The following is a 46,826-nucleotide window of genomic DNA, read 5'->3' on the forward strand; positions in this document are numbered from 1 at the left end:
CTGGGCGTGGTCTTCGGGCTCCTCGCACGGTTCGACATCGCCGGGATCCTCACGCTCGGCGTGCAGTGCGCGACCGCGCTCACGCTCTTCCCCGTCATCTCGAAGTACTTCATGGCGGCGCTCGAGCCGATCTCGAACGCGATCTCCGAGTTCATGCGCAAGCGGTTCACGGACCGCGAGCTGTTCGTCGGGCTGGACTGGCCGTTCCTCGGCGGGGCGAACGAGATCTGGCTCGCCGTCATCTGGACCATCCCGATCACCCTGGTCATGGCCTTCATCCTCCCCGGCAACGGGATCCTGCCCTTCGCCGGGATCATCAACATCGCGATCGCGGTCGCGGCCTACTTCGCCAGCCGCGGGAACATCATCCGGATGATCATCCAGTGCACGGTGTTCGCCCCCGTGTTCCTGTACGTCGGGACCGCCTTCGCCGCCTCCATGACGGATCTCGCGAACGCCACCGGCGCCGTCGACCTCGAGCCCGGACAGCTCATCTCCAACTCGAGCATCGACGCCCCGATCTTCACCTACGCGATCTCGAACTTCATGCGGGTGACGGAAGGCAACTGGATCCCCCTGGCCATCCTCCTCGCCTGGATCGCCTGCTTCGTCCTCTACTCCCGCAGCCTGATCGCCGAACGCGACCGGGACGCGGCGCAGGCGACCCAGGAGGACGTCCCGGCCTGATCGCCCGCGCCTCCACCACGCTCCCGCTCCTGGAAAGGAACCCCCACCCATGCTCGAGAACCTCAAGAAGGACGTCGTCCTGGTCGCCAAGCGTGCCCAGCACGACGGCCTGTGCAAGCACAAGTCCGGCAACTTCAGCGCCCGCGACCCCGAGACGGGCCTGATCGCTGTCACGCCGACCAGCCTGGATCGTGAGCAGATGAGCTCCCGCGACATCGTCGTGATGGACCTCGACTGCCAGGTCGTCGAGAACGAATCGGGCCTGCGCCCCACCAGCGAGGTGCTCATGCACATCGAGATCTACCGCGCTCGGCCCGAGGTCCGCGCGATCGCCCATACCCACTCCGCCTACGCGACCACCTTCGCGGTGCTGAATCGGCCCATCCCCGCGATCGTCTACGAGGTCGCGAACCTCGGGCTCACGAAGGGCCGGATCCCGGTGGCCCCCTACGGGCGCCCGGGCACGCCGGAGCTCGCCAGCGCCGTCACCGGCGCGGTCCTGGAGGCGGACTGCCTGCTGCTGGAGAAGCACGGCGCCGTCGCGGTCGATGACCGGGACATCTACGAGGCCTATCTCAAGGCCGCCTACATCGAGGAGCTCGCCGAGCTCTACCACCATTCCCTCCTCGCCAACCGTGGCGAGGAGCCGGACTCCTTCGCCCAGGAGGAGCTGCAGAAGTGGGCGTACCCCTCGCAGATCCGCTTTCCCGTAGCCACGGCGGGATGAGGCGATGCAGGTCCTCCTGATCCGCCACGGGCGCCAGGCTGATGTGCGCTGCAACGTCGACGTGGGTCTCAGCGCCGCCGGCCGCCGCCAGATGGCCCTCGTCGGGGCGCGCCTGGCGGGGACGAGGATCGACCTGCTGTGCTCGAGCGACATGGTCCGCGCCCGGGAGGGCGCCGACCTCGTCGACGTGCACCTGCACGCGCCCCGAGCCGTGGTTCCCGCGCTGCGCGAGCTCGACTTCGGCGACATGGAGGGACTGCACGACCACGAGATCGTCCGGATGTTCGCGGACTTCCAGCGCGAGCAGGCCCGGATGGAGCAGGACCTGCGCTACCCCGGCGGGGAGAGCGTCGGCGAGGTCCGCGACCGCGCCGCCGCCGCGCTGGCGGGCCTCGCCGGGGAGGGGGCGGAGCGCATCGCCGTCGTCACCCACGGCGTGGTCATCCGGGCGCTGGTCACCGCCGCGCTCGGCGCCCCGGTCCCGCGCTGGCGGAGCGTCGCGCCGTCGCTCGAGAACGGCAGCATCACCACGATCGCCCTCGACCCCGCCAGCGGGGCCATGGCGCTCGACGTCCTGAACGACCACGCCCATCTCGAGCCGTTCCCGGAGCTGCTCCGGTCGGTGTGGGGCGTCCGCGAGAACTAGCTGCACGAGGAGCAGACGATGAAGAAGATCATGAACACGGCGGACACCTTCGTCCGCGACACCATGGAGGGCATCATCGCCGCCCACGGCGACCAGATCGCGCTCCTGGACGGAGACCATCAGGTCCTGGTCCGGGCCGGCGGCCCGACGCCGGGCAGGGTCGGGATCGTCACCGCGGGAGGCAGCGGGCACCTCCCGCTCTTCCTGGGCTATGTGGGCGGCGGCATGCTCGACGGCTGCGCGGTGGGCGAGGTGTTCGCCTCTCCGTCCGCGGAGAAGATGGCGAGCATGATCCGCGCCTGCGACAGCGGCGCCGGGGTCCTCGCGCTGTACGGGAACTACAACGGCGACGTCTTCAATTTCGAGATGGCCTGCGAGGACGTCGAGTTCGACGATGTGGCCACCCGCCAGGTCCGGGTCCGCGACGACGTCGCGAGCTCGCCTGCGGACCGGGCCGAGAAGCGCCGGGGCGTCGCCGGGCTCGTCCTCGCGTACAAGATCGCCGGCGCCGCGGCGGACCGGATGATGAGCCTGGACGAGATCACGGAGGTGACCGAGCGTGCGCTCGCGAACATCCGCTCGATGGGCGTGGCCCTGTCGCCCTGCATCGTCCCCAAGGTCGGCACGCCCGGCTTCTCGATCGCCGAGGACGAGATCGAGATCGGCATGGGCATCCACGGCGAGGCGGGCATCGAGGTGCGGCCGATGATGACCGCCGAGGAGATCGCCGACCTGCTGCTCGCGAAGATCCGCGAGGACATGCCCCTCGCGGCGGGGGACGAGGTGTCCGTGCTGGTCAACGGGCTCGGCTCGACCCCGCTCGAGGAGCAGTACATCCTCTATCGGACGGCGCACCGGATCCTCGGGGAGCTGGGCGTGGACGTGGTCCGCCCGCAGGTGGGGGAGTTCGCGACCTCCATGGAGATGGCTGGGCTGTCGCTGACGGTCATGAAGCTCGACGCCGAGCTGAAGGAGCTGCTGCTCGCCCCCGCCTCGACCCCCTTCTACACGAACGCGAACAGGTGAGGACCATGACGGACACCGACTCGACTCTTGCTCGCGGCACGGCTGCGATCAGCGCGCTCATGACGCAGAACCGGGACCTGCTGGTCCGCCTCGACCAGGTCAGCGGCGACGGCGACCTGGGGATATCGATGGACGAGGGCTTCCAGGCGTTCGCGGCGTACGTCGCCGAACAGGACCCCGCCCGCACGGACCTCGCCGAGCTGTTCCGCCAGGGTGCGAAGGTCCTCAACGCCGCGGCGCCGTCCTCGCTCGGGACGATCCTCAGCTTCGGCCTCATGGGGATCGCCCGCTCGCTCCGCGGCCGCGGCACGGTCGATGCCGCCGACGTCGCGGACGCCTTCGATGCAGGCATCGCGAACATCATGGCCAAGGCCGGGTCGAAGCCGGGGGAGAAGACGGTCCTCGACGCCCTCGTCCCGGCAGCCGATGCGCTGCGCGCCGCACTCGATGCCGGTGCGGACCTCGCCGGGGCCGCCCGGCAGGCCGCCGCGGCGGCAGCCGAGGGCTCGGAGGCCACCACTCGGATGATGGCCGTGCACGGCCGGGCAGCCTATTCCGCACAGCGGAGCATCGGCGTGCTCGACGGCGGATCCGTGGTCGGGAAGCTCATCGTCGAGGGTGCGGCGGGCGCGGTGGGCTGAGCCGCCCCAGGAGGACGGAGCGATGATCCGTTCCCGGCACGGCGCCGCGCTGCGCAGGACCTTCGGCGACGGGACAGAGCATGCGACCCGAGGCGCCGGATCGCTGCTCCGGGAAGTGTGCATCGGCCCCGTCCGGTTCCCCGTCGCAAGGGCCGCCGTGAGCACGACCTTCCCGTCCCGGGGGGGGCGATCGCCGCGCAGCCGCAGGGCCAGTCGGCATCTCTGTCGCCAGGGGCCCTTCGCCCGACCGGGAGGGCCTTCTCGACCGGCGACGGTCTCGGGGGCATCGACCGTGTGGTGGGATCTTCTGCATGAGCACCGACTGGACACTCACGGACCGCGTCCCCACCCCCGGCGAGCACCGCCGGCTCGCCGAGTCCGTGGGGTGGAAGGACGCGTTCGACCAGCCGTCGCTGCCGGCCAGCCTCGCGGGCTCGTCGCTGGGGGTCGTGGCGAGCATCGGCACGCAGGTGATCGGCATGGGACGCGTCGTCGGGGACGGCGTGAAGTACTTCTACATCCAGGACGTCGCGGTCGACCCGGCGCATCAGGGCGCGGGGGTCGGGCGTGCCATCCTCGAGCGGCTCGTCGAGCTGATCGCTCGGGCGGCTCCGGCCCCCGCGTTCGTCGCCCTGTTCGCCACAGCCGCCGGAGAGCCGCTCTACCGGTCCCTCGGCTTCGAGTCCGGGGACATGACCGGCATGTTCACGATCATCGATCCGGCCGTCGCGACGGAACGGGCTGGATGATCGCGGGCCCGTGACCCGGCTCTGATCGGCGCGGTCGGGCCCCGGTCCCGGGCGCGTCGACGACGTCCCGCGGGACGAGGACCGCAGGCGCGGAATGCACGCCGGGCGTTGCGCAGTTCCTGGAGCCACCTCAGCGTTCGGGCCGCGGATCTCAGCAGATCTCGGTGCCTCGGGGGCGGGCGCGGCGCCGTAAGGTTTCAGTGCGCCAGACATCGGCTTTAGGACGTCATCTCTGTTCCGAGACCATCGGGATACCGGACGCGGCGAATCAGTGACAGAGATGGACCGCGTGGTCCGCGACCCGATTGGTGATTCCCCCATGAACAACAAGACCGTGCCCTCCGCCGTCGTGCCCGTCCGGCGTCGAGCCGCCCTGAAGGGGGCGGCCTGGGCCGCACCCGTCGCCGTGGTGTCCGTGGCCGCTCCCGTGCTCGCGGCGTCGATCCCGTGGGACGCCGAGGTGTCGCTCGTCGCGGTCCCCGGCCCGGCGTACGCGTTCGGCTTTCTCGAGCACGGCTACGACCACCTGTTCACCGGGATCGCGGTGGACCCGACGCCGACGGCGGTGATCTCCAGCCTGGGCCCGGGCCCCATCCCCGCCGGCACGACGTTCCTCTACCGGGCGCCGTCCCTGTCGTCCTACCCGCCGGAGTGCACCATCGCCTTCTCCGGCAGCGGATTCACCGTCGGGTCGAGCCTCGTCGAGATCGGGGGCTACTCGTACTACGAGATCACGCTCGTCTCCGAGCTGCCTGTCGGGAGCAGCCTGAGCATCGAGACCGTCCCGTCCGGTCGCGGGCCGGCTGTCGCGATCCTCGCAGGCGACAAGCCGATCGAGTTCCGACTCGCGGGGGAGGACGCCGTGGCCGCCAACAACTCCGCGATCATGGCCGTGTATCTGGCTGCGTGGACCCGCCGCGACACGGACGGCATCCCGCTGTGGGACACGTACAACAAGGACGGCGTCGAGGATCGGCGCTGAGATCATGCCGAGGGCTGGACGTCATGCGCCGGCCCTCGGCGGCGTCCCGCAGGGGCATCGGTCCTCGGACGGTGACAGCTCGGACCGGCGTCAGGTGAACCGCATCGTGCTCACCGCGCGGAGGATGCGCTCGACGCTGGCGTGACCGTGCGCTCGGAGCTCCTCGGTCGATGTCCCGGTGTCGCAGACCAGCATCCCGTTCAGGGTCGTCAGCAGGCCTCCGGCGCAGTACAGCGAGTCCTCCCGGATGGTCGACCCCTCGGTGACCGGCGCTCCGTCCTGGAGGAGGAGCGCCTCGAAGCGATCTGCGTACGACTCGACCAGGGTCGCCTGCGCGGCGGAGGTGATCCTCCAGCTGCGCGCCGCCCGGATCACGTCGCGTCGGTCGACCATGCAGTCCACCAGGGCGTGCAGCTCGCGGACCGCCCGCGCCGCCCGGGACTCCTCGGGCGCGGGGGCCTCGGGGATCTCCGGGGTCATGAGCATCGTCAGCACGCCGTCCAGGCTCCCGAAGTTCGCGTACAGCGCCGCCCGGCTGATGCCGGCGCGCTCGGAGAGCAGGCCCATCGTCACCTCCGCGCACCCTTCCCGGGCCAGGGCCTCGAGCGCGTCGAGCACGGCCCGCCGGGTTCTCGCCGGCCGGGGATCCGGTGCGCGCCCGGTTCTCCTTCGAGGCGCGAGAGGCTGTGGGTTCATGTGGCGATCTCTTTCCTTCTTCGGCGGCGACGCCTCTGATCCCGGCATCGCACCCTCAGGGCCTTCGAAGATAGTACGGAGGGATATCGGGTCGCGAATGCACTAATTTCTGGACAGGTATCTCAAATAGGGGAGATCTGTGTGTCCCTGACCTCCGGACCCCGGCGGCCAGGCGGAACGTCGGTGACGGGCCCTCGAGGCGGATGCGCCACCGCTTCTCGGATCGATGGCCGCATACGGGGGTGGTTCGGGGAGGGGAGAGGCTGAAACAGGGGGACGGGGAAGGTGCATCCGGGAGGTGAGGCCGGAGATCCCCGGAGTTCGTCGCACACGATGGAGATCTGCAGCATGGCGGAATTCATGAAGGGGTGGCGGGAATGAGGAACGACGTCGTCGCGCGTCAGCTGACGCGTGCGCTGAGGAACCGGGCGGACGGGCCGCTGCTGCGGGTCGCGGAGCTCCCGCCGGTGCGCTGGAACCAGGCGGCGCGCTGGGCCGAGCGCCCTGTCGAGGAGATCGTCGAGGAGCTGCACCGCCCGGGCGGCCCGTCCCGAGCCGTGCTGCGACGCCACGTCGAATGGCTGCGCGCCTGGAGCGAAGGGCTCGCGGCCTCCCGGGCGGCCCGGCGATGAGCGTGAGCCGATCGGTCCGGCACCGCCCGTCGGGCTGGAGGACCCTGGCCGCGATGGTCGAGGTCTTCGTGGCCGTGGTGCTGCTCGCGATCAGCACGGCGCTCGTCCTGGGCGCACGCGACGGATCCTCTCTCGTGCGGATCGAGGACGGCAGGACGGCCGAGCTCATCGGGGCATGCGCGGCCCTCCTGTTCCTGGCGAGCCTGATCCGCCTCCTCGCCGGCCTGTTCGCCCCTGCGCGGCAGGAGCCGGGATCCGCGTCCGCGGACGACGAGGTCGGTGCCTGGATCGAAGCCGAGATCAGCCAGCGGTTCGCCTCCGTCCACGCCGATCTGCGCGAGGTCCTCGCCGCCGACATGCACGATGCGCGGCGCGATCTCGATGCGCGGATCTCCGCGGCACGCGCGGATCTCCTCTTCCGGCGGGTGTCCGCCCGGCCCCGTCGTCCCCGTGCCGAGCAGGGCCAGGAAATCGGCCAGGTCAGGCGGGTCCTCGCCGCTCTCCTGGGCTGACATCCCCTCGGCGGTGCGAGGGCCGGGGCGCCGTCGTGCGACGGAGAGCTGCGCCGGCCGGCTCTTCGTCTCAGCCCGGCAGGAAGGCGTGCAGCTCGTGGGCGAAGGCCTCGGGCCGATCGGCCAGGATCCCGTGGCCGGCGCCGTCGAGGATCCGCAGGCGAGCGCCCGGGATCCCCGCGGCGATGGCCCGGGCCGCGGGGAGGTTGGGACGATCCCGTGCCCCGCACAGCACCAGCGTGGGCACCGCGATGGCTGCCAGATGCCCGGTGAGATCGGTCCGGGCGACCTCCCGGAGCACGGCGAGCAGCTGCCCCTTGCTCGTCCCCTCCGGGGCGACGAGCCGGGCGGGCAGCAGCCGCATCACCGCGCTCTGCAGCGCCATCAGCGCTCGCGGCGGCCTCACCTGGCCGGAGGCGAGGACCAGGGAGCGCACCCGCCCGGGATGCTCGTGGGCGATCTGCAGCGCGACCATCGCCCCCAGGGAATGCCCGCACAGATGCGCCCGAGCGATGCCGCGGCGATCGAGCTCGTCGACGACGTCCTTCGCGGCCTCCGCGAGGGAGAACTCCTGCTCGGCCGCATCGCCGTTCGCGGCGTGGAGCCCGCGGATGCCGAGAGCGATCCCGGTGAGGCCCGGCGGCAGCGCCCCGACCTGTCCGGTCCATGTCTCCGGACGGTCGCCGAGCCCCGGGAGGAAGACCACCGCCTGCTCGTCGCGCATCAGGAGGCCTCCTCCCGGATCTGCCCGAGCACCTCGGCGGTCCTCGCGAGGCGTACCTGGGGCGGGAACAGGCCCATCGTGTGCAGGGCGGCGGCGCCGTTCTCGGGGGAGGAGGCGGCGCAGGCATCGGTCAGGACGGTGACGTGCGCACCGGCATCGGCCGCGGCGAGGACCGTCGTGATGACGCAGCAGTCCGTGGACACACCCGCGACCAGCAGCTCCGCCCCGCGGCCGACGATTCCGGCCAGCTGCGTCCCCCATTTGCCGAAGGTCGGCTCGTCGATCGTGGGGCGGGCGGACAGACCGTGCGCCTCGTCGATCAGCGTGTACAGCGGGTCCTCGGCTCCGACATCGGCGAACGGCCAGGCGGCGAAGTAGTCGCCCCAGCTGGTCGAGCGGTCCGCGGTCGGCAGCCAGCGGGTCACGAGCGTGCGCTCGGGCCCGAGCGCCGCTGCCGCCTCCGCGATGTGCGCGAAGGCGGTCTCGAAGCCGGGCGCGGCCCAGTCCGAGGAGGGATCCGCGAAGATCCTCTGCGGGTCGATGACCACGAGCCACGGGTCGCGGGGGGATGCGGCGCTCATGAGAGCACTCTACGAAGATGCGGCGGGGGGCCGCGGCAGTCTGCGTGTCCGCCCCGGCCGCCACCACGGACACCCGGCTACGGTGGTCCGATGACGACGATCAACGACCCCCGGATCGAGACATGGGTGCGCGATGCCCTGGGGCAGGACGTCCGGATCGCGCGCCGCGTCCGGCTGACGGGAGGCCTGTCGGAGGCGATGTTCCGCCTCGACCTGGCCGGGGCCGCGGTCCCCGCCGTCGTGCTGCGCCGCTGGCCGAGCGGGGACGCCTGGCAGCAGGACGCCTCCCGCCGCGAGGCCCTCGCCCTCTCCCGTCTCGCGGGAACGGGTGTGCCTGCTCCGGCGCTGCTCGCCTCGGACCCCCAGGGCCGCGCCACCGGCAGGCCCAGCACGCTCATGTCGCTGCTTCCGGGCGATGTCGTGCTGGATCCGGCGGATCGCGGTGCCTGGGTCCGAGCGATGGCCGACCAGCTGGCCCGCATCCATGCGCTGCCGTGCGGCCCCGATGTGCCCTCGTCCAGCGCCCACGACCATCTCGGGGATCCGTGGAGGCGCGCATGGCTGGCCGGGTTCCCTGCGGGAGCTCGTGCGCTCGAGCTCGCCCTCGCCGTGCGGGACCCGGCGGCGCCGGTGCTCTGCCACGGCGACTACCAGCACTTCAACCTGCTGTGGCAGGACGGGGCGATCTGCGGGGTCGTGGACTGGACCATGGCCGGATCCGGCGATCCCGGCCGCGACCTGGGCCATTGCATGCTCAACCTCGCCGTGCTGCACGAGGCGGCGGACGCGCTCGCGCTCCGAGCACGCTATGAGGAGCTCGCAGACCGATCCGTGGACATCGGCTGGCTGCTATGGGAGCTGATCGGCTTCTCCCCGGACTGGGAGGAGTTCATCCCCGTCCAGGTGCATGGCCGCGCCCCGCTCGACGTGCCCGGGATGCGCGGCCGCGTGGAAGAGGTGATCACCGCGCTCGTGCGGGGCATCGGCTGATCAGCCGCCCTGCTCCTGCCGCCGGATCCTCCCGCGCCGTGCCACGAGCGTGACCAGGAACGAGGCCGCAAGGGCGAACAGCACGCCCACGTTCGCGTACGCCCACGGCCCGTCCCAGTACGAGCCGGCCGGGTCGTCCACGAAGGTGCCCAGGCCCAGCGGCTCCAGCAGATAGCCCTGCCAGTTGTTCCACGGCGCATCCTCGGCGTACTGGTTCACCACCAGGCCCCAGCCGATCACGGACGTGAGCACCAGGGTCAGGAGCGAGGCCCAGTCCACCGCACCGTAGCGGCCGGACGCGTCGAACAGCGCCTGCTCGTCGTAGTCGCGCCGGCGGGAGACGACGTCGGCGATGAGGATCCCCGCCCAGGAGGCGATCGGCACGCCCAGGGTGATGAGGAAGCTCTGGAAGGGGCCGACGAAGCTGCCGGCGAAGAACACCACCCAGATCGTGCCGATCGTGAGGATCGCGCCGTCGAGGAAGGCGGCCGCCGGGCGGGGGATGCGGATGCCCAGGCTCAGCAGGGTCAGCCCCGAGGAGTAGATGCCGTTGACCGCACCGGAGACCAGCGTCAGCACCGCCACGATCCAGAAGGGGATCAGCGCCCAGATCGGCAGCAGCGTCACGAGGGTGCCCACCGGGTCGTCGCCGATCCTCGCGAGGACGTCGGGGTCCGATCCCGCCAGCAGCAGCCCGAAGATCACGAGGACGACCGGGGCCGCGGAGCCCCCGATCGTGTTCCAGGCGATGATCGAGGCGTCGGAGGCGGTGCGCTTCTGGTAGCGCGACCAGTCCGCGGCGATGTTGATCCAGCCCAGGCCGAAGCCCGTCATCACCATGACCAGGGCGCCGATCATCTGCTGGGGCGTTCCCGCGGGCACGGCCGCGGCCGCCGCCCACTCGATGTGAGGGATCGTCAGCAGCATGAACAGGATCGTCATGGCGCCGGTCGCCCACGTCAGCACCGACTGGATCCGCATGATCGTGTGATAGCCCAGCACCGAGGCGGTCACGATGATCGCCGCGATCACGAGGGTCGCGAGCACCAGCACGAAGGTCCCCGAGGCGAGCCCCAGGGCCTGGAGGACGGTCGCGGTCGCGAGCACCGCGGAGATCGCGAGCATCGTCTCCCAGCCGATCGAGGTCAGCCACGACACGATCCCCGGCACCTTCTGGCCGTGCACGCCGAAGGCCGCGCGGGACAGGATCATCGTCGGGGCGCTGCCGCGCTTGCCGGCGATCGCGATCAGCCCGCACAGCGCGAAGCTCACGACGATCCCGATCACGGAGACGACCACCGCCTGCCCGAAGGAGATCCCGAAGCCCAGGACCCAGGAGCCGTAGCTCATGCCGAACACGGACACGTTCGCGGCGAACCACGGCCAGAACAGGTCGCGCGGGCGCGCGGTGCGCTCCGACTCGGCGATGATCTCGATGCCGGTGGTCTCGACGAGGGGTGAGGACATGGCCGCTCCCGGGAGGACGATGGGGCAGGGCCCGTCCCCGCCGATGCCTATCCTGGCACTTATCCTGGGCGCATGTCCGTCCCTGCTGACCTGCGCGAGCGCGCCCGCCGCCTCGTCTCCCTCGCCCCGGGGCGGGTCGACCACATCCCCGCCCTCCGGATCGCGGCGGGCCTCGCCGTCCCGCTGGCGATCCTGCTCGCGACGGACCGGGTGGAATGGTCGATGTACGCGTCCTTCGGGGCGTTCACCGGCATCTACTCGCGCTACGAGCCGACGGCCCAGCGCTTCCGCCGCCAGAGCTTCATCGGTCTGCTGCTGACGGCATGCGTGGGCATCGGCGCGGTCCTCGCCTCGCTGGGCACCCCCGGAGGGATCCTCGGCGCGGGGGCCGATGCGCCCGCGGCCGTGCTCGCGCCGGGCACGCTGCCGTGGATCACGATGATCGTCGGCGCGCTGGTCGCGGCGTTCTCGGCGATGGAGATCGCGCGCCGCGGCATCCGTCCCGGTGGGGCGCTGTTCCCGCTGTTCGCCGTCGCCGCGGTCGCGAGCGCGCCTGCGGCCGCTCCCGTGCAGCTCGCGGTCCTGATCGCCGCAGGCAGCGCCGCCTGGTGCGTCCTGCTGGGCCTCCTCGGGCACTACCTGGGGGAGCGCCACCCGGGCGCGGGCGTGGCTCCGCCGCGCGAACGGTTCGCCCCCGGTCGCCTCATGCGCCTGGGCGCGGGCTACTTCGCGGCGGCCGTGGTCGCCGGAGCCATCGGGATCCTCTCGGGCCTGCCCTTCCCGTACTGGGCGCAGATCGCGGCGATCGTGCCGCTGTCCGCGGCCGGGCACGGTGCGCAGGTCGAGCGCGGCGTGCATCGGCTGATCGGGACCGTGCTGGGGATCGGCGTGACCGCGTTCCTGCTGTCCTTCCCCGCGCAGGCCTGGCAGCTGGCCGTCTGGGTGGTGCTCCTGCAGTTCCTGGCGGAGCTGTACGTGCTGCGCAACTACGCCCTCGCCCTCTGCTTCGTGACGCCGCTGGCCCTGCTGATGGTGCAGATGGCGCATCCGCAGGAGGCGGGGCCGATGCTGCAGGCCCGGCTCGGGGAGACCGCGATCGGCGTGGGCATCGGGATCGTGGTGGTCGTGATCATCGCGGTCGCGGGACGCTCCGCGCACCGGATCCGCTCGACCGGCTGAGGCCCAGCGCCGCGAGCGTCCGTGCCGTGCACAGCGCGATCACGGGCACCAGCAGGATCGAGGCCGTCACATCGCTGACGTGGTGCATGCCGAGCGCCACCCGTGACCAGGCGACCAGCAGGACGAACAGGACGCCGCCCGCCACCGCGAGGCGTCGACCCCGTCCCCGCGGCAGGGCGAGCACGAGGGCGCAGGCCAGGGCCGCGGCGAAGGCGGTGTGGCCGCTGGGGAAGCTGGTCGAGTGCGGCTGGGTCACCAGCACGTGCAGCAGGTCGGCGAGATCGGGCCGGTCCCGTCGCACCACCTGCTTGACCAGCTGCGCGGCGAGCCAGGGCAGCCCGATCACCGCCGCCGTCCACAGCGCGTCCCGTCCGCAGCGGTGCCGCGCGAGGGAGAGCGCCACCAGCAGCGCGAACAGGATCGCGGAGCCGAGGGGGCCCAGGCCCACGTCGATCGCCCGCGCGAGCGCGTCGGCCGCGGGGGAGTGCACGTCGTTGACGGTGCGGACCAGGGCCTGGTCCGCGCGCAGCAGCGACGGGGAGGCGAGCAGGAGCAGGCCCAGCAGCGTCACCGCGAGCAGCGCGACCGCCGCCAGCCCCGTCCAGGGGAGCGCCGCGCGCAGGCGGAGGGCGGGCGGGGAGGAGAACGGGGACGGATGGTCGCGGGGCATCGCTCCATCATCGCCCACGTGAGGCGTGCGGACCTCGCCGGCCAGGAGCCTCCGGTCCGCGCAGGCCGGGTGCCCCGCGCGCATGCGGCGCCGCCCGCTACCTGTGAGTAACGCAATAACGCAATGACATGGTTCTGAAAATCCAGGAGGTGAGGCTACCCTTCCTCGTAACGTCTCCGACCAGAAGGGCAACCCCTCATGACTGCGATCACCCGCCGCCGCCTCGGTGCCGTCTCCGCCGCCGGAGCCATCGGCCTGCTCGCCGCCGCCTGCGGCTCGGAGGGATCCGAGAGCGCCGCGACCTCGGGCGCCGGTGCCTCCGACGCCGGCGGGGACGCCGCCGCCTCCTCCGTCACGATCGAGGACAACGACGGCGAGAAGACGATCGCCCTCCCGCTCGCCTCCGTCGTCGCGACCGACAACCGCACCTTCCAGACGCTCTTCGACTGGGACGTGAAGCTCTCCGCCGCCGCGGTCTCCCTCATGCCCGAGACCATCGGCTACACGAAGGACGACTCGATCGTCGACCTCGGCAACCATCGCGAGCCCAACCTCGAGCTGCTCGTCGCCGCCCAGCCGGACCTCGTCGTCAACGGCCAGCGCTTCACCCAGTTCCAGGAGGACATCGAGAAGCTCGTCCCCGAGGCGACCGTCCTGTCCCTGGACCCGCGCGACGACCAGCCCTTCGCCGACGAGCTCAAGCGGCAGATCACCGTGCTCGGCCAGGTCTTCGGCAAGGAAGCGGAGGCGGAGGCGCTGAACGGCGACTTCGACGCCGCGATCGAGCGCGTCACGGCCGCCTACACCCCCGGCGAGAAGGTCATGGCCGTCATCACCTCCGGCGGCGAGATCGGCTACTCCGCCCCCGGCAACGGCCGCACCTTCGGGCCGCTGTTCGAGCTGTTCGGCTTCACCCCGGCCCTCGAGGTCCCCGAGTCCAGCGACGACCACCAGGGCGACGACGTCTCCGTCGAGGCGATCGCCCAGTCCAACCCCGACTGGCTGCTGGTCATGGACCGCGACGCCGCCGTCGCCGCGGACGAGCCCGACTACAAGCCCGCGCAGTCCGTCCTCGAGTCCTCCGCGGCGCTCACCTCCGTCACCGCCGTGGCCGAGGGCAACATCGTCTACATGCCCGCCGACACCTACACCAACGAGGGCATCCAGACCTACACCACCTTCTTCACCGCGCTCGCCGAGGCGCTCGAGGCGAAGAAGTGACCCGCCCGGTCCGATGACCACCGCCCCCGCCGCGCCCGTCCGCGCCCGGAGAGCCCCTGCGGCTCCCGGGCGCGGACGCCTGCTCGATCCGAAGCTGCTCATCGGCGTCGCCGTGATCGGCCTGCTGCTGGCCGCGAGCCTGTTCACCGGCGTGTACGACATCCTCGGGCAGGACGACGGCGCCCAGATGTTCGCGATCACCCGCATCCCGCGGACCATCGCCCTCGTCCTCGCCGGCGCCGCCATGTCCATGTCGGGCCTGGTCATGCAGCTGCTCACCCAGAACCGCTTCGTCGAGCCGACCACCACCGGCACCACCGAATGGGCGGGCCTGGGCCTGCTGACGGTCATGATCCTGCTGCCCGGCGCGAGCATCCTCACCAAGATGACCGGCGCGGTCCTCGCCGCCTTCCTCGGCACCATGGTGTTCTTCCTGTTCCTGCGCCGCGTCTCCCTGCGCAGCTCCCTCATCGTGCCGATCATCGGCATCATGCTGGGCGCCGTCGTCGGCGCGATCTCCACCTTCATCGCGCTCGAGACCGACATGCTGCAGAGCCTCGGCGTCTGGTTCGCGGGCTCCTTCACCTCCGTGCTGAAGGGCCAGTACGAGCTGCTGTGGATCGTGCTGCTCGTGGGCGTCGCCGTGTTCGTCGTCGCCGACCGCTTCACCGTCGCGGGCCTCGGCGAGGAGATCGCCACCAACGTGGGCCTCCACTACGGGCGGATCGTGCTGCTGGGCACGGCGCTGATCGCGATCGCGACCGGCGTGGTGACCGTCGTCGTGGGCAGCCTGCCGTTCCTGGGGCTGATCGTCCCCAACATCGTGTCCATGTTCCGGGGCGACGACCTGCGCAGCAACCTGCCCTGGGTGTGCCTGCTCGGCATCGGGATCGTCACCGTCTGCGACCTCGTGGGACGCCTGATCATCATGCCCTTCGAGGTGCCCGTCTCCCTGATCCTCGGGGTCGTGGGGGCAGTCGTCTTCATCGCCCTGCTCCTGCACCAGCGTCGGAGGGCCTGAGCCATGAGCATCCTCTCCCGCCCCGATGCCCGCGAGCCCCTCGTCGAGCCCGCCCTCGACGCCCCGGTCGCCCGGGCCCGGCGCACCCCGCCCGCGTCCGGCCGCCGGACCGGCTCCGGACCGTTCCCCACCGCGCGGGCGCGCCGCCGCTACCTGCTCGTCCTCGGCGGGCTGATCGTCCTGTCCCTCGCCTTCGGCGCCGGCTACCTCGCGATCGACAACCCGATGCCGGTGGGCAGCGAGGGGTTCTGGATCATCGCGAAGCTCCGCGTGAGCACCGTCGTGGTGATGCTGCTGGTGGCCTTCTGCCAGGCCCTCGGCACGGTCGCCTTCCAGACCGTCACGAACAACCGCATCATCACCCCCTCGATCATGGGCTTCGAGTCCCTGTACCGGGCCATCCAGACCAGCGCCGTGTACCTCCTGGGCGTGGCCGGTCTCGCCTCCCTCGAGGGAACCTGGCAGTTCGTCCTGCAGATCGCCGCGATGATGGGTCTCTCGACTCTGCTGTACGGCTGGCTGCTCTCCGGGAAGTACGCGAACATGCAGGTCATGCTGCTGATCGGGATCATCATCGGCGGCGGCCTGGGCTCCGTGGCGACCTTCATGCAGCGCCTGCTCACCCCCAGCGAGTTCGACATCCTCACCGCCCGCATGTTCGGCTCCATCGCCAACGCGGACCTCGAGCAGCTCCCCATCGCGATCCCCCTCATCGTCGTCGCGGGCGGGCTCCTGCTGCTGCGCTCGCGCCGCCTGAACGTCCTGTCCCTCGGCAAGGAGCAGGCCACCAACCTGGGGCTCGACCATCGGCGCGAGGTCATCCTCGTGCTCCTGCTGGTCTCCGTGCTGATGGCCGTGTCCACCGCGATGATCGGGCCGATGACCTTCTTCGGCTTCCTCGTCGCGACCCTCGCCTACCAGGCCGCCGACACCTACGACCACCGCTACGTGCTCCCCGTCGCGTTCCTGCTCGGGTTCGTGGTCCTCTCCGGCGCGTACTTCCTCATGAAGCACGTGTTCTACGCGCAGGGGCTCGTCTCCATCATCATCGAGCTCGTCGGCGGCATCGCCTTCCTCGTCGTCATCCTGCGAAAGGGCCGCCTGTGATCCGCCTCGACACCGTCACCAAGCAGTACAGCAGCGAGGTGCGGATCGGCCCCGTCGACCTCGAGATCCCGCCGGGAGGGGTGACCGCGCTCGTGGGCCCCAACGGCGCCGGGAAGTCGACGCTGCTGACGATGATCGGCCGCCTGCTGGGCCTGGACGAGGGCAGCATCGAGGTCGCCGGCTACGACGTCTCCGCGACGAAGTCGAAGGACCTCGCGAAGATCCTGTCGATCCTGCGGCAGGAGAACCACTTCATCACCCGGCTGACCGTGCGCCAGCTCGTCGGCTTCGGCCGCTTCCCCCACTCGCAGGGACGGCTCACCGCGGCCGACGAGGACGCCATCAGCGAGGCCATCGACTTCCTCCACCTGTCCGAGCTCGAGGACCGCTACCTCGACCAGCTCTCCGGCGGCCAGCGCCAGCGCGCCTACGTCGCCATGGTCCTCGCCCAGGACACCGAGTACGTGCTGCTGGACGAGCCGCTGAACAACCTCGACATGAAGCACTCGGTGCACATGATGCAGCATCTGCGCCGCGCCGCCGAGGAGCTGGGCCGCACCATCGTGATCGTCCTGCACGACATCAACTTCGCCGGCCGGTACTCCGACCGGATCTGCGCGGTCAAGGACGGGAAGGTCGTCGAGTACGGCACCTGCGCGGAGATCATGCGCTCCGACGTCCTCACGCGCGTCTTCGAGACCCCCGTGCAGGTGATCGAGGGCCCCCACGGCCCGCTCGCCGTCTATTACTGAGCGCGGCCCGGCTCAGCCGCGCGGCCGGGGGAGCGGCCGCTGTGCGGGATCCATGCCGCCGCGGCCGTCGGGACGGTCCAGGGCGTCGATCGCCGCGATCTCCTCGTCGGCGAGTGCGAGATCCTTCGCGGCGAGGTTCTCGACGATCCGCGCCGGGGTGACCGACTTCGGGATCACGACGTTCCCGATCGCGAGCTGCCAGGCGATCGCGACCTGTGCGGTGCTCGCCCCGTGCGCCTGCGCGATCCCCTGGAGCACCGGGTTCGCGAGCAGGTCGCCCTTGCCCTGGCCCAGCGGCCCCCAGGCCTCGGTGACGATCCCGTGCCGAGCATGCGCCGACCGCAGCTCCCGCTGCTGGAAGTACGGGTGCAGCTCGATCTGGTGGACGGCCGGGACGACGCCGGTCGCCTCGATGATCTCCTCCAGCTGCGGCAGCGGATGGTTGGAGACGCCGATGGAGCGGACCTTCCCCCGCCGCTGCAGCTCGATGAGCGCCCGCCACGCCTCGACGTAGAGCCCCTGAGCGGGCACCGCCCAATGCGTCAGGTACAGGTCGACGTGGTCCAGGCCCAGCCTCTGCAGGGAGGCCTCGGCCGCGGCCAGGGCGTCGTCGTGGGCGTGCGCGTCGTCCCACAGCTTCGTCGTCACGAACAGCTCGTCCCGCGGGATCCCGGATTCGCGGATCGCCTGCCCCACGCCCTCCTCGTTGCGGTACGCCGCGGCCGTGTCGATGTGCCGGTAGCCGGCTGCGAGGGCCCGCGCCGTGGCCTCGGCCGCGACCGAGGGATCGACCTTGAACACGCCGTACCCCAGCTGCGGGATGGCATGGTCGTCACGGAGGCGGAGCGTGGGAGTCGTGGCCATGCCGACAGCCTACGGCGGTCCCAGGCGTTCCCACTACGATGGCCCCATGCCTCCGCACCGCCCGCCGAGACCGGTGCCGCTGGACCGACCGGTCCCCGACCGGCCGCCGGTCTACGACGAGGCCCGCGGGCACGCCGATCGCGGGCGCCGCCTCGAGATCTACCACCTGCTCGACGCGCTGTTCGTGGTCGCCGGCCTCGTCATCAGCGCCTGGCTCGCCTTCCTGTACCTCATGCAGGGCTTCTCCCTCACGCCCGTGCGCCTGCTGTACCTGCTCGTGTTCTGGGTGCTGTTCACCTACATCACGCTCCCGCGCCTGCATCAGCTGCTGACCTGGATCTACCTGCCGGACTACTTCTTCGGCCGCACCCGCACCACGGAGGGCGTGCTCTCCGATCCCATCAACCTCGCCTTCGACGGGGAGGAGAGGGACCTGCACGTGGCGATGCGCCGGGCCGGCTGGGTGCTCGCCGAGGAGCGGACGCTGCGCTCGGCCTGGTCGATGATCCTCGCGACCGTGCTGCGCCGCTCCTACCCGGCCGCCCCCGTCTCCGACCTGTACCTGCTGGGGCGCCGCCACGACTTCACCTACCAGCAGGAGGTGGGCGGCAGCACCTCCAAGCGCCACCACGTCCGGTTCTGGCGGGTCCCCGAGAGCTTCGTGCTGCCGGGCGGCTACCGGGTCGACTGGCTGGCCGCGGGCACCTACGACCGGGCCGTCGGCTTCAGCGCCTTCACGCTGCAGTTCACCCACCGCATCGACGAGGACATCGACCTCGAGCGGGACTACATCGTCGACACCGTCCGCTTCGCCGACCCCGCCTGCCCGGTCGCCGTGATCGACGACTTCTCGACCGCGTACCACGACCGCAACGGCCAGGGGGACCGGCTGCGGACCGACGGTGACCTGCCGATCGTCGACGTCACCGGGGCGGCCGCGCGCTCCGCAGGGGCGAGCGCGGTCATGCTGCCGCGGCATCGGCCGATGGGCATCAGCGTGCTCAAGCCGCGGGCGGCCGCCGCGACCCAGGCGGCGCTGCAGGCGGCGCGGTCCTCCGCCTCGGAGCGGCCCGACCTCGCCGGCCAGTGGCACGACATGGTCACCGACTTCCGCGACGTGGTCGCCGGGGCCGCGGACCACCACCTGCCGCCGCCGACGCTGCTGCTGACCGGTCTGATCCTGCTGGGCCAGATCGCCGCAGTCGTGCTGCAGTGGATCGCGCTCGCCGTCGGCGTGGACCTGGGGGACCGCATCGCCGAGGCCGGCATGCTCATCCCCGGCCGCGAGCTGCTCGTGACCGGGACCGCCTTCGGCGTCCTCGCGATCGTGCTCTACGTGCTCGTGCTGCGCCGCAGCCGCTGGGCCCGCCTGGGGCTGATCGCGCTGTTCGCGGCCGATGCCACGAGCCAGCTGCTCGTGGCGAGCTCCATCCCCGGCGACGTCGCGCACTCGACCCTCGTGGCGGTGGGGCTGTCCGCCCTCGGCGTGATGACCATGACCTCCGAGGCGGCGCGCCTGTGGGTGGGGACCCCGCGCGTGCACCTGACCCGGTCGCCGCGCCCCTCGGCCGGGTGACGGCGCTCACCCTGCGGTAGAGTTCCCTGACCGTGGACGGGCAGCCCCGTCCACGCCATCCCAGTCCCAGGAGAACCGCATGACCCAGGCACCCTCGACGCCTCCCGGCCCCGCCGACACGGCCCAGCCGGAGCTGAAGAAGGCGATCACGCCGAAGCTTCTGCTGCTGTTCATCGTCGGCGACATCCTCGGCACCGGCGTCTACTCCCTCACCGGCAAGGTCGCCGGCGAGGTGGGCGGCGCCGGCTGGCTCCCCATCATCATCGCCTTCGCCGTCGCGATGGTCACCGCCCTGTCCTACCTCGAGATGGTCACGAAGTACCCGCAGGCCGCGGGTGCCGCCCTCTACGTCCACAAGGCCTTCGGCATCCACTTCCTGACCTTCATGGTCACCTTCGCCGTCCTGTCTTCCGGCATCACCTCCGCCGCGACCAGCTCCGTGTTCCTCGCGGAGAACGTGATGAAGGCGTTCCACCTCGACGAGACCATGAGCGAGGGCTCGCTGAACCTGACGGCCACCGCGGTGGCCGTCGTGTTCATCTGCCTCGTCGCCTGCGTGAACTTGTACGGCGTCAGCGAGTCCGTGAAGCTCAACGTCGCCCTCACCCTGATCGAGCTGACCGGCCTCGCGATGGTGCTGCTGGTCGGCTTCATCGCGATCGGGGAGGGCAAGGCGGACTTCTCCCGCGTGGTCCTGTTCGAGACCCAGAACGACAAGAGCCTGTTCCTCGCCGTCATCGGCGCGACCGCGCTCGCCTTCTTCTCCATGGTCGGCTTCGAGGACTCCGTGAACATGGCGGAGGAGGTCGTCGACCCGGTCAAGAACTTCCCGAAGATGCTCATCACGGGCCTGTCGATCACGGGCGTTGTCTACGTGCTCGTGTCGGTCACCGCCGTCGCGATCGTGCCCATCGGCGAGCTGACCAGCGCGACCACGCCGCTGCTGACGGTCGTGGAGAAGGCGGATCTGGGCATCCCCATCGACACCATCTTCCCCATCGTGTCGATCTTCGCGGTCGCCAACACCGTGCTCATCAACATGATGATGGCCTCGCGCCTGCTGTACGGCATGGCGAAGCAGGGCATCGTCCCGGCGTTCCTGCGCTACGTCCTGCCCTCGCGGAAGTCGCCGTGGACCGCGATCATCTTCTCGACCGTGCTGGGCGTCCTGCTGATCCTCGCGGTCCGCTTCGCCCTCGGCGAGGAGACGATCGGCGCCCTGGGCGGCACGACCGCCATGCTGCTGCTGGCCGTGTTCTGCCTCGTGAACGTCGCCGTGCTGGTGCTGCGCAAGGACAAGGTCGCGACGAACCACTTCGTGACGCCGACGATCCTGCCCTACATCGGCGCGTTCACCTCGTTCATCCTGGTCACGCCCATCGCGCAGACCGGGCGGAACTATGCGATCGGCGGGGCGCTGCTGGGCCTCGGCCTCCTGCTGTACCTGATCACGTACCTGTACAACGGAGCGGTCAAGGCACGCCGCACCCGCTTCCACCATCCCGATGAGATCGGGAAGGAATGAGCAGGAACCACCCGTCCCCTCACCGGATCCGCAGGGAGTCTCGTCAGCCATGACCACCATCCTCATCGCCTATGTCCCCAGCGCCACGAGCGAGGCGGCCCTCGCATTCGCGACGGCGGAGGCCGAGCTGCGCGGCGGCTCGCTGCTCGTGCTCGCCTCCGAGGCCGCGATCAACCCCGCCAAGGCCAAGGGGGTCACCGACCATCGGCCCCTCCAGGAGCGGCTCGAGGCGGGCCCGGTGCCCTTCGAGCTGCGGACCGTCCCGCGCCGCGACGACCCCGCCGACGACATCCTCGAGACCATCGAGACCGAGGACGTCGACCTGGTGGTCCTGGGGATCCGCAAGCGCACCCCGATCGGGAAGATCCTGCTGGGCTCGACCTCGCAGCGGGTCGCGATCGAGTCGCCGGTGCCCGTCGTCCTCGTCAAGCCCGAGGGCTTCGTCCCGCCCGCCCGGTTCTGAGCGCGCCGCCCGCCGTCACCGGGCGGGCGGGATGACCGCGGCGGACCGAGGATCGTCATCCTCGGTCCGCCGCGGTCGTCGCGGTGCGCGGAGCGGCGACCCCGGGAGTTCACCGGGGTGACGCCTGGTCGCAGGGTCGCGGCCACCCGGATCGGGGACGCTCGGCTCGCCCCAGCCGCGCGAGCCCCTGCGCGGGACCGACCCCGAAGGGATCCCCCATGCCCCCGATCCAGCTCCCGCTCCTCATGGCCGGCCACACGCGAGGCAAGCGCTCCTCGGTGACCTGCGCGCTCAAGTGCGCGAACGCCTGCGCGGGCGAGACCTGCAACACCTCCGCCAACGGCTACTTCCGCGATATCGCCACCCGGGCGCTGAGCCGCCGCGCGATGATCGGCGGCGGCACCAGCGCCCTCGCGATCGCACTCGCCGGCACGCAGGGTGCCATGGCTGCGGGCCAGGGCGGTGCGGCAGCGGGGGCATCGGCCTTCGGGCCCGTCCCCGCGCTCGCCCCGGGCGGCACCGAGCTCGACTTCGACGCGATCTCCCCGGTCGACCTCGAGACCGACGAGTTCACGGTCCCGGAGGGCTTCGACTGGCATCCGGTGATCCGTTGGGGAGACCCGCTGTTCGAGGACGCCCCCGAGTTCGACTGGGCCGCGCAGTCCGCGGAGGCGCAGAAGCGGCAGTTCGGGTACAACAACGACTACACCGAGATCCAGGAGATCCCGGGAAGCGACGGGAAGCGCGCCGTCATGTTCGTGAACCACGAGTACACGAACGAGAACATCATGCTCCCCGCGGACATCGACCCGGCCGAGGCGATCGAGATCGGCCTCGCCGCCCATGGGCTGAGCGTCGTCGAGCTCGAGCGCGAGGACCAGGCGACGCCGTACGCCTACGTCCGCGGCGCGGAGCTGAACCGCCGCTTCCTCTCCGACACGGAGTACGCCCTGACCGGCCCCGCCGCGGGCCACGAGCTGCTGCAGACGGTCGAGGACCCGGAGGGCCGCACCGTGCTGGGCACCTTCGGCAACTGCTCCGGAGGGCTGACCCCGTGGGGGACCCTGCTGTCCGGCGAGGAGAACTTCAACGGCTACTTCCGCAGCCCCGGCACCTCGGAGGCCGAGGCCCGCTACGGTCTGAAGGACGAGGCCACCGCTCGCGGCTGGGAGAACGCGCACGACCGCTTCGACACCCGCAACCCCGGCTACGAGAACGAGCCCAACCGGTTCGGCTGGATCGTCGAGGTCGATCCCTGGGACCCGGCCTCCACCCCGCGGAAGCACACCTCGCTGGGGCGCTTCAAGCACGAGGGCGCGAACGTCATCATCGCCGAGGACGGGCGCGTGGTTGCCTACAGCGGCGACGACGAGCGCTTCGACTACCTGTACAAGTTCGTCTCCGAGAAGACCTATGTCGAGGGCGACCGCGAGCACAACATGACCCTGCTCGAGTCCGGCGACCTGTACGTCGCGCGCTTCACCGGCAACTCGCCGCAGGCGCAGATCGACGGCACGGGAGCGCTGCCCGAGGACGGTGCCTTCGATGGGAGCGGGGAGTGGATCCCGCTGGTGCTGGACGGGCAGTCGCAGGTGGACGGCTTCACCGTGGAGGAGGTCCTCGTGCACACGCGCCTCGCGGCCGATGCCGTGGGCCCCACCAAGATGGACCGCTGCGAGGACGTCGAGCCCTCGCTGAAGACCCGCCGCATCTACGTGGCCTGCACGAACAACACCAAGCGCGGCACCGAGGGCACGGCCGGCCCTGACGAGGCGAACCCTCGCGCCGAGAACCGCGACGGCCACGTCGTGGAGATCGACGAGCAGGGCGACCAGACCTCGACCGCCTTCGCCTGGAACCTGCTGCTCGTGTGCGGCGATCCGGCGCAGGGCACCCACACCTACTTCGGCGGCTTCCCGGCGGAGAAGGTCTCCCCGATCTCCTGCCCCGACAACGTCGCCTTCGACTCGGTCGGCAACCTGTGGATCTCCACGGACGGCGCGCCCTCGACCATCGGCTACAACGACGGCCTGTTCCGGGTGACGCTCGAGGGCGAGGCCCGCGGCCGGGTCGAGCAGTTCCTCTCGGTGCCGCGGGACGCGGAGACCTGCGGGCCCATCGTCCGTGACCGGGACCGGACGGCCTTCGTGTCCGTGCAGCATCCGGGCGAGGAGGGCGAGTTCGACGCGCAGCGCTCCTACTTCCCCGACTTCGACGGCACCGGTCCGAGGCCCAGCGTCGTGCAGGTCCTGCCGGTGCCGGAGGAGGAGCCGACCGAGCCCACGGAGCCGACGGAGCCGGAGCCGACCGAGCCCGAGCCGACCGAGCCCGAGCCGACGGAGCCGGAGCCGACGGAGCCCGAGCCGACCGAGCCCGAGCCGACGCAGCCGGAACCGACGCAGGAGCCGAGCACCGCGCCGACCACGCCGGCTCCCACGAGCCCGGCGACGGGTGGAGGCGCCGGCGGCAGCACCGGCGGCGGTTCGGGGACCGGCGGCGCAGGCAGCGGCTCGACCGGATCCGGCCGGGACGACCTGGCCCGCACCGGCTTCGGCCTCGCCGCCCCCGCGGCGATCGCCGCGGGTCTGCTGGGCGGGGGCGGCGCGCTCCTGTCCCGCCGTCGCCGCGCCGCGGGCATCCCTGCCGACGTCGTCGAGCAGCCCGAGGGAGAGGTCTCCGAGGCCGACGAGCAGCCCTGACGGTCCCGCCCGTGCGGTGAAGGTGTTGCTCACCGGCGCGGAACCCGCACCTTCGCCGCACTGGGTGTGAGCCTCGATGGCGCGTGCGGTGAAGGTGTCGCTATCCGGCGCGGATTCCCGCATCTTCACCGCATCCGGCCTGCGCCCGAAGGGGCTACCGCACCGCGGGAGCGCCTCCGGGCGTCGCGAGCTCAGCCGTGGAGCCCCCGGAACAGGGCCGCCCACTGCTCGGGGCCCACGTCCCGGGGCAGCCCTCCGCGGGGCACCCCCGCCTCCTGCAGCGCTCGCCGGGCCTGCGCCGGACCGGCACCGGCGGCGCGGGCGAGGATCCGGTCGAGAGTGCCGCCGCGGCCCGTGAACACGGCGCGGACGAAGCGGTCGTAGGGGGATCGCCGGGAGGCCGGCAGCAGCGGCTCGGGCCGGCGGCGGATCTGCAGGACCCCGCCGTCCACGCTCGGCCGCGGCACGAAGTGCTGCGCAGGCACCCGCTGGACGAGCGAGGTCGTGAACCACGGCGCGGCCTGCGCGGTCATCATCGTCCCTCCGCCGACGCCGGCGCGCTTGCGGGCCACCTCCCACTGCGTCAGCAGCACCGCATGCTCCCACGTGCCCGTGGACAGCAGCCGGCGCAGGATCGGGGTGGTCAGGTGGAAGGGGATGTTGCCGACGATGCTGGGGGCGTCGAGCGGATGGTGCAGCGCATCGGCCCGGCGCACCTCGACGCCGGGCAGGGCGCGGGCCAGGCGCCGCACCCGGTGCTCGTCGACGTCGATCGCGACGAGCGGCCGGTCCAGGCGGGCGAGCTCGCGGGTGAGCGCGCCGTCGCCGGAGCCGATCTCGAGGATCGGTCCGGGGGAGTCCGCGACGAGCTCCGCGATGCGGGAGATGGTGCGGCGGTGGGTCAGGAAGTTCTGGCCGAGCTCATGTCGGCCGCCATGGGAAGAACGGGGCACAGGGCGCTCCAGTCACGCGAGGAGGGAGCGTCTCGAGGGCAGGACGGGGCCGCGGCCGGGAGGGCTGCGGGAGCGTCCGGGACGTGCGAGGTTCAGGTCACGTCGTCGCCGCAGGAGGCGCAGGGGTCTCGAGCGGGCGGCGCGCTGATCGTCGGTGCGAGCGCGCCTCAGACGCGGCGGTCGCGGAACGGGAACGTGAGCGCGCCGAGGAGCGCGTCGGTGATGGCACACATGGATGCCACGGTAGCGGGGAGGCTCCCGCGGACGCGAAGGATTTTCCGCGGTGGCGCGCCTGAGGCCCAGGGACGGGGCCGCTCCCACGGACGCGAAGGATTCCCCCGGACCGGCTCAGGCGCTCCACAGGACGCGGCCGCCGCGGATCACCCGATGGATCCGGGCGAGGTCCTCCGCGGTGGGAGGGCCCTCGGTCCGCTCGAGGACGACGAGATCCGCGGGTTCCCCGGGGCCGATGGTCCCCGTCCCGGGCAGGCCGAGCACGGCGGCCGGCTCCGTGGTGAGGGAGCTCAGCAGGTCCGCGGGCGTCATGCCGCAGGCGGCCATCGCCGCGAGCTCGGGCGCGGTGTCGCGATCGGGCAGGAAGCCGACGTCGGTGCCGAAGAGGACCCGGCCCCCGGCCGCGCGGAACCCGCGCAGCGCGGCGCGGATCGGCTCCTGATACGCGGGATCCTGCGGACCCGTGGAGGCGAACAGGTGCAGGGTCGGCACCAGGGACCTGCCCTGCGCGGCGGCGCGGGCGAGCATCGTGGCGGTCCCGGAGGGCAGATCCGGGACATGGGCGAGCACATCCACCCCGGCCTCGATCGCGACCGCGGTCCCCGCCCGGTCCGAGGGGTGGGCGAAGACGACCGCCCCCGCCTCGTGCGCCGCCTCCACGGCGGCGCGTGCGACCTCGGTCCGCATCACCCGCACCCGGTCGGGCGTGACGTAGGAGCCGGTGAACAGCTTGATCACCCGGGCGCCGCGGCGCAGCTGGCGGGCGACGGCCCGGCGCGCCGCGGCCGGGGTGCGGGGCATCGGCATGAGCGGGCGCAGGTACCAGGGGACGTCCTCGCGGATGTAGTACTGGATGCCGCGGGGCGGGCGGATCCCTCCGGCCGCGGTGAGGATCCGGGGGCCGCGCAGCTCTCCCCGGACGATGCGCTCGATCAGCGCGGACGTGATCCAGGGGATCGAGGAGAGGTCGACCGCCCCGACGAACCCGCGGGAGAGGAGCATGTCCTCCAGCGCCTCCTGCTGGAGGGCGAGGGCCTGCGCGCCGCGGGCGCGCCAGACCGGCTCGGTCAGATGCACGTGGCAGTTCCAGAACCCGGCGGTGACGATGCGCCCGCCCAGATCGAGCACCCGGGGCGCGGCACCGACGGGCGCCGCGACGTCCGGGCCCGCATCCAGGGCGACCTCGGAGATCTGCTGGATGCGCCCGTCGCGCAGCAGCAGGTCCTGCGGCGGGGTGATCGGCGCCTCCGGGCGGCTCCAGAGCCGCGCCCGGCGCAGCAGCAGCGGGGGCGGAGGGTCGGGCTCGTCGATGAGCGGCATGGGCCCAGCGTAGGCCCGGTCGCCGCGCTCAGCGGCCCGTGTCGTCCTCGAAGACATCGGGGATGCCGTCGCGGTTCGCGTCGACCGCCTCCTCCTGCGCGATGCGCCGGTAGCGGGCGTTGCGCGGCAGCAGGATGAGGGCGCCCAGCAGCGCGGCGAGGACGGAGGCGGAGAGCACGCCGACCTTCGCGACATCGTGCAGCGGGTTCGCGGGGTCGTAGGACAGCTCCGCGACCAGCAGCGACACGGTGAAGCCGATCCCGGCGACGGCCGCCATGCCGACCAGGTCCAGCCAGCGGATCGCCGGGTCGAGGTTCGCGCGCCGCAGCCGGGTCACGAGGAAGGTCGCACCGACGATCCCGAGGATCTTCCCGCCGACGAGGCCCGCCATGATGCCGAGCGCCACGGGGGAGGCCCAGGACTCCAGCAGCCCCGAGGCCCCGCCCACGAACACGCCGGCGCTGAGGAAGGCGAAGACGGGCACGGCGAAGCCGGAGCTGAGCGGGCGGAAGCGGTGCTCGAAGGTCTCCGCGAGGGACCAGCGCACCCCGTCCCTCTCCCGCGGGGTCGCCGGGACCAGGAAGGCGAGGACGACGCCGGCGATCGTCGCGTGGATCCCGGAGTTCAGGAACAGCGCCCAGGTGATCGCGCCGAGCGGCAGCAGCAGGACCCAGGCGGCCGCGTAGGAGCGGTGGAACCAGGACTGCGCCTTCTGCGCGAGCAGGCCGAACAGGGCGATCGGCACGAGCGCGACGAGCAGGAACATCGGCTGCAGATCGCTCGTGTAGAACACGGCGATGATGAGGATCGCCAGGAGATCGTCGACGATCGCGAGGGTCAGCAGGAAGGTGCGCAGGGCCGCCGGCAGGTGCGTGCCCACGAGGGCGAGGACCGCCAGGGCGAAGGCGATGTCGGTGGCGGCGGGGATCGCCCAGCCGCCGAGCGCCCCCTCCGGTCCGCGCAGGTTGATGAGCGTGAACAGGAGCGCGGGCACGGCGACGCCGCCGGCGGCCGCGACCACGGGCACGAGGGCGCGGCCGGGATCGCGCAGGTCGCCGTGGACGAACTCCTGCTTGAGCTCGAGGCCGGCGAGGAAGAAGAAGATGGCGAGCAGGCCATCGGCCGCCCAGTGCCCGATCGACAGATCCAGGTCCAGCGGACCCAGCTGGAAGCCGAGGTGGGCGTCGCGGAAGGCGACGTAGGCCTCGGAAGCGCTCGAGTTCGCGAGGAGGACGGCGAGGCCCGCGGCGAGCACGAGGATCAGGCCGCCGGTCGTCTCCGCGGTGAGGATCTTCTCGATGCGGGTGAGCTCGCGGTGGGTGCCGCGGGACAGCGTGGGCTGCGGCGTCGGGCCGGGGGGAGGTGTGGCCATGGGCAGGCTCCTGGGGTCGTGGCGGCGCGCTGGCGCCCGGACGGGATCGCTCCCGTGCCGACCAGACTTCCCGGCTCTCCGTCCTCAGTCTCTCATGCCGCGTCCGGGCGGTCCCGCCGGGCGACCACCTGCGGCGGGGGAGTGGTGGCCTGGCGAGCCGCCCGCGCGAGCAGCAGCAGGGCCAGCACGCCGCCGAGCGCCTTCGCCCACAGCGGGCTCGCGATGAACAGCAGCACCATCGCCACCAGCACGGGGAACAGGTACGTCAGCGCCTCGCGGATGTAGCCGAAGAAGCTGGGCATGCCCACGCCTGCGTCCTCCGCCACGGACTTCACCATGAAGTTGGGGCCGTTGCCGATGTAGGTCAGTGCCCCGCACAGCACCGCGCCCAGTGACACCGACACGAGCAGAGCCTCGGGGACGCCCGCGATCCTGGGCTCCCCGGGGACCTGCGAGGCCATCTCGAAGAAGGTCGCGTAGGTGGGGGCGTTGTCGAGCAGCGCGGACAGGCCGCCGGTGAAGAAGAACAGGGTGATCTCGTTCAGCGGCAGCTTCGGGGCGACGGCGCGCAGCACCTGCAGGGCCGGCACCATCGTGATGAAGATGCCGATGAACAGCGCCGCGACCTCGAGGATCGGTCCGAAGGAGAACTGGTTCTCCTCGAAGCGGAGCTTCTTCGAGCCGAGCGCGAGGGAGGCGCCGGCCGCGCCGAGCATGACGATCTCCCGCCACGGCACCCAGTTCAGGCCCTCGATGTGCCCCTCGGCGACGGCATGCGCGTCCAGGGAAGGGATCTTCGCGACCGCGAGGATGATCACCGCGAACCAGATCAGGTTGGCCGCGCCTCCCAGAGAGAGCGGCGTGCGCTGCTCCCGGTCCAGGGCGAGGGAGGCCGCGGTCTCCCTCGCGTACAGGCGCCGGTCGAGCGCCCAGTACGTCGCGAGCATCATGACCAGCACGAACAGCCACTGTGGGAACAGGGAGAACGTCCAGGTGAAGGGGACGCCCCGCAGCATGCCCAGGAACAGGGGCGGGTCGCCCAGCGGGGTCAGAAGGCCGCCGCAGTTGGCGACGATGAAGATCGTGAACACGACGGTGTGGGCGCGGAAGCGACGCTCCGAGTTGGTCGCGAGGATGGGCCGGATCAGGAGCATCGCCGCCCCCGTCGTGCCGATGAAGCTCGCGAGCAGCCCGCCGACGGCCAGGAACGTGGTGTTCACCCGGGGCGTGGCGGCGAGGTCGCCGCGCAGCACGATCCCCCCGGAGACCACGAACAGCGCCAGCAGCAGGGCGATGAACTGGGCGTACTCGATGAGCGCATGGGCGAGCAGGGTCTGCTGCGCGGTGACCAGCAGGCCGATCGTCACCGGCAGCGCGAGCACGAGCGCGTAGACCAGCTGGTTGCGCGGCCGCTCCCAGACATGCGCGAGCTGCGGCACGAGCGGGAAGATCGCGATCCCCAGCAGCATGAGCACGAAGGGGATGAGGGACCAGGCGGGGAACGTCATGAGCGCGACCTCTCGTGGGCAGGGGGACGGGCGGCCAGAGCCCTCCTGCGCCGGCGAGTGCCGACGGTGCCGATCAGACGTCCCGGCGCGCCGCGGTCAGTCTCTCACGCACCTGCCGCGGCGCGATCCGCGGTCCGCGGGCGACGCTCGGCGGCACGTGCGGTCGCGGGGCGGGCCGCAGACCTGACCGAGCGGTCGGCGCCCGCCCCCTTCGAGTGCTGACCTGGGCCGATGCGTGATCGGCCCCGGTCCCCGCCTGGCGATGAGACCTCGTCCTCCCTAGCGTGGTCGAGGCCCGCGCGCCTCCCGGTGCGCGGCGAGAGGCCGCGGCGGGTCGTGCGACCACGCCGCGCGCCGCCGATCGTGCAGACGAGAAGGAACGGGGAACCCGTGACATCAGCCGCCGACCATCCCGTGCCCGCGGGCACGACGACCCCTGCGGAGGGGACGCCCTTCGAGGAGCTCCCGCCGCGGCGGACCATCCGCCAGGCCGTCGCCGCGTCCGCGATGGGGAACGCGACCGAATGGTACGACTACGGCGCCTACGCCGTCGTGGCCGTGTACATCTCCCAGCACTTCTTCCCCGCGGGGGCCGAGGGGCTGCTGTGGACCTACGCCTTCCTCGCGATCTCCTTCCTCGCACGGCCCTTCGGCGGCTTCGTCTGGGGTCCGCTCGGGGACCGGCTGGGCCGCAAGCACGTGCTCGCGCTGACGATCATCCTCATGTCCGCGGCGACGTTCCTGATCGGTGTGCTGCCCACCTATGAGAAGGCCGGGATCCTCGCGCCGATCCTGCTCGCGTTCCTGCGGATCGTGCAGGGCTTCTCCACGGGCGGGGAGTACGGCGGGGCGGCGACCTTCATGGCCGAGTACGCGCCGGACAAGCGCCGCGGACTGTACGGCAGCTTCCTCGAGTTCGGGACCCTGGGCGGATTCGCGCTCGGCACCGTCGTCGTGCTGATCCTGCAGCTCGTGATCGGCCCGGAGGCCATGACGGCGTGGGGCTGGCGGGTGCCGTTCTTCGTGGCCGCACCGCTGGGGCTCATCGGCCTCTACCTGCGCTCCCGGCTCGAGGAGACGCCCGTGTTCCAGGACCTCGAGGACGCGGGAGAGGCGCAGGAGTCCGTCTCCGGCGGGCTGCGCGACCTGATCGCCGAGTACTGGAAGCCGATCCTGATCATGGGCGGTCTGGTGATCCCGCTGAACATCGCCAACTACACGCTGCTGACCTACATGCCCGGCTATCTCGAGACGAAGATCCAGCTGAGCGCGAACGAGTCCCTCGCGGTGATCCTCATCGGCGAGATCGCGATGATGGCGCTGATCCCGTTCTGCGGGGCGCTCTCGGACCGGGTGGGCCGCAAGAAGCTGTGGTGGTTCTCGATGGTGGGCCTGTTCGTCATGGCCCTGCCGATGTACATGCTCATGGGCCAAGGGTTCGGCGCGGCGATCCTCGCCTTCGCCGTGCTCGGCCTGCTGTACATCCCGCAGCTGTCGACGATCTCCGCGACCTTTCCGGCCATGTTCCCCGCGCATGTGCGCTTCGCCGGCTTCGCGGTGACCTACAACGTGTTCACCTCCGTGTTCGGCGGGACGGCGGCACCGCTGAACGAAACCGTCGTCGGCATGACCGGGTTCCTCGAGTTCCCGGCCGTGTACGTGATGATCGGCTGCGCGATCGGGATGGTCGCTCTGCTGTTCATGAAGGAGACCGCGGGGGCGTCGCTGCACGGAACGGACATCCCGGAGTCGGAGCCGGAGGACTACGGGCCCGAGGCGATCACCGCGGAGACCGAGGCGCTCGACGCCTGCGGGCGCTGAGCCCCCGATCTGCGGCCGTGACCCGAGGCTGATCGGGCCGCGCCTCGACCGGCGGCCCTTCTCCGATGACATGACCGTCCCGAGCCAGGAACCGCGGTTCCTGGCTCGGGACGGTCATGTCATGCCGGGGTGGGCGTCATGCGCGGCCCCGGGCGGCGGGGCGGTCGTAGGCGAGGGAGAGCAGCCCCAGGGAGAGGGCCGCGACCAGCAGCCCGACGTCGCGCAGGGCGACGTCGAAGTAGCCGGGGTAGGTGAGCAGGTTGAGGATGATGCCGGCGAGCCAGGCCGCGACGACCCAGGCCGCCAGGCGCGGGCGCAGCGCGATGCCGATGCCGGCGATGATCTCGACGATGCCGACGACGTGCATCGCGGTCTGGGCGGTGATGGGCAGCAGGGCCGCGACCCAGGGGGCCAGATAGCCGGGCCAGTCCGTGAGGAGGTTCGTGAACTTGTCCATGCCCATGAGCAGGGGCAGGACCACGAAGCCGAGGCGCAGCAGCCGGAAGGCGGCGAGGGCCGGGTCCCGGAGCAGGCCGGTGCCGTGGGCCGATGGGGCGGTGGCTGCGGGGGTGACAGTGGGGGACATGGCCTCGCTCCTTCTATAGACAACGGATCTTGGCTATAAGGTGCGCCGTCGCTCCCCGTTTGTCAAGATCTCTTGGTGTTAGAGTTCGGAGCATGGATCAGGAGCGCAGCACGGGCACGTCGCGGGACGACGAGCCGGACGAGCTGGACGGACGGGACGGGCTGGACGGGCTCAGCGTGCTCGCCGATCCGGCACGCCGCCGGCTCTATGACCTGGTGGCCGGGCAGGACGACCCCGTCAGCCGCGACGAGGCCGCCCGTGCCTGCGGGATCAGTCGCAACCTCGCCGCCTACCACCTGGATCGTCTGGTCGAGGCGGAGCTCCTCGAGGCCGGCTACGCCCGGCCCGCCGGCGTGGGAGGCCCCGGTGCCGGCCGGCCCGCCAAGCGCTACCGGCGCGTGCAGCGCGAACGTCTCGTCTCCGTACCGCCGCGCCGGTACGAGCTGCTCGCGGAGCTGCTCGCGACCGCGCTCGACACCGACGAGGACGGGGCGGTCCGGGCGGCCCTCCTGCGCGCCGCGGAGGCGGAGGGGCACGCGGCGGTCGATGCGCACGAGGACCTGCAGCGTGTGCTCGCCCAGCGCGGCTACGAGCCGGTGATCGCGGCAGACGGCGCGATCGAGCTGCGCAACTGCCCCTTCCATCGGCTCAGCCGCACGCACACGGAGCTGGTCTGCACCCTGAACCACGTCCTGCTGGGCGGCGTGCTGGCAGGCCGCGGCGAGGACCCGGCGCGCGCCGAGCTGTGCCCGCAGGAGAACCGGTGCTGCGTGCGGATCCGGGCGGCCGAGGGAGTGCCGGAGGTGCCCGGCGAGGCGGCCGCGGGCGGCTGACGCGGCCGATGCCGAACATGCGCGGCGCTCCCGGAGGGCACGAAAAGGAGTGGCCCGCGGGGCGTGTTCCGCGCTACTCTCGGTCCAGCGCGTGAGCTGCGCATTCCGATGAATCGACGCACCCAGGGTGGACTGTGCCCGGTGTCGATCAGGAATGGAGCGACCATGACCCCACGGCAGCACTCCCCGCGCCCCCAGAGCCCCGATCCGCGCGACCCGCGGACCCGCGCATCGGATTCGCCGGCCGCAGGAGCCCCCGCCTGGCGGATCTCCCAGGACCCTCGCGCGAAGGCGCGGATCCTCGAGCATGCACGCTGGATCTCCCGCCGCATCCATGTCGAGATGCTGCAGGAGTGGAGCGCTGCGCAGGACGGCCCGTATCCCCGGCCCGAGGACGCCGAGCGCCGCGCGATGACCGAGCTGGGCGTGCTGTGCCGCGGGCTCGAGGAGCTGGTCGCGATCGACCCCCGGGAGATCGACGAGGTCGCCCGCGTCATGCACCGGAACCGGCCCCGGCGTGACCGAGGAGGGGACGACTTCTTCGACGACGACTGGTACTGACCTCAGGGGGCGTCCGGGGAAGCCAGGCGGGCGGCGCTGTGACAGGATCCCGCCATGTCACAGCGCCGCTTCACCCAGCTCGACGTCTTCAGCGACCAGCCCTTCGGCGGGAACCCCCTCGCCGTCATCCATGACGCGCAGGGGCTGTCCGATGCGCAGATGCAGGCCATCGCCTCCTGGACCAACCTGTCCGAGACCACGTTCCTGCTGCCGCCCACCCGGGCGGGCGCCGACTATCGCGTGAGGATCTGGACCCCGTCCGGAGAGCTGCCCTTCGCCGGGCACCCGACCCTCGGCAGCGCCCGCGCGTGGCTGGAGGCCGGCGGCATCCCGGCCGGGGAGCGGATCGTCCAGGAATGCGCGGCCGGGCTCGTGGAGGTCCGCCGCTCCGGCGCGCAGCTCGCCTTCGCGGCGCCGCCGCTGCGGCGTTCCGGGCCGCTGGATGAGGCCGATGTCGAACGGATCGCGGCGGGGCTGGGCGTCGAACGCTCCGAGATCGTGGCGCACGCCTGGGTCGACAACGGCCCCGGATGGCAGGCCGTCGAGCTCGCCTCCGCGCAGGCCGTCCTCGCCCTCGAGCCGCGGCTCGGGGCTGATATGAAGATCGGCGTGATCGGCCGGTACGGCGACGGGGCGGCGGCGCATCCGCGGGGTGCCGCATACGAGGTGCGAGCGCTGCTGGGGCCCTCGAGCACGGCCGGGACGCCGGCCTTCGAGGACCCGGTGACGGGGAGCCTCAACGCCGGAGTGGCGCAGTGGCTGCTGGGGCGGGGAGAGGCGGCGACGTCATGGGTCGCGTCGCAGGGGGCGCGGCTCGGGCGGGCTGGGATCGTGCGGATCGACGTCGATGTCGAGGCGGGGGCTGGTGAGGCGGCCGGCGGCGGGCCGGTCGTGTGGGTCGGTGGGGATGTGGTGGTGCGAGTGGTGGGGGTTGTGGCGGTGGGGTGACGGGTCTTAGATTTCTTCGTCGGGGAGGTCGAAGAGCGGAAGCTGATCCCAGTCCGACAGGTCTGTCTTCCTGTTCTCCCCTCGTGTCTTGCGGTCGATGGGAATCGGGGGAGAGTGATCTGCGGGGGCTTGACTAGCCGGATTCCGGGCGGTTTAGGTGCATCGCGTGGTGATGCGTCGGGTGTGCGGAACGGGACGCCGTCTGTGGAGATGGTCAAAATGGCTGTGTGGTGGAACGAGACCTCCTCGATCTCGTCGAAACGCACCTGAAACCGCGTCATGATGGAGCTCCTGTGCTCGGGCCCTATGGGCGGCTCTACGGCCCGACGAGCCTTGATTGGGGAGCTTAGATGACGCGTCGAATGATGTGGAGATTCTGTTTTTGCAGAGCTGTGTCGGTCTATACAGCGATGTGTCGAGCTGCCCACGTTGAAGCGCCCCGTACCGCTTGCGGCACGGCTCAAGCAGCGGTCCGGTGAGTGACCTCCGCGCCCGCGGAGGTGGTTCCACGGGTAAGCGCGTAGATCACGGGCGGGGGTCTCTTCCCTGCGTCGCGGACGTGGCCTCTCATGAGCGTTCCAGCACCAGACGCCCGGCCTCCTGCGAACCTCACCTGTCCGACCCCGCGCATTTCGTCCCAGAACCAGCCCTGTCGGAAGGAGGTCTCATAGCCCACGTGTACACGGCCCTCGTCTCGCGGGACAGCGAGGACTGGTAGGTGATCGACGTTCCGGAGGTCGGGGTCTTCGGCCAGGTCACGTCGCTCGAGGATGCGCCGGGGTGGCCCGCGAGCTCGTTGCGATGTGGACGGATCTGCCGGTCGAGAACATCGAGGTCCACCTGCAGGTGGCGCCGGCCGGGTTCTCGGTCGGGGCTGGTGCCCCGAGCGCCGCGGACCGCCGACGCCCGACCGGGTCGGTCACCGTGGCGTTCCGTTCCTGGTCAGGTGGCTTCCAGCTCACCGTCGACGGCGAACAGGACACCAGTACGCAGGTCGCGGACCTGACGGATGCGTCGCAGCAGGTCCGCGCCTACCTCGACAGCGTGGATCCGGAGGTCGACCACAGCGGCCGGGACGTGCGTCTGCGCGAGTCCCGGGCGAGGTGGCAGGGCGTTCACGCGCTCAGCGGTCTGCCCGACCGCCTCTCGTCCCGGCCACCATCACCGTTGCGCGCGATCGCCACGACATGATCGCGAGCACGCTCGCAGCGGAGCAGATCGACAGCACGGACGCGAAGGACCCGATCGCGCCGATCGACAGACACGAGCCCACCGATCCGATCGACAGCACAGAGTTCTTCGAGCAGATCGACAGCACGGATCCCTCCGACCGGTACGACCACAGCGACGGTGCGATGCGATGCGACACGGGCTTCTCCGATCCTCGGTCCTGACGGCAGGATAGGCCTCTCCCCGCCCGCGCGACCACGGTCCGCTATCGTCCCTCCATGAGCACCCTGGAAGACGCGATCCTCGCGCGCCGCCCTGACTGGGGACCCCTGCCCGCCGAGCTCGGCGAGGCGCTGGACTGGATGCAGGAACGCGGCCACGCCATACGATCCGGCGGTGTCGAGTACGCGACGCCCTACCCCGGTCCGGCGCAGCAGGGCGTCGTCTTCCGCAGCGATCTCACCCTCGGGGGATGGCTCGAGGACGGCTCCGATCCGGCCGTCCCGCTGCTGCCGATCGCCGATGCGGACGGGGCCGGCGGGATCCTCGCCCTGTGGCGTCGCGACGGCCTCGTCGCCGACGCCGTCGTGCTCATCAACGATCTCGACGCGATCATCGTCGCCGACAGCGCCCTCGACCTGCTGCGGCTGATCGCGATCGGCCACGACGAGCTGCGCGGCGCCGTCCTGGGGGAGGAGCCGCCCGCGGAGAGCGCCGCCGCCCACGCCGCCTTCCGCGCCTGGGTGCAGGATCGCTTCGCCGTCGACGTGCCGGAGGCCTGGGACGTCGACTCCGGCGACGAGTTCACGTCGTGGTGGCAGGAGCGGACCGGCCAGGCCTCGCCCCCGCCGCGCGGCATCACCGAGAACGCCGACGCGGACGCCGGCCGCGTCACCGTGAGCGGACCCGTCACCGTGCTGCTCGGGATCCTCGGCGCCGCCGATGGACCCGAGCCCGCCGCGGCGGTCGGGGCGCTCCTCGGCATCGACGCGGGCCCCGCGCTGAAGTCCGGCACCCGCCGCACCAAGAAGCGGGGCCTCGAGGCGCGTGTGGAGAAGGGGACCGTCACGACGATCTTCGTGCACATCGGCCTCGCCGCCGAGGGCCTCTTCGGCACGGCCCCGATCGAATACCCCTGGTGGCAGGGCCCCGACCTCATCGACGGCCTCCCCCACACGTCAACGATGGCCGATGCTCTCGCGCTGCTCGGCGACCCCGAGCGCACCGGGAAGCACCATGCGCGCTACCGCGTGGGCGAGGCGTTCATGAACATCAGCTTCGGCCCGGGCGGCATCTCCCAGATCACCCTCATGACCGAGGTCCCCTGAGCCTCGCCCCGGGAAGCCCCACGCCCCCGCGCGCGTTGCGCCGTTCATGCGCCTGTCCCTCCTCGACCGTTCCCGCACCCGCATCGGCGAACCGGAGTCCGCGGCCCTGCCGCATTCGGTGGAGCGGGCCCGCCTCGCCGAACTGGCGGGCTACCAGCGGTTCTGGGTGGCGGAGCATCACGCGGTGCCGGGAATCGCGAGCGGATCCCCGGCGGTGCTGCTCGGGGCGATCGGTGCGAGCACGGAGCGGATCCGCCTCGGGACCGGCGGGATCATGCTGCCGAACCATCGGCCGCTGCTCGTCGCGGAGCAGGCGCTCATGCTCGCCTCCCTGTTCCCCGGACGCGTGGACCTGGGGCTGGGGCGCTCCCTCGGGTTCACAGAGCCGGTGCGGCGGGCGCTGGGGCGCCTGGATGTGAGCCCGGAGGAATTCGCGGCGGAGATCGCGCAGGTCCGCGCCCACCTGGAGGGCACCGCGGAGATCACGGCCCGACCCGCCGCGGACGCCCCGGTCCCCGTGCACCTGCTGGCGACCGGCCGCGGCCTGGACCTCGCCGCGCAGCGGGGACTCCCGGTCGTGATCGGCGGGCCCGTCCTGCGCTCCGCGGAGCTGCCCGCGCGCCTCGCCGCCTATCGCCGCGCCTTCCGCCCGCATCGCGGCAGCGCCCCGCACATCATGCTCTCCGCCGACGTCCTGGTCGCCGACACCGACGCGGAGGCCCGCGAGCTCGCCGTCCCGGAGGCCTGGTCGATGCTGGAGTCCCGCCGCACCGGCGCCTTCGGGCCGCTCGAGCCCGTCGCCCGGATCCGTGAGCGCGACCTCGGCGCCCGGGACCGCGAACGCCTCGAGCAGCAGGTCGCGGCAGCCTGGACGGGCAGCGAGCAGACCGTCGCCCGGGACATCGGACAGCTCCTGGAGCGCACCGGTACCGAGGAGCTGCTCGCCTCCGGCTCGACCTACGACCGCCATGCCCTCGCCGACTCCGACCGGCGGCTCGCCGCGATCCTCGGGTGAGACGCAGCGATCAACGGCCCCCTGCCTGCGGCGACACGGCCCGCGAAGCCGCGGGCGTCACCCGGAGCCGTGCCGTGGCTCGACGGATCGCCGTGCCCACCAGCGCCGCCGGCACCGCGGCGACGAGCACCGGCACCATCCACGGCGCCCACGGTGCCGCCTCCAGGTGGTCCCAGAAGCCGTCGCTGCGCGAGGGGTAGCCCACGGACCACGCCGCCTTCAGCAGGTAGTAGGAGCCGATCGCCCAGGCCCCGCAGACCGGCACCGCGAGCAGGTTCGCGAGCAGCCGCCGCGAGAGCATCGCGGAGGCCGCCAGCACCGCCGCCCACGACCACCAGGCGTCGGTGACCGCGAGGATCGGCCCTGCCCCGAGGCCCAGGGCGCAGATCGAGGCGGTGCCCCAGGTAAGGCCCAGCAGCGAGGCGAGCAGGAGGGTGACGGGCAGGGGAGCGGATGGGCGACGCATGCGCCCAGCCTCCCGCGGTCGATGTTGCGGGAGCGTATGCGGAACGGATCCGACGCCTCGGCAGCCCCGCCTACATGTCCCGCAGCTCGACCACCAGCTGCGTCCCGCCCGGGCACGCGACCGCGAGGGCGATCATGTCCCCGCCGGTGGTGATGTTCGACGTGTCCGGTGCGGCGAGCGCGGCGGTCACGTCGACCCAGCCGTCCGGACAGGCGGCCGGTGCCTCGTCGAGGGTGGGGACGAGCTTCTCGCGCAGCTGATCGTCCGTCAGCGGGGCCGCGGCTCCCGCGCCGCCGTCCGATGCCGCCGGTTCCAGGAGCCCCGCGACCTGCGCGGACTCCAGCTCGACCACGGCCTGCCACAGCTCGTCATCGGGCGCGGGCGGCGCGAACCAGGCATCGGGGTCCGTCATCCTCGGGTCCGTCGCGGTCACGGACCCGACGCCCTCGAGCTGCGGCAGCTGCTCCCGCACCGGATCCGCGGACTGGGAGATCACCCCCGGCCGGTAGTACAGGCCGCTCGTCTCGTCGAAGGCCCACGCCGGCTCCTTGTGGCCGATCAGCCCGCACCCGGCGAGGGTCGGCACGGCCAGCAGCGCGAGGACGATGCCGACGGGGCGGCGCGGCCGAGGAGGGGACGAGGGCATCGGAGCTCCGCTGGGATCCCGGGGACATGGATCCCGGAAGTATGACACCCGCGCCACCTGCCCCGGCCTCGTGCTCAGGCCCGCTCACCCGGGGCGGCGCGGGCCGCGAGCGCGCCGAGGCCCACGAGCCACACGCTCCCCGCGAGGATCTGCACCCGCTGCCCCACCCCCGCGAGGTCCGCGAGCGCCGGAGCCCGGTCGGCGAGCAGGTCCCCGGCAACCGAGACGGCGACCCCCGCGCCCAGCAGGCCGAGCGTCCCGGGCAGCCAGCACGGCCGCCCCCCGAGCAGCAGGACCGCCCCGAGGCCGCTCGCCAGCAGCCCCGCGATCGCGGCGACGCTCAGCGCATTGTGCGCCAGGACCTGCTCCGACGCCGCCTCGACCACCTCCTCGAGCGTGTCCGGGACCCCGGCCGGGAGCGGCACGAGCGCCGCCCCGATCTCCCCGGCGCCGAACACGAGCACCCCGCCGCACAGCAGCCGCGCCGCCCATCGGCCACGACCGCCCGCATCCTCGCCGAGCCGTCCCAGCGCAGGCACCAGCGCGACCGCGAGGACGGCGGAGGCGACATCCGCGGTCCTCAGCACGAGCGCGAAGGGCCGTCCGGGAGATTCGAGCTCGCTCACCAGCGAGCCCCAGTCGTGTCGGCCCGGCGCCACCGCGTCCAGCAGGAACCCCGCATAGGCGAGCGCGGCGACCGCGCCCGTCGCCCGCAGCAGGCCCCGCCGCCTCCGCATCCCCATCCGCATCCTCCGTCCCATCGTCCTCCGTGCCCGATTGTGCGCCCCTCCGCCTGGACGGGGGAGGGGCGCGGGGCGCGAGAGCGCTGGGAGCGGGCACGGGCATAGAGTTCCGCTCATGCTGCTGCGCATCGGCCCCGACCCGCGGAGGACCTCATGACGCAGGCCGCCCGTGCCGGACGGGCCTCGCCGCCGCGCCCCGGCCGCGGCCCCGCCGACTGGATCGGAGCCAGCCGCTGGTCCGCACGCGATGACCGCTGGCCGGACCGCTTCGCCTTCGTCCTCCTCGCCTTCGCCGTCTTCAACCTGCTGGTGAGCCTGCAGCCGCACTGGCACCGCGTGTTCTCCGGGCCCTGGGACCCCGTCTCCGTGCTGTTCCTGCCCGTGCTGCCGGGCCTGACGTACACGGCGCTGCTGTTCGTCCTGGGCATGGCGCTGCGCCGGCGGCTGCGCGCCGCCTGGTGGATGCTGCTGCTGTGGTGGCTGCTGGTCCCGCAGATCAGCCGCGTGATCGAGGTGATGGACGGGTACCACCCGGTGCTCGCCGGGATCGGCCTGGCGCTGAACACGGCCGCGATCGCCGTGCTCGTGCTCGCGCGGGGCCAGTTCGTGGCCCGCCGCGTCCCCGGGAGCCTGCGCGCCGCGCTCCTGCAGTTCCTCGGCGGCGGGCTGCTCCTGCTGCTGGGCGGGGCGCTGCTCGTGGAGAAGGCGGGCACCGCCGACTCCTACGGCGCCGCCGCCGAGTACGTGTTCGCGAAGATGCTCGCGGACATCGGCCGCCTCGAGCAGACCCGCGACATCCACGCCCCCTGGTGGGTGCACCTGCTGATCGGCCTGGCCGGGGCGCTCGTCGTCCTCACCTCCGCGCTGCGCCTGTTCCGGCCGCCGCGCACCTCCCGCGGCCTCTCCACGGCCGATGAGGCGCGCCTGCGCACCCTCCTGCGCGAGCACGGCGAGCAGGACTCGCTGGGCTACTTCGCGACCCGTCGCGACAAGTCCGTGGTCTGGGACACCGGGGAGGCCGGGGACCCTGCTGCCGCGCGCGCCGGCGTGGCCTACGGGGTCTTCGGCTCGGTCTGCCTCGCCAGCGGCGACCCGGTGGGCGATCCCGCGCGCTGGGGTGCGGCGATCGCGGCCTGGCGGGCCCATGCCCGCTCGCGGGGGCTGTCCGCCGCGGTGATCGGGGCCGGTGAGCAGGGCGGGCACGCCTTCGCCCGTGCCGGCATGGTCGTCTACGAGCTGGGCGACGAGGCGATCCTGGACCTGGACGTCTTCTCCCTCGCCGCCCCCGGCATGGCGCCGGTCCGCCAGAGCGTGCGGCGCCTGCGCGACCAGGGCCTCGCCGTGCAGGTCAGGCGCCATTCGTCGCTGTCCGATGCGGATTTCGCGGAGCTCGCCGCCGCCGCGGCCCGCTGGCGCGGCGACGGCGGGCAGGAGCGCGGCTTCTCCATGGCGCTGGGCCGCCTGCACGACCCCCTCGACGGGGACTGCCTCCTCGCCCTCGCCCGCGACGCGGACGGCGCGCTGCGCGGCTTCCTCAGCTTCGTGCCCTGGGGCCGCACCGGCGCCTCCCTCGACCTCATGCGCCGGGACCCCGCCGCCCCGCACGGCCTCATCGAGCTGCTGGTCACCGCGATGGCGGAGCAGGCCCCCGGCTTCGGGGTGCGCCGGATCTCCCTGAACTTCGCCATGTTCCGGGAGGCCTTCGAACGGGGCGCGGAGATCGGCGCGGGCCCGCTCGCCCGGCTGTGGCGGCGCAGCCTGCTGCTGGCGAGCCGCACGTGGCAGCTCGAATCCCTCTACCGCGCCAACGCCAAGTACTTCCCCTCCTGGCAGTCCCGCTACCTGTGCTTCGAGTTCGCCTCCGACCTGCCGCGCGTCGGCATCGCCACCGGCAGCGCCGAAGGCTTCCTGGACCTGTCCACGACCTGGCGCTCCCTGCGCACCCTGGGGCATCGGCGCGAGGAGCCGGACCCGCTGGACGCCGGCAGCTCCGAGCGCGCCGCCGCCGTCCGCGCCCTCATCCCGCCGGTCCCCGACCCGGTCGCGCGCGCCCTCAGCGCCCGCCGGCTGCCCGAGCAGATGCGGGTGCGGCGCGAGAAGCTCGAGCGCCTGCGCAAGCGCGGCATCGACCCCTACCCGGTGGGCGCGCCCCGCAGCCACACCCTCGCCGCCGTCCGCGCGCTCGCCGGGGACCTCCCGCCCGATGCGCGCACGGGGCAGGTCCTCGACGTCGCGGGACGGATCCTGCGACGCCGGCGCCACGGCCGGATCGGCTTCGCAACCCTCCGCGACGGCACCGGCGACCTGCAGATCCTGCTGGGCGATGCGGCCGATGCCGCCGCCTGGGCGCTGTGGCGCGACGGCCTGGACCTGGGCGATCAGATCTCCGTGCGCGGCGAGGTGATGACCACCCGCAGCGGCGAGCCGAGCATCGAGGCCCGCACCCTCACCCTCACGTCGAAGGCGCTGCGGCCCCTGCCGGACAAGCACCACGGCCTCACCGACCCGGAGGCCCGCGTGCGCGAGCGCGCGATCGACCTCATCGTCCGCCCGCAGGCGCGGGCCCTCGCCCATCAGCGCTCCGCGATCGTCCGCTCCGTACGCGAGACCCTGCACGAGCGCGGCTTCGAGGAGGTCGAGACCCCCGTCCTGCAGACCGTCCACGGCGGCGCGAACGCCCGCCCCTTCACCACCCGCATCCGCGCCTACGACATGGACCTGTACCTGCGGATCGCGACCGAGCTGCACCTCAAGCGCCTGCTCGTCGGCGGGATGGAGAAGGTCTTCGAGATCGGCCGGCAGTTCCGCAACGAGGGCGCGGACCTCACCCACAACCCCGAGTTCACCTCGCTCGAGGTGTACGAGGCCTACAGCGACTACGAGGGCATGCGTCGGCTGACCCAGCGGATCATCCAGAACGCCGCGGAGGCCGTGCACGGCGCGCAGATCGCCCGCCGTCCCGGACCGGGCGGCACCCTCGTGGAGCTGGACCTGTCCGGCGACTGGCCCGTCGTCCCGCTGCCGCTGGCCGTCTCCCGGGCCCTCGGCGAGCAGATCGACCGGGCGACCCCGCTCGCGCAGCTGCATGCGCACGCCCGGCGCGCGGGCCTCGAGCTGGACCCGGAGCTCCCCTGGGGGCCCGTGCTCGAGGAGCTCTACGGGGCGCTGTGCGAGAAGCAGACCATGAGTCCCGTCTTCTACACCGACTTCCCCGTGGAGAACGCCCCGCTCGCGCGGCCGCATCGGAGCATCCCCGGCCTCGCCGAGAAGTGGGACCTCGTGATCGGCGGCAGCGAGCAGGGCACCGCCTACTCCGAGCTCATCGACCCCCTCGATCAGCGGGCGCGGCTGGTGGCCCAGTCGCTGCTCGCCGCAGACGGCGACCCCGAGGCGATGGAGGTGGACGAGGACTTCCTGCGCACCCTCGAGCACGGCATGCCGCCCGCCGGCGGGATGGGCCTGGGCATCGACCGGCTCGTCATGAACCTCACCGGCCAGTCGATCCGCGAGGCCATCCTGTTCCCGCTCGTGAAGCCGGAGCGCGGCGGCCGCGGCTGACACCCGGGCGGGGACCCTCTACCCTGGGGCGCATGGCGACGACGCTTCCCTACGGTTCCTGGCCCTCTCCCATCTCCGCCGAGCTCCTCGCGACCGGCGGCACCCGCCTCGGCGGTCCCGTGCAGGTCGGGCAGGAGGTGTGGTGGACCGAGGGCATCGCCACCGAGGGCGGACGGCAGGCGATCGTCCGCACCGCGGGACCCATCGGCGCCGACGGGGACGGCGACGCGACCCCCGTCACCGTCCTGCCCGCGCCCTTCAACGCCCGCTCCCGCGTGCACGAGTACGGCGGCTCCAGCTGGACGACGCTCCCGCAGCGGGACGGACGTCCCCTCGTCGTCTTCGTCGACTTCGCCTCCCAGCGCGTGCACGCCTTCGTCGAGGGCGAGGAGCCCCGTCCCCTGAGCCCCGTCGGGCCCGAGGTCGCCTCCGCGGGCGGACCCTCCCTGCGCTACGCGGACCCGCAGGTCGTGACCCTTCCGGGCGGCGCGACCGAGGTGTGGTGGGTCGTCGAGGACCACACCGGCGAGAGCATCGAGCGGTACATCGGCGCGATCCCCCTGGACGGATCCGCCGCCGAGGACGCCTCCGCGATCCGCCGCGTCACCCCCGCCTCCCGCTTCGTCGCCCACGCGCGGGTGAGCCCCGACGGCACGCGGCTGGCCTGGCTCAGCTGGGAGCATCCGCAGATGCCCTGGGACGGCACGCTCCTGCACGTCGCCCCGCTCGTGGGCGGCTCCGCCGGGGCCGGCGAGGTGGTCGCCGGCAGCACGACCGAATCCGTCCTCCAGCCCGAATGGCTCGATGCCCAGCGCCTCGTCTTCCTCTCCGACGCCTCCGGCTGGTGGAACCCCTGGCTGTGGGACGGCTCCGGGACCCGTCGGCTGTGCGATCGCGCCGAGGAGTTCGCGGGGCCGATGTGGATGCTCGGCACGACCTGGTACACGGTCCTGGACCCGGACCGCCTCCTGGTCGCCCATGGCCATGCCGACGACGCGCTGGGCGTCCTCACCCTCTCGACCGGGGAGATCCTCGACCTCGACCTGGGGCTCACCTCGATCAGCGGGGTGAGCCTGCGCGGCGATGGCCTGCTGACCGTGCTCGGCTCCTCGCCGACCGCCTTCCCCGCGATCCTCGCCGCCCGTCTCGACGTCTCCGGTCCCGCGCCCGCGCTCGGCGGGACCCGGGTGCTGCGCTCCTCCCGCGAGGACGCCCCTGATCCGGGCGTGCTGCCCGTGCCGGAGCCGATCACCGTCGCCCTGGAGGACGGCGGCGTCGTCCACGCGATCGTGTTCCGGCCCCGGCACGAGGGGATCTGCGGGCCCGAGGGGGAGCGGCCCCCGTTCATCGCGCGCGTCCACGGCGGCCCCACCTCCCACGTCCCGCCCGTGCTGAACCTCGCGGCCGCGTACTACACCTCGCGCGGCATCGGCGTGGTGGAGGTGAACTACGGCGGCTCCACCGGCTACGGCCGCGCCTACCGGGACCGGCTGAAGGGCCAGTGGGGCGTGGTCGACGTCGCCGACACCGTCGCCGTCATGGAGCATCTGGTCGCGGGCGGCCTCGCCGACGGCGCCCGCCTCGGCATCGAGGGCGGCTCCGCGGGCGGCTGGACCACCCTCGCCTGCCTCACCCGCACCGACACCTTCTCCGCGGGCGCGTCCAGCTTCGGCGTCGCCGAGCTCGAGACCTTCATCAGCGACACCCACGACTTCGAGTCCCGCTACATCGACGGCCTCGTGGGCCCCTACCCGGAGCGGAAGGACCTGTACGTCGAGCGGGCCCCGCTCAGCCATGTCGACGAGCTCGCATGCCCCGTCCTGCTGCTGCAGGGCGACGAGGACCGGATCGTGCCGCCCAGCCAGTCGGAGATGTTCCGCGACGCGCTCGCCGCCAAGGGCATCCCGCACGCCTACCTCCTGTTCGAGGGCGAGCAGCACGGCTTCCGCCAGGCCTCCTCGATCATCCGCGCGACCGAGGCGAGCCTGTCGTTCTACGGGCAGGTCTTCGGGTTCAGCCCGCTGGGCGTGCCGGTGCTGCAGCTCGAGTCCTGAGGCGGTCCCCGCACCGCCCGGCTGGGCGGCGCGGGGAGGGGCCCTCCGCTCAGCGGGAGCGGCGGCCGGGGCCTCCGGCGACGAGGGAGACGGCCAGGACCGCGAGCACGATCGCGCCGAGGCCGATGCCGAGCGCCGACCACATCGGCGCGATCTGCCGCCACGGCCCGCCCAGCTCCGCCCGCCCCAGCCACAGCACGAGCAGCGCGCCGATCCCGCCGCCGGCGAGCACGCCCGGCAGCGTGCCGAGGACGAGGACCGCGACGGCGCGCAGCAGGCCCTGCGCGCGCAGGCGCCGCGGGGACGCGCCGACGGCCCGCAGGATCCGCAGGTCCTCGCGTGCCTCCTGGCGGCCCAGAACCATCGAGGCGGAGGCGCCGAAGGCCGCCACCAGCACGAGCATGACCAGCATCGCGGCCGGCATCCGGTCCATGCCCCCGAGCACCGCGCCCCGCGGGACGGCGGAGAGCCAGCCGAGCGCGGAGACCTCCGCGACCGCTGTCTCGAGGCGCTGCGCGCCGGCCGCGTCCAGCGGCCGCGGCAGCTCGAGGACCTCCCCGACGTAGCGCAGGGGGATCCCCAGCTCGGCGGCGGTCTGCGCGGTCATCGTCAGGGAGCCCTCTGCGCCGTGGACGAACATGCCCGGACGCCGTTGCGTGTCCAGCACCTCGACCTCGGCGCCGGACCAGCGCTGCAGCTCGATCTCCACGGTGCCGCGGGCGGGGTCCGCGGAGCCGCGCGCGTCCAGGCGCGTCGCGTCGTGGACGAGGACGCCGCCATCGGCGAGCAGGCGCGCCGCCTCCTCGGCACCGGGGAGTCCCGTCGCCCGCATCGCGGCGGGGTCCAGGACGACCAGGCCGTCGCTCAGCCAGCTCGGCATGTGCAGGCTCGGCTGCCACCCGTCCTCCCAGGCCACGCAGTCGACGGGGGCGCCGGGCGTGATCGCGGAGGCGACGGAGACGGCCTGCTCGGGGCTGCAGGGCACCTGCGGCCCCGGCATCGCCACCGGGATGACGGCGTCGGGGGACAGAGTCGAGCGCACCGGGTGGCTGGCCGTGATGAGGCCCTGCTCCTGCAGATGCGCGGTCACGGAGCCCAGGATCGCCTGGTCGAGCCCGTCGCTGAGCGGCAGATGGATGCCCAGCACGGCGCCGCCGTCCTCCGTCATGCGGGTGGTGACGTCGTGCCGCTGCGCGATGAGGGAGCCGGAGAAGACGACGAGCAGGGCGAGCACGAGCGTCGAGGCGAGCACGGCGCAGATGGCCGGCAGGGAGCGGGAGCGTCGGCGCGCCATGTCCCGCAGCACGAGCCGCGCGTCCACCGGCAGCGCCCCGGCCATCCCGGCCGCCGCGTCCACGAGCACCGGCGCGAGCACGACCATCGCGAGGATCGCCGTGAGCGTCGCGAAGACCAGCAGGGCCGCCCCGGTGCCGCCGCCCACGGCGAGGCTGCCGATGCCGCCCACGAGCGCCGCGGCCCCGCAGACCGCCCCCGCGATCATCGGGGGCAGGGACGTCCCGCCCCCGGCGCGGATGCTCCGATGGCGGGCGAGCGCGGCGACCGGGTCGAGGGC

General features: G+C 72.4%; 44 protein-coding genes (1 of these 44 only partly in view). 29 read left to right on the forward strand and 15 right to left on the reverse strand.

Features of this window, described 5'->3' with window-relative positions; genetic code table 11:
* The 7 genes from ACFFF6_RS07165 to ACFFF6_RS07195 form a co-directional block, all read left to right on the forward strand.
* A protein-coding gene (locus tag ACFFF6_RS07165) for a PTS galactitol transporter subunit IIC (RefSeq protein ID WP_376979525.1) crosses the window boundary here: on the forward strand, positions 1–687 show its 3' portion. Its footprint begins 690 nt before the window's first position; the window shows 687 of its 1,377 coding nt (coding positions 691–1,377); its start codon lies beyond the left edge, outside the window; its stop codon occupies positions 685–687.
* 49 nt (positions 688–736) lie between these two features.
* On the forward strand, positions 737–1,414 hold the full coding sequence (locus ACFFF6_RS07170) for a class II aldolase/adducin family protein (protein ID WP_376979527.1): 678 nt from the start codon (positions 737–739) through the stop codon (positions 1,412–1,414).
* Positions 1,415–1,418: 4 nt separating this feature from the next.
* Positions 1,419–2,060 (forward strand): histidine phosphatase family protein, encoded by a 642-nt coding sequence (locus tag ACFFF6_RS07175; protein WP_376979529.1) that lies wholly within the window; start codon positions 1,419–1,421, stop codon positions 2,058–2,060.
* 18 nt (positions 2,061–2,078) lie between these two features.
* Positions 2,079–3,086: a dihydroxyacetone kinase subunit DhaK gene (locus ACFFF6_RS07180; RefSeq protein WP_376979530.1), complete on the forward strand. Its 1,008-nt coding sequence runs from the start codon at positions 2,079–2,081 to the stop codon at positions 3,084–3,086.
* A 5-nt stretch (positions 3,087–3,091) separates the two neighbouring features.
* Positions 3,092–3,727, forward strand: a complete 636-nt coding sequence (locus ACFFF6_RS07185) for a DAK2 domain-containing protein (protein ID WP_376979532.1) — start codon at positions 3,092–3,094, stop codon at positions 3,725–3,727.
* 311 nt (positions 3,728–4,038) lie between these two features.
* Positions 4,039–4,476: a GNAT family N-acetyltransferase gene (locus ACFFF6_RS07190; protein WP_376979534.1), complete on the forward strand. Its 438-nt coding sequence runs from the start codon at positions 4,039–4,041 to the stop codon at positions 4,474–4,476.
* 319 nt (positions 4,477–4,795) lie between these two features.
* Positions 4,796–5,458, forward strand: a complete 663-nt coding sequence (locus tag ACFFF6_RS07195; protein ID WP_376979536.1) for a hypothetical protein — start codon at positions 4,796–4,798, stop codon at positions 5,456–5,458.
* A gap of 90 nt (positions 5,459–5,548) precedes the next feature.
* Here the strand turns inward: ACFFF6_RS07195 and ACFFF6_RS07200 are convergent, their stop codons facing one another.
* Positions 5,549–6,076 carry a TetR/AcrR family transcriptional regulator gene (locus ACFFF6_RS07200; protein ID WP_376979537.1) on the reverse strand — a complete coding sequence of 176 codons (528 nt, stop codon included), beginning with the start codon at positions 6,074–6,076 and terminating at the stop codon, positions 5,549–5,551.
* 455 nt (positions 6,077–6,531) lie between these two features.
* Between ACFFF6_RS07200 and ACFFF6_RS07205 the strand changes: the two genes are divergently transcribed.
* Positions 6,532–6,786, forward strand: a complete 255-nt coding sequence (locus tag ACFFF6_RS07205) for a hypothetical protein (RefSeq protein ID WP_376979538.1) — start codon at positions 6,532–6,534, stop codon at positions 6,784–6,786.
* 53 nt (positions 6,787–6,839) lie between these two features.
* Complete coding sequence (locus ACFFF6_RS07210) at positions 6,840–7,298, forward strand: hypothetical protein (RefSeq protein WP_376979539.1); 459 nt, start codon at positions 6,840–6,842, stop codon at positions 7,296–7,298.
* A 70-nt stretch (positions 7,299–7,368) separates the two neighbouring features.
* Here the strand turns inward: ACFFF6_RS07210 and ACFFF6_RS07215 are convergent, their stop codons facing one another.
* Positions 7,369–8,022, reverse strand: a complete 654-nt coding sequence (locus tag ACFFF6_RS07215; RefSeq protein ID WP_376979541.1) for an alpha/beta fold hydrolase — start codon at positions 8,020–8,022, stop codon at positions 7,369–7,371.
* Positions 8,022–8,603 carry a cysteine hydrolase family protein gene (locus ACFFF6_RS07220; RefSeq protein ID WP_376979543.1) on the reverse strand — a complete coding sequence of 194 codons (582 nt, stop codon included), beginning with the start codon at positions 8,601–8,603 and terminating at the stop codon, positions 8,022–8,024. Before ACFFF6_RS07220 ends, ACFFF6_RS07215 begins: the two co-directional genes overlap by 1 nt.
* A gap of 90 nt (positions 8,604–8,693) precedes the next feature.
* On the opposite strand from ACFFF6_RS07220, the gene ACFFF6_RS07225 reads away from it, so the two are divergent.
* The gene (locus ACFFF6_RS07225) at positions 8,694–9,593 is read left to right on the forward strand and encodes a phosphotransferase family protein (protein WP_376979545.1); all 900 of its coding nucleotides are present in this window, start codon (positions 8,694–8,696) and stop codon (positions 9,591–9,593) included.
* On the opposite strand, the gene ACFFF6_RS07230 is transcribed toward ACFFF6_RS07225, so the two are convergent.
* On the reverse strand, positions 9,594–11,060 hold the full coding sequence (locus ACFFF6_RS07230; protein ID WP_376979547.1) for a purine-cytosine permease family protein: 1,467 nt from the start codon (positions 11,058–11,060) through the stop codon (positions 9,594–9,596).
* A 72-nt stretch (positions 11,061–11,132) separates the two neighbouring features.
* On the opposite strand from ACFFF6_RS07230, the gene ACFFF6_RS07235 reads away from it, so the two are divergent.
* On the forward strand, positions 11,133–12,239 hold the full coding sequence (locus tag ACFFF6_RS07235) for an FUSC family protein (protein WP_376979549.1): 1,107 nt from the start codon (positions 11,133–11,135) through the stop codon (positions 12,237–12,239).
* Here ACFFF6_RS07235 and ACFFF6_RS07240 read toward each other — a convergent pair.
* Positions 12,190–12,909: a phosphatase PAP2 family protein gene (locus ACFFF6_RS07240; RefSeq protein ID WP_376979551.1), complete on the reverse strand. Its 720-nt coding sequence runs from the start codon at positions 12,907–12,909 to the stop codon at positions 12,190–12,192. The two genes, ACFFF6_RS07235 and ACFFF6_RS07240, sit on opposite strands and share 50 nt — an antisense overlap.
* 198 nt (positions 12,910–13,107) lie before the next feature.
* Between ACFFF6_RS07240 and ACFFF6_RS07245 the strand changes: the two genes are divergently transcribed.
* From ACFFF6_RS07245 to ACFFF6_RS07260, 4 genes are read left to right on the forward strand one after another with little or no spacing between them, the layout of a single operon-like run.
* On the forward strand, positions 13,108–14,130 hold the full coding sequence (locus ACFFF6_RS07245; protein WP_376979553.1) for a siderophore ABC transporter substrate-binding protein: 1,023 nt from the start codon (positions 13,108–13,110) through the stop codon (positions 14,128–14,130).
* A 13-nt stretch (positions 14,131–14,143) separates the two neighbouring features.
* The gene (locus tag ACFFF6_RS07250; RefSeq protein ID WP_376979555.1) at positions 14,144–15,151 is read left to right on the forward strand and encodes an ABC transporter permease; all 1,008 of its coding nucleotides are present in this window, start codon (positions 14,144–14,146) and stop codon (positions 15,149–15,151) included.
* Between the two features lie 3 nt (positions 15,152–15,154).
* Positions 15,155–16,258, forward strand: a complete 1,104-nt coding sequence (locus ACFFF6_RS07255; RefSeq protein WP_376979557.1) for an iron chelate uptake ABC transporter family permease subunit — start codon at positions 15,155–15,157, stop codon at positions 16,256–16,258.
* Positions 16,255–17,010, forward strand: coding sequence for an iron ABC transporter ATP-binding protein (locus ACFFF6_RS07260; RefSeq protein WP_376979559.1), 756 nt, complete (start codon positions 16,255–16,257; stop codon positions 17,008–17,010). Before ACFFF6_RS07255 ends, ACFFF6_RS07260 begins: the two co-directional genes overlap by 4 nt.
* 12 nt (positions 17,011–17,022) lie before the next feature.
* Here ACFFF6_RS07260 and ACFFF6_RS07265 read toward each other — a convergent pair whose 3' ends face one another.
* Positions 17,023–17,874 (reverse strand): aldo/keto reductase, encoded by an 852-nt coding sequence (locus ACFFF6_RS07265; protein WP_376979561.1) that lies wholly within the window; start codon positions 17,872–17,874, stop codon positions 17,023–17,025.
* 46 nt (positions 17,875–17,920) lie between these two features.
* Between ACFFF6_RS07265 and ACFFF6_RS07270 the strand changes: the two genes are divergently transcribed.
* The 4 genes from ACFFF6_RS07270 (at position 17,921) to ACFFF6_RS07285 (ending at position 24,137) form a co-directional block, all read left to right on the forward strand.
* A complete protein-coding gene (locus tag ACFFF6_RS07270; RefSeq protein ID WP_376979563.1) occupies positions 17,921–19,450 on the forward strand; it encodes an LssY C-terminal domain-containing protein in 1,530 nt (509 codons plus the stop codon).
* 79 nt (positions 19,451–19,529) lie between these two features.
* Positions 19,530–20,975, forward strand: a complete 1,446-nt coding sequence (locus ACFFF6_RS07275) for an APC family permease (protein ID WP_376979565.1) — start codon at positions 19,530–19,532, stop codon at positions 20,973–20,975.
* Positions 20,976–21,024: 49 nt separating this feature from the next.
* Positions 21,025–21,438, forward strand: coding sequence for a universal stress protein (locus ACFFF6_RS07280; protein WP_376979567.1), 414 nt, complete (start codon positions 21,025–21,027; stop codon positions 21,436–21,438).
* 218 nt (positions 21,439–21,656) lie between these two features.
* Positions 21,657–24,137, forward strand: a complete 2,481-nt coding sequence (locus ACFFF6_RS07285; RefSeq protein WP_376979569.1) for a PhoX family protein — start codon at positions 21,657–21,659, stop codon at positions 24,135–24,137.
* A gap of 191 nt (positions 24,138–24,328) precedes the next feature.
* Here the strand turns inward: ACFFF6_RS07285 and erm are convergent, their stop codons facing one another.
* The 4 genes from erm to ACFFF6_RS07305 all read right to left on the reverse strand — a co-directional run bounded on the left by erm (position 24,329) and on the right by ACFFF6_RS07305 (position 29,524).
* Positions 24,329–25,090 (reverse strand): 23S ribosomal RNA methyltransferase Erm, encoded by a 762-nt coding sequence (erm, locus tag ACFFF6_RS07290; protein ID WP_376979571.1) that lies wholly within the window; start codon positions 25,088–25,090, stop codon positions 24,329–24,331.
* A 348-nt stretch (positions 25,091–25,438) separates the two neighbouring features.
* Positions 25,439–26,644: an amidohydrolase family protein gene (locus tag ACFFF6_RS07295; protein WP_376979572.1), complete on the reverse strand. Its 1,206-nt coding sequence runs from the start codon at positions 26,642–26,644 to the stop codon at positions 25,439–25,441.
* 28 nt (positions 26,645–26,672) lie between these two features.
* Entirely contained in the window at positions 26,673–28,016 is a 1,344-nt protein-coding gene (gene nhaA / locus ACFFF6_RS07300; protein ID WP_376979574.1) for a Na+/H+ antiporter NhaA, read from the reverse strand.
* 92 nt (positions 28,017–28,108) lie between these two features.
* Complete coding sequence (locus ACFFF6_RS07305) at positions 28,109–29,524, reverse strand: sodium:proton antiporter (protein ID WP_376979575.1); 1,416 nt, start codon at positions 29,522–29,524, stop codon at positions 28,109–28,111.
* Positions 29,525–29,914: 390 nt separating this feature from the next.
* On the opposite strand from ACFFF6_RS07305, the gene ACFFF6_RS07310 reads away from it, so the two are divergent.
* Positions 29,915–31,345, forward strand: a complete 1,431-nt coding sequence (locus ACFFF6_RS07310; RefSeq protein ID WP_376979577.1) for an MFS transporter — start codon at positions 29,915–29,917, stop codon at positions 31,343–31,345.
* Positions 31,346–31,481: 136 nt separating this feature from the next.
* On the opposite strand, the gene ACFFF6_RS07315 is transcribed toward ACFFF6_RS07310, so the two are convergent.
* Positions 31,482–31,931: a hypothetical protein gene (locus tag ACFFF6_RS07315; RefSeq protein WP_376979579.1), complete on the reverse strand. Its 450-nt coding sequence runs from the start codon at positions 31,929–31,931 to the stop codon at positions 31,482–31,484.
* Positions 31,932–32,023: 92 nt separating this feature from the next.
* Here ACFFF6_RS07315 and ACFFF6_RS07320 point away from each other — a divergent pair, with 92 nt between their 5' ends.
* The 7 genes from ACFFF6_RS07320 to ACFFF6_RS07350 all read left to right on the forward strand — a co-directional run bounded on the left by ACFFF6_RS07320 (position 32,024) and on the right by ACFFF6_RS07350 (position 37,786).
* Positions 32,024–32,764 carry a helix-turn-helix domain-containing protein gene (locus ACFFF6_RS07320; protein ID WP_376979581.1) on the forward strand — a complete coding sequence of 247 codons (741 nt, stop codon included), beginning with the start codon at positions 32,024–32,026 and terminating at the stop codon, positions 32,762–32,764.
* 165 nt (positions 32,765–32,929) lie between these two features.
* Positions 32,930–33,325 carry a hypothetical protein gene (locus ACFFF6_RS07325; RefSeq protein ID WP_376979582.1) on the forward strand — a complete coding sequence of 132 codons (396 nt, stop codon included), beginning with the start codon at positions 32,930–32,932 and terminating at the stop codon, positions 33,323–33,325.
* A gap of 54 nt (positions 33,326–33,379) precedes the next feature.
* Positions 33,380–34,273 (forward strand): PhzF family protein, encoded by an 894-nt coding sequence (locus ACFFF6_RS07330; protein WP_376979584.1) that lies wholly within the window; start codon positions 33,380–33,382, stop codon positions 34,271–34,273.
* A 780-nt stretch (positions 34,274–35,053) separates the two neighbouring features.
* Positions 35,054–35,464, forward strand: coding sequence for a hypothetical protein (locus ACFFF6_RS07335; protein ID WP_376979586.1), 411 nt, complete (start codon positions 35,054–35,056; stop codon positions 35,462–35,464).
* Entirely contained in the window at positions 35,461–35,667 is a 207-nt protein-coding gene (locus ACFFF6_RS07340) for a hypothetical protein (protein ID WP_376979588.1), read from the forward strand. Before ACFFF6_RS07335 ends, ACFFF6_RS07340 begins: the two co-directional genes overlap by 4 nt.
* 54 nt (positions 35,668–35,721) lie before the next feature.
* Positions 35,722–36,771, forward strand: a complete 1,050-nt coding sequence (locus ACFFF6_RS07345) for a hypothetical protein (protein ID WP_376979590.1) — start codon at positions 35,722–35,724, stop codon at positions 36,769–36,771.
* Positions 36,772–36,817: 46 nt separating this feature from the next.
* Positions 36,818–37,786 carry an MsnO8 family LLM class oxidoreductase gene (locus ACFFF6_RS07350; protein ID WP_376979592.1) on the forward strand — a complete coding sequence of 323 codons (969 nt, stop codon included), beginning with the start codon at positions 36,818–36,820 and terminating at the stop codon, positions 37,784–37,786.
* A 10-nt stretch (positions 37,787–37,796) separates the two neighbouring features.
* Here the strand turns inward: ACFFF6_RS07350 and ACFFF6_RS07355 are convergent, their stop codons facing one another.
* From ACFFF6_RS07355 to ACFFF6_RS07365, 3 genes are all read right to left on the reverse strand, one after another.
* Positions 37,797–38,252 (reverse strand): hypothetical protein, encoded by a 456-nt coding sequence (locus ACFFF6_RS07355; protein WP_376979594.1) that lies wholly within the window; start codon positions 38,250–38,252, stop codon positions 37,797–37,799.
* 70 nt (positions 38,253–38,322) lie between these two features.
* Entirely contained in the window at positions 38,323–38,898 is a 576-nt protein-coding gene (locus tag ACFFF6_RS07360; protein WP_376979596.1) for a hypothetical protein, read from the reverse strand.
* Positions 38,899–38,972: 74 nt separating this feature from the next.
* The gene (locus ACFFF6_RS07365) at positions 38,973–39,641 is read right to left on the reverse strand and encodes a DUF998 domain-containing protein (RefSeq protein ID WP_376979597.1); all 669 of its coding nucleotides are present in this window, start codon (positions 39,639–39,641) and stop codon (positions 38,973–38,975) included.
* A 153-nt stretch (positions 39,642–39,794) separates the two neighbouring features.
* Here ACFFF6_RS07365 and lysX point away from each other — a divergent pair, with 153 nt between their 5' ends.
* Together lysX and ACFFF6_RS07375 are read left to right on the forward strand one after the other, a co-directional pair.
* Positions 39,795–43,199 (forward strand): bifunctional lysylphosphatidylglycerol synthetase/lysine--tRNA ligase LysX, encoded by a 3,405-nt coding sequence (lysX, locus tag ACFFF6_RS07370; RefSeq protein ID WP_376979599.1) that lies wholly within the window; start codon positions 39,795–39,797, stop codon positions 43,197–43,199.
* 32 nt (positions 43,200–43,231) lie between these two features.
* Positions 43,232–45,253: a dipeptidyl-peptidase 5 gene (locus ACFFF6_RS07375; RefSeq protein ID WP_376979601.1), complete on the forward strand. Its 2,022-nt coding sequence runs from the start codon at positions 43,232–43,234 to the stop codon at positions 45,251–45,253.
* Between the two features lie 49 nt (positions 45,254–45,302).
* On the opposite strand, the gene ACFFF6_RS07380 is transcribed toward ACFFF6_RS07375, so the two are convergent.
* On the reverse strand, positions 45,303–46,826 hold a 1,524-nt coding region (locus ACFFF6_RS07380), incomplete at its 5' end, for an FtsX-like permease family protein (RefSeq protein WP_376979603.1).

This window comes from Brachybacterium hainanense (assembly GCF_042434575.1).
Taxonomy (GTDB): domain Bacteria; phylum Actinomycetota; class Actinomycetes; order Actinomycetales; family Dermabacteraceae; genus Brachybacterium; species Brachybacterium hainanense.

Coding starts and splice junctions, on each gene's coding strand:
- ACFFF6_RS07170 (WP_376979527.1), top strand. CDS start 737: ATGCTCGAGAACCTCAAGAAGGACGTCGTCCTGGTCGCCAAGCGTGCC.
- ACFFF6_RS07175 (WP_376979529.1), top strand. CDS start 1,419: ATGCAGGTCCTCCTGATCCGCCACGGGCGCCAGGCTGATGTGCGCTGC.
- ACFFF6_RS07180 (WP_376979530.1), top strand. CDS start 2,079: ATGAAGAAGATCATGAACACGGCGGACACCTTCGTCCGCGACACCATG.
- ACFFF6_RS07185 (WP_376979532.1), top strand. CDS start 3,092: ATGACGGACACCGACTCGACTCTTGCTCGCGGCACGGCTGCGATCAGC.
- ACFFF6_RS07190 (WP_376979534.1), top strand. CDS start 4,039: ATGAGCACCGACTGGACACTCACGGACCGCGTCCCCACCCCCGGCGAG.
- ACFFF6_RS07195 (WP_376979536.1), top strand. CDS start 4,796: ATGAACAACAAGACCGTGCCCTCCGCCGTCGTGCCCGTCCGGCGTCGA.
- ACFFF6_RS07205 (WP_376979538.1), top strand. CDS start 6,532: ATGAGGAACGACGTCGTCGCGCGTCAGCTGACGCGTGCGCTGAGGAAC.
- ACFFF6_RS07210 (WP_376979539.1), top strand. CDS start 6,840: ATGGTCGAGGTCTTCGTGGCCGTGGTGCTGCTCGCGATCAGCACGGCG.
- ACFFF6_RS07215 (WP_376979541.1), bottom strand. CDS start 8,022: ATGCGCGACGAGCAGGCGGTGGTCTTCCTCCCGGGGCTCGGCGACCGT.
- ACFFF6_RS07220 (WP_376979543.1), bottom strand. CDS start 8,603: ATGAGCGCCGCATCCCCCCGCGACCCGTGGCTCGTGGTCATCGACCCG.
- ACFFF6_RS07225 (WP_376979545.1), top strand. CDS start 8,694: ATGACGACGATCAACGACCCCCGGATCGAGACATGGGTGCGCGATGCC.
- ACFFF6_RS07230 (WP_376979547.1), bottom strand. CDS start 11,060: ATGTCCTCACCCCTCGTCGAGACCACCGGCATCGAGATCATCGCCGAG.
- ACFFF6_RS07235 (WP_376979549.1), top strand. CDS start 11,133: ATGTCCGTCCCTGCTGACCTGCGCGAGCGCGCCCGCCGCCTCGTCTCC.
- ACFFF6_RS07240 (WP_376979551.1), bottom strand. CDS start 12,909: ATGCCCCGCGACCATCCGTCCCCGTTCTCCTCCCCGCCCGCCCTCCGC.
- ACFFF6_RS07245 (WP_376979553.1), top strand. CDS start 13,108: ATGACTGCGATCACCCGCCGCCGCCTCGGTGCCGTCTCCGCCGCCGGA.
- ACFFF6_RS07250 (WP_376979555.1), top strand. CDS start 14,144: ATGACCACCGCCCCCGCCGCGCCCGTCCGCGCCCGGAGAGCCCCTGCG.
- ACFFF6_RS07255 (WP_376979557.1), top strand. CDS start 15,155: ATGAGCATCCTCTCCCGCCCCGATGCCCGCGAGCCCCTCGTCGAGCCC.
- ACFFF6_RS07265 (WP_376979561.1), bottom strand. CDS start 17,874: ATGGCCACGACTCCCACGCTCCGCCTCCGTGACGACCATGCCATCCCG.
- ACFFF6_RS07270 (WP_376979563.1), top strand. CDS start 17,921: ATGCCTCCGCACCGCCCGCCGAGACCGGTGCCGCTGGACCGACCGGTC.
- ACFFF6_RS07275 (WP_376979565.1), top strand. CDS start 19,530: ATGACCCAGGCACCCTCGACGCCTCCCGGCCCCGCCGACACGGCCCAG.
- ACFFF6_RS07280 (WP_376979567.1), top strand. CDS start 21,025: ATGACCACCATCCTCATCGCCTATGTCCCCAGCGCCACGAGCGAGGCG.
- ACFFF6_RS07285 (WP_376979569.1), top strand. CDS start 21,657: ATGCCCCCGATCCAGCTCCCGCTCCTCATGGCCGGCCACACGCGAGGC.
- ACFFF6_RS07295 (WP_376979572.1), bottom strand. CDS start 26,644: ATGCCGCTCATCGACGAGCCCGACCCTCCGCCCCCGCTGCTGCTGCGC.
- nhaA (WP_376979574.1), bottom strand. CDS start 28,016: ATGGCCACACCTCCCCCCGGCCCGACGCCGCAGCCCACGCTGTCCCGC.
- ACFFF6_RS07305 (WP_376979575.1), bottom strand. CDS start 29,524: ATGACGTTCCCCGCCTGGTCCCTCATCCCCTTCGTGCTCATGCTGCTG.
- ACFFF6_RS07315 (WP_376979579.1), bottom strand. CDS start 31,931: ATGTCCCCCACTGTCACCCCCGCAGCCACCGCCCCATCGGCCCACGGC.
- ACFFF6_RS07320 (WP_376979581.1), top strand. CDS start 32,024: ATGGATCAGGAGCGCAGCACGGGCACGTCGCGGGACGACGAGCCGGAC.
- ACFFF6_RS07325 (WP_376979582.1), top strand. CDS start 32,930: ATGACCCCACGGCAGCACTCCCCGCGCCCCCAGAGCCCCGATCCGCGC.
- ACFFF6_RS07330 (WP_376979584.1), top strand. CDS start 33,380: ATGTCACAGCGCCGCTTCACCCAGCTCGACGTCTTCAGCGACCAGCCC.
- ACFFF6_RS07340 (WP_376979588.1), top strand. CDS start 35,461: ATGATCGCGAGCACGCTCGCAGCGGAGCAGATCGACAGCACGGACGCG.
- ACFFF6_RS07345 (WP_376979590.1), top strand. CDS start 35,722: ATGAGCACCCTGGAAGACGCGATCCTCGCGCGCCGCCCTGACTGGGGA.
- ACFFF6_RS07350 (WP_376979592.1), top strand. CDS start 36,818: ATGCGCCTGTCCCTCCTCGACCGTTCCCGCACCCGCATCGGCGAACCG.
- ACFFF6_RS07355 (WP_376979594.1), bottom strand. CDS start 38,252: ATGCGTCGCCCATCCGCTCCCCTGCCCGTCACCCTCCTGCTCGCCTCG.
- ACFFF6_RS07360 (WP_376979596.1), bottom strand. CDS start 38,898: ATGCCCTCGTCCCCTCCTCGGCCGCGCCGCCCCGTCGGCATCGTCCTC.
- ACFFF6_RS07365 (WP_376979597.1), bottom strand. CDS start 39,641: ATGGGGATGCGGAGGCGGCGGGGCCTGCTGCGGGCGACGGGCGCGGTC.
- lysX (WP_376979599.1), top strand. CDS start 39,795: ATGACGCAGGCCGCCCGTGCCGGACGGGCCTCGCCGCCGCGCCCCGGC.
- ACFFF6_RS07375 (WP_376979601.1), top strand. CDS start 43,232: ATGGCGACGACGCTTCCCTACGGTTCCTGGCCCTCTCCCATCTCCGCC.